Genomic DNA, 57,671 nt, shown 5'->3' with positions numbered 1-57,671 from the left:
GATCACCGCGTTTGACCTGCGCACCGGAATGAATATTTCAAAAGATAAAGTGGTGGCACAGATTCAGGGGATGGACCCCGTCTGGATCAGCGCTGCCGTTCCTGAGTCCATCGCCTATCTCCTGAAAGACACGTCGCAGTTTGCGATTTCAGTTCCGGCTTATCCGGAGACATCGTTCCCGGTTGAAAAATGGAACCTTCTGCCCAGCGTGGACCCGACCACCCGAACGCTGCAGGTGCGCCTGCAGGTTTCGAATAAGGATGAACGTCTTAAACCAGGGATGAACGCCTATCTCAAACTGAATACCCAAAGCCAGGACATGCTGCTGATCCCGTCTCAGGCCGTTATCGATACCGGTAAGGAACAGCGCGTGATTACCGTCGATGCGGAAGGGCGTTTTGTGCCAAAACCGATCCACGTGCTGCACGAATCTCAGCAACAGTCCGGGATCGGTTCTGGCCTGAATGAAGGGGAGTCGGTGGTGGTCAGCGGTCTGTTCCTGATTGACTCCGAGGCCAATATTACCGGTGCGCTGGAGCGCATGCGGCATCCTGAAAAACCTGACGACGCGCACTCTGGCCACTAAGGAGACGACGATGATTGAATGGATTATCCGGCGTTCGGTCGCCAACCGTTTTCTGGTGATGATGGGGGCGCTGTTTCTCAGCGTCTGGGGAACCTGGACCATCATCAATACGCCGGTCGATGCCTTGCCCGATCTGTCTGATGTTCAGGTCATTATTAAAACCAGCTATCCCGGTCAGGCTCCGCAGATTGTTGAAAACCAGGTGACGTATCCGCTCACCACCACCATGCTGTCGGTGCCGGGCGCAAAGACCGTGCGCGGGTTTTCCCAGTTTGGTGATTCCTACGTGTATGTCATTTTTGAAGATGGGACAGATCTCTACTGGGCCAGGTCACGCGTGCTGGAGTATCTGAATCAGGTGCAGGGTAAACTGCCCGCCGGGGTGAGCGCTGAAATCGGGCCTGATGCCACGGGCGTGGGCTGGATATTTGAGTATGCGCTGGTCGATCGCAGCGGAAAATACGATCTCGCGGAACTGCGATCTCTTCAGGACTGGTTCCTCAAGTTTGAACTGAAAACCATTCCGAACGTGGCCGAGGTGGCGTCGGTCGGCGGCGTGGTGAAGCAGTATCAGATTCAGGTCGATCCGTTAAAACTGGCCCAGTACGGCGTAAGCCTGCCTGAGGTTAAGCAGGCCCTTGAATCGTCCAACCAGGAAGCGGGAGGCTCATCCATTGAAATCGCGGAAGCGGAATATATGGTTCGCGCCAGCGGTTATCTCCAGGCCCTTGATGATTTCAATAACATCGTCCTGAAAACCGGGGAAAACGGGGTACCTGTTTATCTGCGTGATGTCGCTCGCGTGCAGACGGGGCCGGAAATGCGGCGCGGCATTGCCGAACTCAACGGTCAGGGGGAAGTCGCCGGGGGCGTTGTGATCCTGCGTTCGGGCAAAAATGCGCGTGAGGTTATCACTGCGGTGAAAGATAAGCTGGAGACGCTGAAGGCCAGCCTGCCGGAAGGCGTCGAGATTGTGACCACCTACGATCGCAGCCAGCTGATCGATCGGGCAATCGACAACCTGAGTTCCAAGCTGCTTGAAGAATTTATCGTGGTGGCTATTGTCTGCGCCCTTTTCCTCTGGCACCTCCGCTCTGCGCTGGTGGCCATCATTTCTCTGCCGCTCGGCCTGTGCATTGCCTTTATCGTCATGCACTTCCAGGGGCTGAATGCCAATATTATGTCGCTGGGTGGGATCGCCATCGCCGTCGGCGCAATGGTGGATGCCGCCATTGTGATGATTGAAAATGCGCATAAACGGCTCGAGGAGTGGGATCATCAGCATCCCGGAGAGCAGATTGACAACGCCACCCGCTGGAAGGTGATCACCAACGCCTCCATGGAGGTGGGACCCGCGCTGTTTATCAGCCTGCTGATCATCACCTTATCGTTCATTCCTATATTCACCCTTGAAGGACAGGAAGGGCGGTTGTTTGGCCCGCTGGCCTTTACCAAAACGTACTCCATGGCAGGTGCAGCCGCGCTGGCCATTATTGTTATTCCTATTCTGATGGGGTACTGGATCCGCGGGAAAATCCCTCCGGAAACCCGTAATCCCCTCAACCGACTGCTGATCAAAGCCTATCACCCGTTACTGCTCAGGGTGCTCCACTGGCCTAAAACAACCCTGCTGGTTGCGGCGGTATCCATTTTCACAGTTATCTGGCCTTTGAGTCAGGTGGGCGGCGAGTTTCTGCCGAAGATCAATGAAGGCGATCTGCTGTATATGCCGTCGACCTTGCCAGGTGTCTCTCCGGCAGAAGCGGCGGCGCTGTTACAGACCACGGACAAGTTAATCAAAACCGTCCCGGAAGTGGCTTCCGTGTTTGGTAAGACGGGTAAGGCTGAAACCGCAACGGATTCCGCGCCGCTTGAAATGGTTGAAACGACCATTCAGCTCAAGCCGGAAGACCAGTGGCGGCCAGGCATGACGATTGACAAGATTATCGATGAACTTGACCAGACGGTACGTTTGCCGGGGCTTGCCAATCTCTGGGTACCGCCCATCCGTAACCGCATCGATATGCTCTCAACCGGGATCAAAAGTCCGATAGGGATTAAGGTCTCCGGTACCGTTTTGTCGGATATCGACGCAACGGCGCAGAGCATTGAGGCGGTAGCCAAAACCGTGCCGGGCGTGGTCTCAGCCCTGGCTGAACGTCTTGAAGGGGGACGCTACATTGATGTGGATATTAACCGTGAAAAAGCCTCCCGCTACGGCATGACGGTGGGCGATGTGCAACTCTTTGTCTCTTCCGCCATCGGCGGCGCGACGGTAGGGGAAACGGTTGAGGGCGTGGCCCGGTATCCGATCAATATTCGTTATCCGCAGGATTACCGGAACAGCCCGCAGGCGTTAAAGGAGATGCCGATCCTCACGCCGATGAAGCAGCAAATCACCCTTGGCGATGTGGCAGAGATTAAGGTCGTTTCCGGTCCAACCATGTTGAAAACGGAAAATGCCCGTCCCGCCAGCTGGATTTACATTGATGCGCGGAGCAGGGATATGGTGTCGGTGGTAAACGACATTAAGACAGCCATCAGCCAGAAGGTAAAACTGAGGCCGGGAACCAGTGTGTCATTTTCAGGACAGTTTGAATTACTCGAGCATGCCAATAAAAAACTGAAGCTGATGGTACCGATGACGGTGATGATCATTTTCGTTCTGTTATATCTGGCCTTCCGTCGCGTGGACGAAGCCTTGCTGATTCTGATGAGCCTGCCGTTCGCACTGGTTGGAGGAATATGGTTCCTGTACTGGCAGGGCTTCCATATGTCTGTCGCAACCGGAACCGGGTTTATCGCGCTGGCTGGCGTCGCGGCTGAGTTTGGCGTGGTCATGCTGATGTATTTGCGTCATGCCATTGAAGCGCACCCGGAGCTGTCCCGTCGCGAAACGTTCACTGCGGAGGCGCTTGATGAGGCGCTTTATCATGGCGCGGTGCTGCGTGTTCGCCCTAAGGCCATGACCGTAGCCGTGATCATTGCGGGTCTGCTGCCGATTCTCTGGGGAACCGGTGCGGGCTCTGAAGTGATGAGCCGGATCGCGGCGCCCATGATCGGCGGAATGATTACGGCACCGCTGTTATCCCTGTTTATTATTCCTGCCGCGTACAAGCTAATCTGGCTGCGCAGGCATAAAACGGCGACAGCATTTCGTGAAGATGACAGGGGGCACAACACCTGATAAATTAGCTATTCAATAACCTATTCATAAAGCGATTCACACTCATGACAGACCGCTCTGAAACGATACGACAGCTGCTGAGGCAAGGCCCTACGTCAGTAAGACAACTTACTGAAATTATGGGCATTAGTCAGCCAACCGTCTCGCGGGCGATGAAAGCGCTTGGTGATGAGGTTGTTCGAATTGGCACCGGTCCATCTATTCACTATGTGCTGCGTGATCCGTTTCGGGGGTTCAGTTCGGCCCCCATTTACCGCATAACAGAAGAGGGGCAGGTCAAACCGCTGGGCAGACTCATTCCGGTTTACCCGGACGGGTTTGTGATGGAGCAAGCGGACAACGTATGCCTTCATAGCGACGGCCTTCCCTGGTGGTTATTTGACATGCGGCCTCAGGGTTATCTCGGTCGCGCCTATGCGTCCCGGTTTTCATCCGAGCTTGGCCTGCCGGCAAATCCCGAAAACTGGGCTGACGCAGATGTGATCAGGGCCTTGCTGGCTCATGGGCACGATGCGGTGGGGAACGTATTAATCGGTGAACAGGCGAGGAACCATTTTGTGGAGATGCCGCTGCCTGTTGCGGTGGATCGGGCTACGGCTTACCCGTCTTTGGCTCTTGCCGTGAGTTCCGGAGAGGTACCGGGTTCGTCCGCTGGAGGTGAGCAACCCAAATTTTGTACCTATACCGAACGCGGTCACGTCATTGTGAAATTTACGGCTGCAGACGATAACCCCATCAGCGAACGCTGGCGAGATTTGCTCCTGACTGAACATTTTGCATTGAGCGTGCTCGGGGTAGAAACCGAGGTGTTTGATTTCGCAGGGCAGCGCTTCCTTGAGATCCCTCGTTTCGATCGCATTGGCCAACTGGGCCGCAAAGGTCTTTTTTCTTTGCGGGCCCTGGAGGCGGAATTTGTAGGCCGGGCGAGAGAGGCCTGGCCCGTTCTGGTTAATGAGCTGGTAAAGCAGGGGTGTGTGCACCCTGACGCAGCGACCGGCGCGGCACGACTATGGGCGTTTGGGATGCTGATCGGCAATACCGACATGCATCACGGTAATCTGTCGTTCATCAGCGCTCACGGCCGTCCGTATCATCTTGCACCCGCCTACGACATTCTGCCCATGGGGTTTGCGCCTAAGTCAGGTGGCGAAATCGTGAATACACTTCGTCCGGCAACGCTACTCGATGCGATCGACGGGGATGCCTGGCGTGAAGCGCTGGAGTTGGCGGAGCGATTTTTTGCTTTAGCCCGCGATTGCGACCGTTTCTCTGCCAGCTTTGCACCTTGTTTTACGGCGTTACGCGCACATCTTGACGAGGCGAGGGCAAGGATATCGCGTCTGGGATAATGAGCATAAATCCCGCCAGGATATGGCGGGTTTTTTAGGGGTAATGGTTAGCGAGGCGTGTGAACTTCACGAGTCTGGATGATTAGCTTGCGCCAGGCTCGATTATGCAGAGTGAATAACAGCATTTTATAAAAAGACGTAGAAAGAATGCAGCTTCCGCTAAGGAGTAACATGACGACACTCACCAGCGCCGCAATGAGACTCACGCCTGGAAGCGGTGTATCGCTTAATGCGGCCAGCAAATAGACTGTCGTTAATACCAGGCTTATAATCGCAAGTGTGAGATGTAAACGTACGGCGCGCATGCTGCCTTTACCAATCATGAACATCGTTAAGCCGTTGATTCCAGCGACGAGCAGGGCGACCAGCACAACCCACACGAATACGCGTTCAGCTGGCTGGTTAAGTGCGGCGATTACACCATACCCCAACCACAGCTGTGGAATTGCGAAACTGACAATCACTCCCAGGGTGCTGACCGCAGCCGGAATGCCCATAGTATGTAACCCAACTGGCTTCTCAATCTGATCGGCAAGCTGCGTCTTTATCTGTTGCAGTTCTACCGGGCTGGCTTTGCTGATACTGGCAGCCACCTCGTTACAGTGTTGCAGGCGACGGGATAAGACTTTAAACATTTAAATACTCGGCGTTTAGTTAGGTGAAAATGACTGCAACAGACCGACCACATAGCGTCCGGATTGGACGGTATTCTGAGGATTGCGGATAGTCCCTGTGAGTGAACTCCCCACAAACGCCGACGCGTTGTTGACAGCACTAATCTTAGTTCATAAGAAACGCACGTCATATCTCATTGCTTTAGTGAGTATTTTTAATGTAAATCTTACCTCAATTCAAGAACACTTAATGAACTACTTAGTATTGGCAACGGAGCATGGTGCCAGACATCTCATCAACGAAATATCTATTTCACCGTGGGAGTCAGGCCAGTGCAAAATTGACTAAAGCCTACCGGCAGACTTTCTCAACGCAGTAATATCCCGCTTAGGTGATTCCCCGAACATCCGGGTATATTCTCGACTGAAATGGGATAAGCTTTCGTAACCGACCGCATAGGCCGCAGTAGTGACATCATAATGTTCATTCAGCATCAGTCGCCTGGCTTCATTGAGGCGCAGCCATTTCTGATACCGTAGCGGGCTCATTCCCGAAAGTTGCCTGAAGTGTTGGTGGAAAGAGGGCGTGCTCATTTGCACCCGACTCGCCAGCTCTTCTACGCGTAATGGTGATGCAATATTGGTCTTTAACCAGTCGATAGCTTTACCGATACGGTAGCCATGGCCGTCTACTGCTGCAATCTGTCTGAGATGATCGGACTGATCGCTCATCAAAAGCCGGTAATGTATCTCTCTTTGAATCAGCGGCCCGAGAACAGGAATGGCTTCAGGCTCGTCAAGCAAAGAAAGCAGACGGCAGAAGGGCTCCAGCAAAGCATCAGTCATGGTACTAATCCCGACCCCCGTTCCCGCATCTCTTTTTTTAACCGGCGGCAGGCTTCCCTGTGCAATTAATTCCATCAGCACGCGCTGGTCAAGTTTATAGGCGACGCCGACACAGGGACGGGATGTCGAAGCCTGTAATACTTCCGAACTGGCTGGCAGGTCAAGAGAGGTGATCAGGAATTTTTCCGCATTATATTCATAGGGTTCGCCACCAACCCACATGATCTTAGCGCCATCGGCCACCAGAACGATACTGGGAGGGACCAGGCAGCTTACCGGAGGAGCGGGTTCGTTACGCCGGAATAATTCCAAACCTTCTACGGCTGTAGGGAAATCACCGGTACCGGGCGTGCGCTGAGCAATATCCTGGGAAAGCTTACCGAGTCGTTTCGCAACCAACTTGTCTGAAATCATTCTGTTTTGCCTCAAATTTTACGACGTAATCAACTTAGCAGTTATGAAAATTGAAATATACGCTTTGGCATCAGGTTTAGAGGATCGGGCAAATAATGCAGAGTATTTCAATAACACCTTTCGTTAAAGATACCCAAAATAACAACCCTGAATTCACTGAATGAAAGGTTTTAATAGCATGACGACAAAATCTTCAACGCGATTCTTAAATAGCGCACTTCTTGCCGGAGCGATGGCTCTGATTTTAACAGAAGCTGCGGTCGCCCAGCCTGCACCAGGCACCGCAGATTCTTCAGTCCGTCTGGTTCAGACGTGGGATAAAACTTTCCCAAGGAGCGAAAAAGTGGATCATCAAAAAGTTACTTTTAAAAACCGTTACGGCATTACGCTTGCCGCTGATGTGTATCTTCCTAAAGATCGCGGGAACAAGAAGCTTGCTGCGCTTGTGATTTCCGGGCCATTTGGCGCGGTAAAAGAGCAGGCCTCAGGTCTCTATGCTCAGACCTTAGCAGAGCGCGGATTCGTGACGCTGGCATTTGATCCGTCTTATACCGGTGAAAGCAGTGGTGAACCCCGCAATATCGCGTCACCTGATATCAATACCGAAGACTTTATGGCAGCAGTCGATTTTATTGGACTGCAACCCTATGTGGATCGTGAACGTATCGGTGTCATCGGTATCTGCGGCATGGGAGGTATTGCCCTGAACGCTGTTGCCGTCGATAAACGCGTAAAAGCGGTCGTTGCCAGCACCATGTATGATATGAGCCGCGTGATGTCAAAAGGCTACAATGACAGCGTAACACCGGAGCAACGCGAGCAGGCGCTGGAGAAGATGAGCCTCCAGCGCTGGGAAGATGCAGCAAACGGCAAACCTGCGTACCAGCCAGCCTATAATAAACTGAAGGGTGGGGAAGCGCAGTTCCTCGTGGACTATGCTGACTACTATATGACGAAGCGCGGCTATCATCCACGAGCCGTCAACTCAGGAAACTCATGGTCCGTGACAACGCCGATGTCTTTCATGAATTTCCCGCTGATGACTTACATTAAGGAAATTTCTCCGCGTCCAATCCTGTTTGTTCATGGCGAAAAAGCGCATTCGCTTTACTTCTCCAAAACGGCTTATGAAGCGGCAAATCAGCCCAAAGAGCTTCTGATTGTTAAAGATGCCACGCACGTTGATTTATATGATCGTATGGATAAAATCCCGTTCGATAACATGACGGCATTCTTCAACAAATATCTCAATAAACGATAACTCCATCAGTTGACAGGTGCAGTGGCCAAATGGCCATTGCACTGAGGTGTCAGGGAAGGTAACGGTGAAGGGGTTTGATTGGGCTGTGGTTCTGGTGTCCACATTCAATTTAACTTATGTTGTAAGGGAATTTAGTTCATAAACCAAAGTTTAACTATCCACATGATTTCAATGTATATTCACAATATATAGTTGAGTCTACCTCCAGATAACTTCATGAACTAGTAGGAAATGGGCGTCTAATGTGCATTTCTCGGCAACTTACTTAGTTACAGCATTTCCCAAATTAATCGTATAACCCGGCAAATCAAGATTTAGGTTGTATCTGATTGTCTTCTTGAATAATTTATGAATCTTAGTAACATTTAGATACACCAAAACCTAATCAGAACAGCTCTCTGAGGGCGGTAGCATTGTCAGGGTTGATTGGATTTGCATGAGGCCTTTGTCCCTGACCCGATATCCTGATCCATTCAGAAAAAGAATTCCGACATACGAGACAATCTCTTTTGTCATGCGGGGTTGCATTGACCAGCCGATAACTTTTCGGGAGAACAGGTCAACCGCCACGGCCAGATACAGCCAGCCTTCGTGGGTTCGGATGTAGGTTATGTCCGTCACACTTACCGCTTAATGAATTTGATAAAGTGCAATAAAATTCAAGCTATTGATTTTAAGAACAACACGAACGTTTCAGTTTAGTGGTTGCTGCGCGCTGCAGATCCAGCCACCTACATCAACTTTAGGAAGGTAATAAGTATGGGTAAGGCTATCGATATCTTGCTTTACGTGGCTCTAAGCGAGGAGTTTGATGTCGTTATAGATATGCTAGGATCAGATTTTAAATCACAAGAGCAGGTAGGTGTTGCACTGACAGGTTTCTTCGGCAATATCGACTCGCCTGTTCTTAACAGAAGCTTCGAAGTTGCTGTGTTCCCGGCAGGAAAAATGGGCAATACCCGATCCGCTAGTCTTACTTCAGCACTTATCGAGAAGCTGAATCCTGCCAACATCGTGGTGCTAGGCATAGCAGGATCACTGGTAAACGACATGGAACCTGGCGATGTATTTATACCGGACACTGTGAATGAGTACATGGCAAATTCAGCGACCCATGGGGAAGGTAAAAACTGGAGTTTTACTACCTCAGGTAACCAATTTCAAAGCTCCTTGAGACTACTCAATAGGTTTCAATTTTTCGCACACACCAGTGGCGACTATTACAAACGTTGGCAGCAAGACACTCAGTTTGCCAAGGCTGAACTCATTTCAGAAGAGGTACAGCTTGCCCTTGCTAGCAATGAACTGATCCTACGAGGTAGCTGTAAGCTCTTTGCCGGTGATGACCGTAAGTTGGCCAGCGGCCCAGCAGTAGGTAAAGGCAAGGGTTTTGTGGATTGGATCATCCGTGAACATGATCGTAAGGTTGCGGCCCTCGAAATGGAGTCGGCAGGTGTATACGATGCCGCGACTGTTCGCACTCCGGCTCCACGAACCGTGGCCATCCGCGGCATTTCTGACTACGCGGACGCTCGAAAAGAAAAAATTGAAGACACAGCTAAAGGTAAGTTTCGAAATTTGTCTGCTAGAAACGCTGTTTCGTTTTTTATTCACACTGTCCAAGCTGGGATGTTCGGAGCTGAGGAAGAATTGGCGCAGGTCGCATTATCGCCATCGTCACATGTGCAGCTTGATTCTCGGGTGAAATCTGTATTCGTTATAGGTGGTCACACCGGTGAGACCGCAGATGTTGATGCTGAACTCCCACGTTTGAACAAGGCGTCGTTGACCCTTGGGCATGTTCTCGCGAAAGCGGGAGCACAGCTACTTATATGCAGCCCATTTACTGATTCGGTCGACTACTACGCAGCAATGGGCTATGCGGACTCTAAGTGTGGTGGATTAATCCAGTTCCATAGTCCCACTCATCCAACAGTTGAGGAAAAGCGATGCCTTCTACGCAAAACGCTTGGACGACCTGGCCTCGTAATCCAGGATTGGAACTACCCTGGTCCAGAGGGCAATGAGGAAGATGCATGGTTCCAGTCCTGGTTTTTGGCCCAGATTCAGGCGCTGGAGAAAGCTGATGTGGTTGTTGCTCTGGGAGGGAAGGTTTCGCAAACGGCTAGTACACTTTTGCATCTTGCTGAGGCTAGGGGCCTTCCGATCATTCCGTTTGCATTCCTCGGTGGAGTGGCGAAGCGCTCATACGAGCGCCGAGATTGGTCGAGACTTAATCCAGGTTTTGACCCAAGCGTTTTGTGCGACGTCGATGGTGTTGAACATACGATTGAGATAGCTAATCGACTCATGTTAGATCGAATGCAGCCGAGCCGTCTCTTAGAGAGACCGAAAATGGTTTTTGTTAGTTTTGCTCATCAGGACGCCGAAATGGCGAATGCACTACGGGCCGTGCTAGTAAAAGAGGGTATTGAGGTCCTAGTTGGTGACGATGAGATCAGGTCAGATCAGATGATCACAGCAACCATTGAGCAAGCGGTTCTTCGCAGCGATGTTTGTGCAGTTCTTTGGAGCCGTCAGTATGCCCAGAGCCCATGGTGTTATGACGAAATGAGTCTGGCAATAAATCAGCAGGAATATGGCAAGATTAAGGTATGGCTTTTCAATCTAGATGACTCTCCGATTGTCCCAGCTCAGGCGCGCAAGCTGCCCACTATCTCTGTTAGGAATGTTCAGGCAATGCACAATTGCGTGCATGAGCTTTTGGGCAAGTAGTAGTTTGCCCCTGTCGACCTGTCGCAATGAGGCTAAGCGTCCTGCGGCTGATAGGTTAGCCCGTGAGTTTCAAGGTGATGAGATGATGGAACAGTATTTCGTCAAATATGGATTACAATCAATTGTTAACGAAGCATTGTAGCAGACAAGTCGCTGAATGCTGCGCTAGATTTTTGGAGTTAATTTGAGCAAAGTAATTTTAAGTTTTCCATATTCTGGAGCGATTCAGGAATTTTTCGCTAAAGAATTAGCGGGGGATTCGTTTGGTCAAAACCATGGCTATTACAAAACTTTATGGGGCAATAACAGCGAGGAGATATCTAGGTTATCTTTAACATTATTTACTTTGTATGATGAGATCATTTTTTCTCCTGTCGACAATCCATTACCAGATTCTAACAGTTTTTGGTTAGACGAAGAATATTATCATCCTGATTTTGGATTAAGAATGCCTTCTAGGCCTTCCTCCATTGGAATAGACTATATAGAACATCAGAGCTATATTGATTGGGTACTGACAGATCCAGTTATTGCCAGAGTCCTAACAAATATTCCTAAGCATGCTAAGAAACAAATATTATTCCAAGTGGTTTGTGATGTTGAACTTTCACTTAGGTATGGAGCGGAGGTTATTTCATCAAATGGGCGAAGGTTGATTATGAAGAGACTTTGTGAAATTGATCCCCAATATCACAATGTGAGTAAAAACATCGTCAATTTCTCAGATCCAATAATGCATAGTGCTGAATTGATCGTTCCTGATTTTGAAATAAGCAGTATCGATTTATTGCACCATATTAAGCAAGATAAAGACACCAGAAAATATGGTGCTAAAGTTACCTCTATTCTAAAGGCCAATGCGAGTCAATCAAAAAGCTACTTTTATGAATTAGCTTTGGATAGCAACCTTAAAAACTCTAGGCATCAAACTGTTAATAGGTTTTCCACCCTTGCTGGGAAAGTATGTTCAGTTCTTGGGTTTACTCCGATAGTTGGTCCAATGTTCAGCGCAGTTGCTCTTGGTTTAGGTGAATCAGAAAGATTAACAAATCTATCAAATAGTAGTTGGATTGAGTTTAAACCTCATCTATCCGTTTTGAAAACACGGTTTGAGATTGAGAATGAATTGAAGCAACATATTAACAATAAAAATTTATCGAGTGCATAAATGCGCCGCTGTTTCATCGTGTTATGAAAACTAAGACCGGACAATTTTGGTTAGTAAACTAAGGCGGGTAGACATCCCCGCCTGATAAATTCCAACGAGGACTATTCGTAATTTAGCTCACCGAGTAATCCAATCATCAGATCTCCGTCCAAAACTTCAAAGGGAAGCTCAACATACTCAGTCTTATGCCTCGGAAGTGCATTGCCGTCATTCGGTGCGTTCTTTGTGTAGCCTCTAACATGCTCACCACTTTCTTTCGTATAAGGTAGAACGACAATGCGGCCGTGGTTTTTGGAGATGATTGTCCCCTCTTTCCAGAGAGTATTGCCGCTTGAGGTGATTTCGCTGTCATTCACCGCTTTAACGCTCCACCCAATTTGATCTTTATCTTCGAACCAGAAAACAAAATTCCCGGAGACGAGTACCTTTTGGCCGTTACAAAGAGCTTCATCCAGCATTCGTTTCACGCTGGCATGTTGTAGCAATTTATTTGCTTGAGGAAGCAGCATTGAGCGAATAGTTGCTTTCGTTTTACCCCAATGGGCAGCTCCTGATAAACCAAAACCTCGGGCGATACGTTCCTTATAACCGATTTTTGCTTCTCTTGCTCCGGCATTCGACCATTCCCAAGTATTAGGTCCTGTAAGTTGAAGATATACGCGGAAGGTCGATAGAGTAACAAAATGCAGATATGGCATAGTGCTTAGCGCCTCAAAAAGAGACTGGCGTATATTCTCATTGACAGGCTTGATAATTAGCTTATCAGATGACAACCGTGGGTCTTTTGTGTGCCTTTTCATGGCAACACTCAGCATCAATTCTTCTTCATCCATCAATCGTTTCTTAGCTGTGAGTGCCTTGTCCACTTTTAAATGTAGAGACTCTTTCTCTTCCGGTGAGAGTGGTAGATCATCAATGTTAAAATCCACACCGTTGTTCAGTTCTATCGCTCTTTCTTTAGCAAGTACGTAACTATGATAGTCGTCACCATATGCGCGGTATTCTGTCCCTCTATCGACAAAGTGTCTGTACCAAGCGAGAGTTCCGTCTGTGCGAAGCTTTAGGCAATAAACCGACCATTCATTTCTTTCGTATTTGGGTTGCGGCCAGAAAGCCAGCTCTGGAAGACCATATCCGGGGAGTTTACTCAATCGCATAGTGATAATACCCATGAGGATAAAAAGCTGATTTTAGCATGGTTGACTTTGGTAGATCTTCACTCCGCGATAGCAAGGGGGTATACCGTTGGCAGGCAGCTCCTTTCTGCTTTAGCCTCTTTTCTGGTCTACGCGGTGGGTAATGAGCCTTAGAATTGATAAGCATCAATGAGTAGAGTTTCTTATCACCGAGTTGCGGACCTTGCTGTTGCTATGGAGAAATGTTGCCGTATTTTATGTCACAGGACAGCTATCTCTTTGTTTACAATGCGTAGTAGAAGCTGACAAGCCACAGAAGCATGTAGGATGGCCTCTTTTGGCACGCTTTAGCTTACTATTGAACTTCACTATTGAGCCCGTCTGTGCTTCAAACAAATGATGATATTAAAAAATCTATGTTTAATAGTAACATAGATAGCAATTAGTCCGATTCATCCGTTACTGACCAGAATAAATGGCCTGACTTTCTAAGCAAATTTAAACTGAAATCTAAGGGGAACTTCGTTGGAAGTAGAAATGTGGGATGGTGGCTTACAAGAGCAGGAAGTGTTGGCTATCGAGAAAATAAAGGCTGCTTTCTCAGCCAACGTATCTAAGCCTGACAAGCCTGTCCGTGGCGGTTCAATTGGCGAGCAGCTACAAAGCTATGGTTTTACCGGAAATGGAATGTTCCCCTGGAAAGGTTATGCAGGTTTTCGATTTGTTGAGGCCAAAAAAGAGGGTGAATTCGATTTAGTTATTGTCACACACTGCAACGTGATCATTGTTGAACTGAAAGATTGGAACCATCAGCCTGTAACCGCGCGCGGAGATACTTGGTATAAGGGTGACAAGAACATGGGGCGCTCGCCCGTAAGCGTGACCCGTGGCAAAAAATTCATGCTAGACAACAAACTCAAGCGTCTGGCAAACCGTTTTACGAACAAAGGCTATACCCCGATTGTTCATTTCTTTGTTGTGATGACCGGCAATGCGGACTTCAGCGCGCTGCCGGAGGAACAACTTCACCATACGATCTCGTTAAAAGATTTTCTGAAATTTGCCGATCGCAGGACATTCAATAACTACTTCAAACCGCACCGAGGTTCCGAAGTTCTTAACAAGGATTTTCCTCTTTTTGATAATCTATTCCTAGGGCCTCAGACGGCGCCAAAAGCCCTGAGAGTTAATGGCTACGAGGCTAAGGATATGATTTTCGAACACCCTAAAAAGGTGTATCGCGAATATTTGGCAAAATCTGAGATATCAGCGAACAGCGAAGCGCTACTCAGAGTGTGGAATTTTAAGAATATCGCGGGAACGAAAGCGAATACCCCGGAAGGACGAGCTCAGATCGTTTCACGTGAGCGCGAAGTGTTACAGCACATCAATCACCAGAACCGTGACCTTTATAACCACTGTCTCAGGTCTCTGACGAGTTTCCAGAAAGACGAGGTCACGGCCGAGTACAGTGAAGTCTATGAACTTCCGCCGGGCCATGTCCGGTTTAATGAGTTTATCGGAAAATATGGTAAGGCCTTTTCTGATATGGATCGCTTGAACGTGGTGAAACTGCTCATTGCGAAGTTTAGTGATCTCCATGAGATGAAAATTGCGCACAGGGATATAGCCGATCACAGCCTGTGGATTTCACCTTCAAAAGAAGTTGCCCTTTCGAACTTTATTTCGGCTTACTACCGACCAGCCGGAACGGTAGGCGATTACCGTAAGCTTTTATCCGTAGGTGCAGTCGGGGTAAAAGACATGCTTGATGAGGGCGAGCTTACGCCTTTTCAGCAGGATGTTCATGCCCTGGGCCTTGTGGCCTGGCATTTATTAAACGGTACGCGCATGTCGCCAAAGAGTTTGGAGAAAGTACAGGACAGTATGCTAAACAGCCAGCACTGGTATTCATATGTATTACTGGATGCCGTTGCTGCAAAATTTACTTCCGCGACAGAATTTTTTGATGCCCTGAAACAAGCCGAACCTGCTGGCAAGGCTATCCCAACATTTGATGATACTGAGCTTGATTCTTACCGGCATGCTATCAATCACTCTCGTCAGTACCGGGAAGACGGTGACTTTCTGGTCGAAACATCTGACAAGGAAGTCTATATCTCGGGTGGAAGGCTCGTGAAGGCCTGGCTGAACGTGGGGGGGCAGGGAGACGATCCGTCAATTAACTTCCAGGTTCTGAAGTTTTTAAAGCAGGTTGAGCAGCTTTCTTTAGTTAAACCAACGTATCTTCCTGAAATTCGTGAATTCGGTATCGCATCAAAATCATCAAGTCTCTATATGCTCACGGATCAGGTACATGGAGATACCTGGGATAAAATGCTGGTCCCCGATGATGAAAAAATCGATCTTATTGGTAAGTTCGTCGCCGCCGTTGAGCACTTACACGGTCTGGGTGTTTCTCACGGGGACATCCATCCTGGCAATGTGATGCTTGGGACACAGAGTCGTTCGCTTTTCCTCATCGATATCCCCGATTTTTCACCATCCGGTGACGAACCTAAAAACCACAGCTACAGCCCTGAATACATCGATAATTGTACTTCCTTTGAACGCGACAATTATGCAGTGATGAAAATGTCCTGCGAGTTGTTAGGTTTGTCATGGGGGCAGGAATCAGACATTCATCAGACTATTGCGAATGCCATCCGAGCTGAGTTGGAAGACTTGGTTTTTGGGTTTAAGGATTTAGGGCGATTTAAAAAAGCGATAAACAGTAATGACCTGGCGTCAGAACAAGCCCTGATAGAGATAACAGCAGGAAATGCCGATGAAATCATCTCTGTCCTGCCAGATAACGGGCATCTGTATGTCAAAGTTGAACCAAATCCTAAAGCCCCAGCTGAAGTAAAAGTAACTTTCAGCGGGATAGGTGGCGGTTTCACTGCAGTGTTCCACAAAGAGCAGAAAACGCTGATTCATGGCTTCAGGCCATGGGTTCGCGCCACAATTCGTAAGCAAGATATTGATGAAAGCCAGTTCGAAATTGGTACTGGCATCAGGATTATTCCCGGCAGTCCGCAGGATATGTCGGCCTTGACAGCATTGCTTAATGAAGAAGAATCTTTTGCGCGGGCAATCGAGTTGATTGCCGCACCTGAAGACGTTCAGGAACAGGACCCGCTTACGCTTCAGCTAAAAGATGCCTTTGCAAGACTTGATAAGCAGGCGCTTGAACCGGCTTTAAAAGAAGTGCTGGAAATTCCTACGGTGAAGCTGTGGCGCGCCATTCTGGATACTGAAACAGAATCCTATCCAAACATTGAAGTCAGCGGAGAGGTGGTCCCGGTTGCAGATGCTCCCGGAGAGCTTCTTCTCCCTTACTCTACAGACGTTGATCCACTTGGCTCTTTCAGAAGTAGTGATGAAGTCGAAGCCTTACAGGTCGATCAGGAAGGTGTTGAGCGATTTATAGGTGAGGTGTCACTTAAGAAGTCAGAGCTCAAAGAGATCCGTCTGGTCAAAGTGCGTTCGGCAGCCTACAGGCTGAAGGATTCTGATATTGTCTTCTTCCGTACAAAGCAGGATCGGGCGTCTTATCAGAAACGTAAACGCGCACTGGAACGTCTCCTAGATCGAGAAAGTGTGCTGCCTGACTTAATTGATCTGTTCGACCCATCCTGCAAGCAGGTGGCTCAAAATTATGGTATCACTCTCAGCGATACCGATTTTGCCAGATACGACCGTGAAGATCAGCACGGGAATAAGATCAGTCTGAATGAGCAGCAAAGAAAGGCGTTTAACAAACTGGTCAATAATGGCCCTCTATCCCTGCTTCAGGGGCCACCGGGGACCGGTAAAACCGAGTTCATCGCGGCCTTTGTCCACTACCTGATCGAGAAACAGAATACCAAACGCATTTTACTGGTCAGCCAGTCACACGAGGCTGTGAATACAGCGGCCGAGCGTATCAGAAAGCACTGTTCCCGGCTTGGTACAGAGCTGGATGTTGTCAGGTTCAGCAACCGGGAAGGGGCTGTTTCCCCTGGCCTGAAAGATGTGTACTCAAATGCAATCACAACTGAGAAGCGCGAACTGTTCAATGCTGAAATTAAGTACCGTGTTGAAGCGTTGAGTGAAGCCATTGGTCTGGAGCCGGGATTTATTTCGGGTGTAGTACTTGCTGAGCTCAGGTTGTTCAGACAAATCGATCACCTTGAGAAATTGCTCTATCAGGTTAATGATTTGACGGATTCAAAAGAGATCGGTGAACTGAAAGATATTGCAGTCGAACTCGATTTTTCCATCCGGTCCAGACTGAGTCAGGAATATGGGATTAACCTAGATAAAGGCGCGAAGGTTTCTGCAGCAAAAGACATTCTGATTTCCAAGCTGTGTACAGAGTATGGTGTCAGACCTGATGAGGCAAGACGAGTAAAGGCATTAGCTAAAATCTCACGTGATATGCAGGATGCTATGTCGGGAGAGCGAGTGAACCTAGACGAGTTTTATTCGCGCTCCAGGCAGTTAGTGGCTGGTACATGCGTTGGTATTGGACAGGGGCACATTGGCATTCAGGAGAATATCTACGACTGGGTGATCATTGATGAGGCGGCGCGCTCGATTGCAAGCGAACTGGCTATTGCTATGCAGTCGGCCCGACGTGTCCTGTTGGTGGGTGACCACCTGCAGCTTCCCCCATTGTACTCAGATGCCCACAAGGCGGCATTAGCGAGGAAGCTGGGTATCAATAACTCCCGCACTGAAATTGACGAGGTATTACGAAGTGACTTTGCTCGTGCCTTCAACTCTGCTTATGGTGCGCAAGCGAGTGCAGCTCTGCTGACCCAGTATCGTATGGCTCCACCGATTGGTGATCTCGTATCGAAGACGTTCTATGACAGGAAGCTTCTGAATGGAGAACGGGCAATTCCGGATGTCTATCGGCAAGCTCCAGAAGCGTTATGTAGCGTCGTAACCTGGCTTGATACTGCTAATCTGGGCCACAGGGCACATCATCTTGAAGATCGCGGAACAAGCATTTACAACCGATGTGAAGCTGACGAGGTTATTTCTGTTCTTAAACAAGTGTCAGAGAATGAAGAATTTGTCGCTCAGCTTTCAAAGCTCGTTAACAAAGATGAAGCCGCTATTGGCGTGATATGTATGTATGCCGAACAAAAGCGGCTGCTCCGTCAGAAATTCAATCAGGAAATCTGGAGCGAGGGATTTAAGGGCATTGTTAAAATTGACACTGTTGACAGTTATCAGGGCAAGGAAAACCGGATCATCATCCTGTCACTGACGCGTTCGGATAAGCAGCATAGTCCAGGTTTTTTACGCGCTCCAAACCGTATAAATGTTGCGATGTCACGCGCAATGGATCGCCTGTTGATTGTGGGTAATGCCGATATCTGGAAGGGAAACAATAAAGAACTGCCATTAGGCTCCGTTGTAAGTTATATGGCTGAACGAGGTCAGGAAGCTGGATACAGGTTCCTCTCCGCTCAGCAGGGAGGCAAAAAGAAATGATATCTGATAACAAAGTAACCTATCACGAGGTTGACTTCCTGCTGCCCGCACAGAGGTTTAACATTCAGTTTTCCTATGTTTCCCAGAAGGGGCTGCCATTCATCCGGGAGTTTGTGCTGAGACTTGTTCATGTAGCCTCGATGAGCAAAGCTCAAATAGCAACCTATTTCGGCCTGACCCACCGTGAGACAGAGGAGGCGATTTCCGATCTTGTGCAGCGTGGTGAATTGACGCTCTCCTCAGATGGTAGAATGGCCTTAACAGACAAATCAAATGGCTATTTTTCAGAGGTTGGCGAGATACCGCACCTTTCAACTATCCAGGACAGTGGCGGCACCTTATCCTTTGATTTAGCCACATTTAGTTGCTTCAGCAACCAGACTTTCCAGGATCACTGGAGGGGAGGGTTAACATTAAAGGTTGATGACAGCAACATTTCTCAAAGTGAGAAACTGGTTGAGAAGCACTTTCAGTACCAGTTTAATCAAATCCTGGATAAAGGTTATCTGTCTCACCTACAAGTTCAGGGCGGAAAAGAACAACCTTCTATCTATACCGTTAATTCTGTTAATAAGCTGCGGCAAATACCGCTCCGTTTAACAACGGAATTTAAAATGGATAACGATGGTAAAGCTGTCGAGCGTGAAGACTATGAACAGTTAAACAGTTCGGAATGTGTTCATGAGTTAATGGCTGTTGAGATAGCTAGGTTATCACGGCATAACAATACCATGAGTATTTTTAAGGCCATGGTATCCATTAACGATGATCTTACGCTTAAGCTGTTTGATTCTAAAACGAATCAGCTTAATCCATTATTTATCAAGGATATGCAGGCACTGGAAGAATACTCAGACTCAGGCAGGACGACTTTTTTAGGTCCGGTTTATTCTAAAGACAACTGGGAAACGCTGCAGAAAGCTCTGGCACCGGTGCTCAATCAGCGTATCAGAGACAAAACCGATTATGGCGGTAGCCCGTTCGTTTGGTTAGCTCCATCAGATCCCTACTGGTCAAAGAGCGCCCGATTTATCTCAAGCCTGAGCGATTTTCTTAACAGGTCGGCTACGAAGGATAAGCGGCTGTATAAACCGGTGCTATACGTACCCGTCCAAGATGCAACTGATGCCCGGGTTGCAAGGCAGTGGAAGCATGAACTTGGGCAATTCCACGCGTGCGCTAAAGGGCTAGTTGAAGGACTGTTAGATGGTAATGTTGAGATTCTTCATCTTGAGGATGAGTTATGTGCCGTTATCTATCATATTTCTCAACCAGAAACGCTGCCTGTGACTATGCCATTGGGCTTCATTACAACGAACAAAGATGCAGTTAAGATTATTGGTGCGCTGATTACTGAATATGTCAAAAGCACCTCTGGTTTTGATAAGCCTCATGACTGTGGCGCGATTTCAGCAATGGTTTAGAAATTGTTGCAGACTGATTAAAAAGGGCAATTAATTGCCCTTTTGTTGGTAAGCGTGAAGCCACTATCGCCTGTGAATCTGGTCCCGGTATCCATAGGTCATAGTTCCGTCTAAACCAAATGGAACTCTATTCCTGTAAAACTTAGTCATCGTCACCCTGGCTCTTAAATCAGCGCTCACACAGCAGGTGGCTGTATAAGCATAAATTCTGGACACAAAAATCATGTTTATGGGGTGAAGGCCGGTGTGTAAGGTTCAATTCAGTAGCCGTTCTGAACACCTGTCGCAAGATTTACCTCAACCGCCAAAGCGGATTGCGTGGCTGATGAACGAAAAGCAAGATGGTCTATAAGATACACTAATGGATATAACAGCGGCTGGCGCGTGTGAGTATCCATCAGTGCCCACAAACGCTGCCGTTGGTTGAGATTGAGTTGTGTGAGTGTGAACACGCGGCACTTATCCTCATAAACAGTATGTGTATGAACAAAGTAACCAGCAAACATAACGTCCTGCAAGAAGAAGATGGAGGGACAGGTAAGTGTATGATTGATCGTGGTCTGCGGGTGGTTATGAACTAAATGGACGACGGACTAAATTTAACATAATATACATTATGCGCACTGATATGAATTATGGCAAAATCCAGCATCGTATGGTCATCCTTGTGCTCGTCAACGAACGCGTCCAACCCCGCATTATCCAGCACCCAAACCGCCATAATCACGCTCCGCTTCTATACTCCATATTTCACTGATGTCTGATGGAGGCTCAAATGTTTGACCATGTTAAATTCGGCGTAAGCGATTATGAAAAAAGTAAGACCTTCTTCCTCGAAGCCCTGCGGCCGCTTGGCGTAAACATTGTCGATGAAGGCACACCAGACTACGGCGTCGAAATGAGTTCCGGCGACGTTTCACTTTGCCTGTATCAGACACATGATAAGCCAGCACCATTGCATATCGCCTTTGTAGCCACAACGCGCCAGCAAGTTGATGACTTCTACAATGCCGCATTACGCACTGGTGCGCAGGATAACGGCGCGCCGGGTTTACGATCCTACGGCAGAAATTATTATGCAGCGTTTGTCATTGCGCCCGATGGTCATAACATCGAGGCGGTTTGTCATGCCCCTGAAAGCGACTTGCCGGACTGACATTGCCGTTACTTCTGTGAAGTGCATACATGATTTCACTTGATCTTGCATGATAATGCCTGTTATTTTTTAAAGACATTGCTAAACAGGCAATTTCCGCGCAATAACATGCATCATCATTCACAGAGGTAGATATGACTCAACAGTTGATTTTAATCGCCGGTCCCTATCGCAGCGGTACGGAGGGTATTCAGGAACGTATCGACGCCAATCTGGCGAGATTAGAACACGCAGCGCTTGCGGTGTACGAACGTGGGCACATCCCGGTCATTGGAGAATGGCTCGCCCTGCCGCTGGCTAAGGCCGCTGGGTCAACCTCATTGCATGATGAAATCAGTGAAGCGATGCTGTATCCCGTTGCCCATCGCCTCATTGGTAAATGCGACGCGATTTATCGCATCGAAGGTGCATCAAAAGGCGCAGATATGGATATTGAGGTCGCGCGCAAGCGTGGTCTTCAGGTCTACACCAGCTTAGAGAGCATTCCTCAAGCCTGACCGAATACCCATCAGCGCTCGTAGCTATCATTTATGTCCTGCGTGAGTCCGTTCGCGGTGACCAGGACATTATTGAAACGCAATCCCTCAACACCCGATATTTTCCCAAACTCGGTGGCATCGACGGAAATATTGTCCAGCGTTAACCCACAGACAGGACGGTCCGGATAGCCTTCGATAAAAAACGCACGTGAGAATAAGTTGCTGCCTGAACGGCGCGCGGTGATATTGCTAAGCGTCAGGTGGCTCACTTCAGTCAGACCCGCCTCTCCTTCTACCCCGTCAGCCAGTTTGCGCCAGTGCTCCGGCTTATCCTTCAGGTTGCCACTATCTCCGTAGCTGTACTGCGGGAACCAGTTCAGTTGGATAAGAACGGGGAAACGCACATCATCGAGCTGCAAATTCCGCACCGTGATGTGGCGGATAAACCCGCCGCGATTGCGGGCTGACTTGATGCGAAACCCAACGCCCGTGCCGTTAAAACGGTTGTTTTCGATCAGTACGTGCTCGATCCCACCGGAGGTTTCACTGCCCAGGGTGATGCCAGATCCCTTGTTCAACACGCATTCCCGAATAACAATGTCCCTGGCCGTACGGGCTTTTTGCGCGGCTTCGCGCCCGCGGCCCGCCTTAATGCAGATATTGTCGTCATTGCAGGAAACCGTACAGCGCTCAATCCGAACCTGTTCGCAGGAATCAATGTCGATTCCATCGGTGCTTGGCCCCGCTGAATTAATGATACTGACGTTATCGACTACCACATCGCGGGAATAACAAAGGTGCACATTCCAGAAACCGGACTCGCAGCTGGTGAAATCTGTGAGCAGGATATTCTTGCTTTCATACACCAGAATATTGCGTGGCCGCTGGCAATCATAGTCCACCACCCAGCGTAAACCGTTGGCGCTGTAGTCTCCAACCATGCCGCCGCGTTCATCATCACCCCAGAATCGCTGCCACCAGATCCGCCCCTGACCGTCGAGGGTGCCCGTTCCGGTGAGGCTTACGTTCTGCGCATTAATCACGTTGATCATGCCTGCTGGCCACCGCATATCAATGCCGGCAACCCGAGTGTCGATCACGGGGTAATCTTCCAGGTGCTGGCTGCCTAAAAGCACCGCACCCTGCGCCAGATGCAGCGTGATATCGCTTTTAAGAAAAATGGCGCCGGTAAGATAACGGCCTGCGGGGATCACCACGCTGTCGCCAGGCTGCGCTTTCGCAATAGCCTGCTGGATAGCCGCAGTTGAAATACGTTCAGCACTGGGATCTGCCCCGAACGTTAAAACTGAAATATCTGTCATGGAAGTCCTTATACTGTTGAAAATCAGCAGTATAAGAACTCGCGTAATCAATAACCTTTACCGCAAGGACAGCATGACCAAAAAGCTGGCAGAAAACCGGTTATTCCTGTGTCCGATCGGAGGTTTTAACGATCGTCACGCCCTTCTCTGTTATCGCCTTTATCCAGGCCTTGTCCGTGTCATCTTCCACAACCATCGTATTCGCCAGCGATACATCGCCAATCGCAAATGACGAGGCGGTATTAATCTTTTCAGGAGAAGCCAGCACAATGGTCTCCGCGGCTCTGCCGGAAAATGCACGTTTGATGCTCGCTTCCTCGAAATCGCCCGTCGTCAGCCCTGCCTCAGGGTGAATGCCCGTTACCCCCATAAAGAACAGATCCGCATGTATGTTCCCAATGCCTTCGATAGCTGCCGCACCCACGGTGACAATCGAGTGCTTGTACAGACGTCCGCCGATCAGGATAACGTCAATCAAAGGGTGCTCGACCAGACCCAGCGCAATACTCGGGCTATGCGTGACGACGGTAATCTGCAGGTCTGGGGGCAAAAACGTGATTAACTCAGCGGTGGTCGTGCCGCCGTCGATAATCACCACTTGTCCTGACGAAATGAGCTGAGCGCCTTTACGGGCAACGTTTTTCTTGGCATCCATCTTCACGGTTTTACGCTCGGCAAAGGGGACCACCGCTGAAGATGACGGCAGCGCCCCGCCGTGTACGCGCTGCAAACGCCCTTCTGCCGCCAGCTCGCGGAGATCGCGCCGGATGGTGTCTTCAGATACTGAAAAATGGATACTGAGCGCCGTCGACTGTACCTGACCTTCCGCTTCGAGTTTTTCCAGAATCAATTTTTTTCGCTGACTGGTGAGCATCGGATTTTCCTGATGTTGCATGTTTTATCTTGAGGGTGCACGATAGTGCTGTTTATATTCTTAACTCTACGTAAGGAGAGCCGAACGTGCAAACAGAACGCGCAGATATCCGCATTATCGAGAGCGAAACTCTTTCCGATAACTGGTACATCCTGAAAAAATATACCTTTGATAAACGCCACCGCAACGGAGAATGGCAGCGCCAAAGCCGCGAAGTGTACGATCGGGGCAACGGAGCCACCATACTCCTCTACAATCGCGACAAAAAAACGATCATCCTCACTCGCCAGTTCCGCTTTCCGGTGTTTATTAACGGCCATGAAGGCGATCTGATAGAAGCCGCCGCCGGGCTGCTCGACAATATGGATCCTGAAAGCCGCATTAAAGCGGAAGCCGAAGAAGAGACCGGGTTTACGGTGTCGCATGTAGAGAAAATTTTCGAAGCCTATATGAGCCCCGGCTCGGTAACGGAAAAACTCTATTTCTACCTGGCGGAATACCACCCTCGGGATCAAACCGGTAAAGGTGGCGGGATCAGGTCAGAGGGGGAAGATATCGACGTGCTTGAAGTGACGCTGGACGAGGCGCTCCGCGGCATTGAGACCGGCCAAATTGTAGACGGCAAAACCATCATGCTGATTTACCACGTCGCCCTGAAAGGGATCTTATAAACATCGCATTGTCAAATACCTGCCGCTGCGCGGGTATTTGTCTGTGCTATTCTTCCCCTAATCCCCTGAAATGGAGCTGCAAAAATGGCCGACTGGAATCCTTCTCTTTACCTGCAATACGGCGCGGAACGCACACGCCCTGCCGCCGAGCTTCTGGCGCGCGTGCCGTTGGATGGGGTGTCCACAATCGTTGATTTGGGGTGTGGTCCGGGCAACAGTACCGCATTGCTGAAGCAGCGCTGGCCATCGGCACACATAACGGGGGTGGATAACTCTCCCGCCATGCTGGAGGAAGCGCGCAGCGCGCTGCCTGACTGCCATTTCGTGGAAGCGGATATCCGCCAGTACACACCACACCAGCCGCTCGATGTGATATACGCCAACGCCTCTTTGCAGTGGATCCCGGACCACTACGATCTGCTGCCGCACCTGGTTTCGCTGCTGCGCCTGAACGGCGTGCTGGCGATTCAAATGCCCGACAACTGGCTTGAACCTACGCATGTTTCAATGCGCGAAGTGGCTTACGAACAAGGGTATCCCGACCGTGGCCGCGAGCCGCTACCGGGCGTGCATGCCTACTATGATATTTTGACGGAGGCCGGGTGCGAGGTGGATATCTGGCGGACCACCTATTTCCACAAGATGAGCTCCCACCAAGCCATTATCGACTGGGTCAGCGCCACGGGATTGCGTCCGTGGCTGCAGGATCTCAATGAAAGCGAGCGAAAAGCCTACCTGAAACGCTATCAGGAACTGCTGGAAGAGCAGTATCCGCTCCAGGAGAATGGGCAGATACTGCTGGCGTTTCCACGGCTTTTCATCGTCGCTCAGCGTCAGCCTTGAGGTGGCATTCAGGAGCGGGCTTCTTTCAGAAGCTGTTGAATGACCTGCTCCTGTTTGTCGTAGTTACCCTCGCCGAATGAGGTATAGCGTAGCTGTCCTTTGGCATCAAAGAAGTAATGCGCGGGCCAGTACTGGTTTCCAAATCTGTTCCAGATTTGATAGTGATTATCCGCCACCACCCGGTACGGAAGCTGCCATTTATTGACCGCATTTTTTACGGACGAAAGCGTTTTTTCCCATGGATATTCTGGCGTGTGCACGCCAATCACCACCAGTCCCTGAGACTGGTACCTGTTGGCCCAGTCCCGGACGTGGGGAAGCGTATGCTGGCAGTTAATGCAGTCCCAGGTCCAGAAATCGATCAGAACCACCTTCCCTCGCAGTGACTCAGACGTGACAGGGTCACCATTTAGCCATCCCGTGCCGCCGCTTAATGACGGTAATTCACTGCTCGGCGCGGTTTCCACCACGGGCTGCAATTTCACGGTTGAGGTCGAGGGTTTTGCCAGGTTTAACAGTACGTTTTCGAGCCGATCGGCGATGCCGTTTGCCCCTTTTAAGGCCGACGTCATCCCCGTGACGTTAAATGCCACCGCGGCCAACATCACTGCACCTGCCGCCTGACGCAGTCGTTCCATTAGCGCCGATTTCGCCCTTAACGGCTGAATCAACTTACGGCCTCCGGCAACAAGCAACCCCAGCATCAGCGCGCATCCGCTTCCGTAGGCGATGAGCAGCGTGCCGGTGGTAAGGGGCGAGTGACCCGCGATATTGATGCTGAAGATCGCGCCAAGAATGGGGCCCGCACAGGGAGACCAGAGCAGGCCAACCGCGAGCCCGGCCAGAAATGCGGCAGACATCCCGCGCGTTTGTCCGCTTCGGGTATTCAGCGCATTTCCGACGTGGACCGCGGGTGTGGCAATACGCTGAGCAATCTGCGGAAAAATCAGTGCAAGGGCTGCGGTGGCCAAAATAATGAGTGCGATCCAGCGTCCTACCAGGGTGGCTTGCACGATCCACTCGCTGGCAGCCGTGACCGCCAGGGCCACCAGGGTGAACATCACAACCATGCCCGCGAGAAGCGCCGCGATGTGCCGCCGCTGCCCCTGAAAGCCAGCAAACAGCAGTGGAATAACGGGGAGCGTACAGGGACTCAGCAGGCTAATCATCCCGCCTAAAAAAGCGATAATCAGAAACATAACGACCTCACATAACAGATTGGCTGCGTAGCTGCAGTGAGGTTATTTCAACGTACTGATGTGTTCAGATGATGTGCAAATCTGCGCGATTTGTCTGCCACCGTATCCGTACGGAAAGTAGATACAAAGCCGTACAATCATCGCCGCGGCAGCGTGACGGACACCTCCAGCCCCCCTTCGGTGCGATTGGCCAGGTGAAGTTTTCCGTCCAGCTGCGCGGTGAGCTGCGCCGCGATGGCAAGGCCAAGCCCGGTTCCTCCCGTATCGCGGTTACGGGACGTTTCAATACGATAAAAAGGCTGTAATACCGCATCAAGTTCGGCATCAGGAATTCCCGGCCCGCCGTCTTTGATATGGATAACAACCTGTTCTGCCTGAGGCTCAATTTCAATCTCGGCGTAATCACCGAATTTAAGCGCATTGTCCAACAAATTGGTCATTACCCGCCGCAGCGCCTGGGGGCGAGTGACGATGGGCAGCCTTTCGTCGCTTGCCTGAAACTGCACGTTCTTACCGACATCCTGATAATCACTGGCAAGGGTGTTTATCCAGGCGTTTAACTCCATCTTCACCGTGGCTTCTTCAAGAATTTCTGATGACCGGGCATAGGCAATACCCTCCCGAACCAAACGCGACATGTTGTCGAGGTCGTTAAGCAGCTTGTCACGCAGTTCAGGTTGTTCGGCCATTTCAACGCGCAGCTTCATACGGGTTATCGGGGTCTGCAAATCGTGTGAAATGGACGCCAGGATCTGCCCGCGCTCGCGGAGGTAAGCCTGAATGCGGGACTGCATGGCGTTAAAGGCATGAGCGGCGCGCTGCACCTCGATCGGCCCCTGCTCGGACATGGCGGCATGTGATGACGGGTCAAGGGAGTCGACCGCGCGAGTAAACTGCGAGAATGGCCGCACCACCTGACGCACGGCAACCCACGAACAGGTGGCCAAAAGCATCAGTTGTAAGATCAGCACCACGGGTAGCCAGCTGGCGACCGGCGGCATGCGGGGGATGAGATCAATCGTAAGCGGCGCACCATCGCTTAAGGTGATATGCGCCTGAATGTGCGACACCGGCCCGGCAACGGCCGTAAAATAAAGGGGGTAGTCTGCAGAAAGCGTCTCTTTGAGGGTGCGCACAGCATCTTGCGACCGCTTGTCCTGCGGGGCCGCACCCGGTTCGCCCGGCCCAAGAATATAGCGGTAATTTCCCCGGTCAAGCCGCGCCAGCCAGGCAGGACGTTCATTCGCCGGAAGACGGTCAAGAATGGCGACACTGGTAGCAACATCATATTCCAGGTTACCCAACATCACCGTGCGGGCGCTGCGCATGCGCTCCACCATAACCAGCGTCAGGCTGAGCGCATTAGCCAGTAGCAGCCCAACCAGCACAATAATCAGCAGCCGGGTCAGCAGCGAGCGCGGCCAGAGAGTCATTCGTTAACCTCTTTAATGGTCACTGGCATGGTGAAAACGTAGCCTTCACTACGAACGGTTTTAATGTAGGCCGGCGTTCGCGCATCTTCATTCAGACGCTGGCGGACGCGGCTCACCAACAGATCGATCGAACGTTCAAACAGTTCGGCATCTCGCCCCTGCGTCAGGTTCAGCAGCTGGTCGCGCGTCAAAACGCGTTGGGGATGGTCAAGGAAAACGCGCAGCAGGCGATATTCCGCACCGCTAAGTGCCACGATCGTGCCTTCCGGGTCGATAAGATGACGAGCAATGGTGTCGAGCTGCCAGTCGCCAAACTCAACCAACCGCCCTGCTTCGGTGACCTGCATATTGGGCGGCATCGTGCGAAAACGACGCATAATGGCTTTGATGCGTGCCAGAAGCTCGCGGGCAACAAAGGGTTTAACCACGTAATCGTCGGCGCCCATTTCCAGCCCCAGGATCCGGTCCGTCTCCTCGTTGCGGGCCGTCAGCATCAGTATCGGCAAATCTTTATGCTTGCTGCTGCGCAGCTGTCGACACAGCGTCAGACCGTCTTCGCCCGGCATCATCACATCCAGCACAACCAGGTCGACGTGCTGTTTATTAAGCGCCGCATGCATCTCTTTACCGTTCGCCGCGCCGGAGGCGTGATAGCCGGATTTAATGAGATAAGCGACAATTAGTTCACGAATATCCCTGTCGTCATCGACGACAAGGATATGATCAATATGCTCCACCGCAAGCTCCAGAATGAAGGGTAACGGATTGAAAATAGCACATTTTAAAGCGCGTCAGCGTCGACGACCGCTTTAACGAAATCCTGCGGATCTTCCTGGGGAGGATTGTGCCCGACAGTGGCACCAAAGGTTCGGTGCTCATATTTTCCGGTAAATTTGCTGGCATAGGCCGCGGGTGCAGGATGCGGCGCGCCGTTATTACCGCCCTCAATGGTGATCGTAGGCACGGTGATGTTCGGCAGCGTTGCCAGCTTCTGCTCGTAGCGGTCGTATTTATGCTCCCCTTTCTCCAGGCCTAAACGCCAGCGGTAATTGCTGAGCGTTACGGCAACGTGGTCTGGGTTATCAAGCGATTTGGCGCTGGCGTTAAAGGTGGCCTCGCTAAATTTCCAGTCCGGCGAAGCCTGGGTCCAGATCAGACGCGCGAAATCATGGGTATTTTTTGCATAGCCTTCCGCGCCGCGTTCGGTTGCGAAGTAGAACTGATACCACCACTGAACCTCAGCTTTCGGCGGCAAGGGCTGTTTGCCTAAGGCCTGGCTACCGATCAGATAACCGCTCACCGAGACCAGCGATTTAACGCGCTCTGGCCATAAAGCGGCGACGATATCCGCCGTGCGGGCCCCCCAGTCGTAACCCGCGAAAACGGCCTGCTTAATGTTCAGCGCGTCCATCAAGTTAACAACGTCTTTCGCCATTGCGGAAGGCTGACCGTTACGCGGTGTTTTATCCGAGATAAACCGCGTGGTACCGTATCCGCGCAGTGAAGGGACGATAACGCGATAGCCTTTTGCCGCGAGTGCGGGCGCCACTTCCGCATAGCTATGAATATCGTAGGGCCAGCCGTGTAACAAAATCACCGGCTGGCCGGTTTTCGGTCCGATGTCGACATAGCCGACGTTGAGATCGCCTGCGTTAATCTGCTGGGGGTGATCAAATGCCGAGGCGAAGTCGTTGCCCGTGGCTTCTGCCTGGCAGGACATGACGGTGCCAAGAGAAACGGTCAATGCAAGAGTCGAGTAAGCGAGTTTGCTAAACATGTTGATATCTCCGGTTGTGTACATTTCACGGGGATATAACAACATGTCACTGTATAGCGGATATGTGCGAAAGCGGGTTTATTGCAAGCCTGTGTATGTATCCGGGACGCTGATACAGTGTGATACAAACACAGGCGATATGACGTTAAAGGGTTATGCGGTATCGGACGTAATCGTCAGCCTCACCATATTGATCATAGAGTTTACGCGCCGGGTTGCTCTCCCGGGTGACCCAATACAGTTTTGACCACCCTTCGCGCTGGCCTTCCGCAATCAAAGCATCTATCAGCGCCTTTCCTGCTCCCGCCCCGCGCTCTGCAGCATTCACAAACAGATCTTCCAGGTAGCAGATGGGGGCTGTCGACCAGGTGCCTTCATGCAGAATACACATCGCGAAACCGATAACCTGTTCATCCTTCTCTACGACCCGGCAAAATAGGGGTGAGTTATCTGAGAGCGCCCTTTCCCACGTCGATGCGGTAACAGACTCATCGAGGTAGCAATCATAAAAATGGGTATAGCCATCCCACAGCGGTCGCCACTGGGAATAGTCATCTGCGCGCAACGATCTTACCGTGACAGCCATGAGTTCCTCACATTACAACGTGATTGCCATTTCAAAACAGCGTAAATCAGCACCCGCCATACGCGAGTGATGATGCTTTTCGCCCAGCGTGACAAAACCGAGCTTATGATAAAACGACCGGGCGTTTGGCGTGGAATCGAGCAGCAAACGCGTAATTCCACGGCTGCGGGCTTCGTTGATCAGTGCCTCGACGATCCGTGTCGCCATTCCTTTACTGGATGCTGAAGGTAAGGTGAATATCGCCTCCAGGCTATGCGTATCAAGATCGAGATAACCCGTCGCCGCGATGTCGCCCTTTTCATCCTCCACCACATAAAAGGGGTAATCTATGACCATTTTTCGATAGTGTTCGGGCATAAGGTCGGGCGTCCAGCGCGCAATCACATCCGCGTCGTAACTGGTTTTACAGCCGTGACGAATCGCCTGATTGCGAATATCCCAGAGTATTTCGGCTTCCTGCGGTTTAGCTTTTCGTAACGTCATACCTCCCCTTAACGGCTTTTTAACCGGATTTCACGTGCCAGTCTGGCAAGACGCTGAGTGCGACAATAGAGGGTAAACAGCACAAAACCTCTGCTATTCATCACCACCCGGCAAAGTAACAGGGTGAAGCATGCGATGACAATTGGCCAAAGGCTTCCGCCATGAGAAAACAGGAGATGTAGCGCCTGAACGAGGGTCATGACCAGTAGAATGATGAACAATGCCATAACGCCCAGCAAACCTGACGTCACGCCTCGGGCAAGAAGCACGCTACTAACAATGAGCGTGACAAGGATTATCAATGACGGTACGAAAAAACTCAGTGCATGATGTAAAGGCGACAACCCCTGCAACGTGTGGAGAAAAGGCAGAAGATTTAACGCAAATGCCACTAAAAACAGAGGTAACAGCGCCGCTATCGGGTAAGGATTTTGACGCGGAAGCTCGTCGAGAGGACGAGAAAAATACTGTTCCAGGTCGGGAGTGGAATGATTCAAAAGACGGGTATCATGACGAGCAATAGCCACCTCAATCTCTTTGCCATGCTGCAGGAGATCCTGGACTACACGTCCGGTTAAAAAACTCAGAAATCTCATCAGAATACCGCCAGCGAACTGCACAACTCATTAGAATGTGATAGTGATGAAAATACCAGAACGCAAACAAAAGCATAACGCTTAAATATGGAGATCCGCGAATGACGATACCGACGCTTACGACAGAACGCCTGCTGCTGAAACCACTGGTTGCTGAAGATGCCGTCCAGATTCAACAGCTGTACCCGCGCTGGGAAATCGTACGCTATATGGTTTCGTCGGTGCCCTGGCCCTACCCGGAAAACGGTGCAGAAAGCTATGTCAATAACGTGGCGCTGCCGGATATGGAAAAAGGGATTGCCTGGTTCTGGAGTATCCGGCGTCGTGAAGCGCCAGATCGGCTCATGGGGATTATCTGCCTCTACGACGTCGAGGATAACAACCGCGGGTTCTGGCTGGCGCCGGAGTTTCAGGGGAAAGGGTTTATGCGCGAGGCCAGCATTGCCGCGACGGATTATTGGTTTAACACGCTCAACAAACCCGTTTTACGTGCCCCGAAGGCTGCCGCCAATAGCCGCTCCCGACGTATTTCAGACAGCAGCGGCATGCGGTTAATCAGAACGGAAAAGAAAGCCTACGTCAGCGGAATGCTGGATTCCGAGCTGTGGGAGATCACCCGTGACGAGTGGAATGCCCGTCAGGTCAGCTGATAGTATTTATCCGGGAACAACCTTTCCGGAATGTTCTCTTCATCGTTCATCTGCAGCAGATCGCGTTCCATCATGTTGCAGATGGCGTCCAGCGGCAGATCGTTATCTTCGGTGCCAAACGGATCTTCGAGCTCTTCCGCCAGCGTATCCAGCGAGATAAAGGTATAGGAAATCAACGCGGAGACGAACGGCGTCATGTAGTGCAGATCCACAACCAGGGCAAACGGCAGCATGATGCAGAACAAATACACCGTGCGATGCAAAATCAGGGTGTACGCAAACGGTACAGGTGTTGTCGCTATGCGCTCGCAGCCTGACAGGACAATCGACATATCGTTCAGACGGTTATTCAGACTGTGGAACAGGATATCTGACAACTGCCCGTTACGCCGCCGTAAGGCAAGCCACTCCCCCATAATCAGTAAAATGCGGTTCGCCGGTGAGTTGGCGTCCATCACTTTACGTAAATCTTCTGCCGCCAGATAAGGTGAAAGCTGTTCCGCGTTTGTTTCCCGACGCAGCGTCATGCGTAAACAGTTGGCAAAGGCAATTTGAAGGCGCACAAACTCACCCAGATGTTTATCGTCGGGTAAGGTGTTTTTTACCTCGCGAAACAGCGAGCGTGCCGCTATCATCAGTTGCCCCCAGAGCTGGCGAGCCTCAACGTAGCGCGAATAGCAGGCGTTGTTTCTGAAACCGAGAAAGATAGCGATCGCCACGCCAAGAATGCTAAAGGGTGCGACGGTAAATTTGATGCCAAGCGAGGTATACCACGGCAGCATCAGGATGACGGCGATGGAAAGCAGGAAGTTGAGCAGCAAGCGGGTGTAGATTTTCGGCAGGACCGAACCGTGCCAGACAAATATCAGTTGTAGCCAGTGCTGTTTAGGACGAACAATCATAGTCAGTGTCAGAAAGGAAAAGAGCGCGGCTATTAAACGTGATCGCTCTCACGGTTGCAAGCATGTTAATAGAACATTGCATTTTCTCAACTGGCAAGCGTAAACCGCACGGAGTTGAAGTGATTTAAAAAAACAGAGCAAATAGTATGTTGTAACTAAATTGGATCGTAAAAATACCCGACCGAAGCCGGGTAACCGCGTTAGCAAAGTGGTTTTACCGCTTCACGCATCCCCTGATGCAGGATGGTTTCAAGGTCTAACGTAACCTGTTCTACCAATCCGTTCACCTGCGTCAAATCCTGCTCCCAGTGATTACTTTCACTTAGCACCGCTTCCACCAGTGAATGGGTATCGATCTGCTTATCGTGGTGCTGTGCCCAAAGTTGCTGATAGCGGGTCAACCAGTGCGCATCATCCTGTACCGGATAGCGTTCGCCATGACGTTCACCCCGGTAAAACGCAATCAACGCGGCCAGCGCAAACGTCAGACGCGCGGGTAATTGACCCGTCGCCAGCTGCCCCGCCAGCAGCTGCGGCAGGATACGCGTGCGGTATTTGGTCATCCCGTTCAGGGCAATCGACAGCAGCTGGTGCTTGATGTACGGGTTACGGAAACGGCCCGTCACCGCGCTGGCGAACGATTCCAGCTCTTCGCGCGGCAAATCCAGCACCGGAATAATTTCCTCGTAAATCGCTTTTTCGACGAACGCACAAATCTCTGCATCGTTCATCGCTTCACCTACCGTATCCAGGCCAGCCTGGAAGGCCACCGGTACCAGCGCGGTGTGCGCCCCGTTCAGGATAGCCACTTTGCGCTCTTTGTACGGCTTAATGTCATCAACGACGAGCACGTTCAGCGGGAATTTATCCAGACGCAGCTCGGCAGCAAGTAATTTTGGTCCCTGGATCACGAACAGATAGAAATGTTCAGCGGTATCGATAAACCCATCGTGATAGCCAAGCTGAGCTTCCAGCTCCGCCGCTTCGTCACGCGGATACCCGGTGACGATACGGTCAACCAGCGTAGAGCAGAAGCTATTGGCGTCATTTAGCCACTGAATAAACGCCTGCGGCAACGCCCACTCCTGCGCATAACGCAGCACCAGTTCGCGAAGTGCCTCACCGTTGTAGTCGATAAGCTCGCACGGAATGATAATCCAGCCTTTGTCCGCTGCGCCGTTAAAGTGGCTATAGCGCTCAAACAGCAGCCTCGTCAGTTTCGCCGGATAGCTTACCGCCGGTGCATCGTCGAATTTGTCAGCGGCGTGATAGCTGATACCGGCTTCCGTGGTGTTCGAGAAGACAAAACGCATTTCGGGGTTGTGGGCCAGCTTCAAAAACTCATCATAGTGATCGTAGACGCTGATTTCACGGTTAACGGAGCGGATAAGACGCGCATCGCTTACCGCCTCGCCCTTCTCATTCAGGCCCCGAATGATGGTGGTGTACAAACCATCCTGGGTACTGAGCGACGGCGGGAAATCGCTCTGGATCGGGCGAACAATCACCACACCGGCGTTAAGATCGGTATGCTCGTTTAACAGGTCGATTTGCCAGTCAACGAACGCACGCAAGAAGTTACCTTCGCCAAACTGAATAATACGTTCAGGGTAGAGAGCGCCGGGGAAATCACGTCGGTTGAGTGTGTTCACATTGGGGTCCTTTTCGATTAGTCATACAACCTGATAAGATTGGTGTAATAACTTATCAAAGCTTTCAGACCAGAACCCCTGTCTGGATCAACACATCTGGCAATTGTGAAAAATAATCATAAGAATTTATAAAAGACGGATGTGGCCGTCATTGCACCGTCTGGCATCAGGGCGTAGCGCGGGATCTCCCCCACTTTTTGCCAGCCCGCCCGCTGGTAGAAGCTCTCTGCCCCGCTGCCGGTGGAGGTATCCAGCACCAGAACCGATACCCCTTTTTCGCGCGCAATCACTTCGAGGGTCTCCATCAGCGCCATTGCCGCACCTTTACGGCGGGCCTTTTCGTGAACCAGCAGTTTTGCGACATCCGCGCGGTGCGGCTGATTTTCCGGCTGATCGGTAATGAGCTGTACCGTTCCAATAATGCCATCCTGCTCGTCAACGCACGCCAGTACGGTACGCTCATGGCGGCCAACGCTTTCAGCAATCCCGCGCCAGAACGTGCGCGCTTTGTCGTGACTAAAAGGCAGCATAAAGCTGACGGATGCGCCGCCGTTCACACAGTTTTCGAGGATTTCGGCCAGCGCATCGATGTGGGACAGAATGTCGTCCCGGGAGAGGGTTTTAATATGCAGTGGAGAGTTCATGTTTATTCCTTTTAATGAATCTCTCCAGATTGCTATTAACATTTCCGTAACGCAATAACGTGGTGCATAGGATTTTGTTATGGCTCAGTGTGCCTCTGCTGTTTCATGGCATACATTTTCCGATCGGCATTTTTCAACCACTGCTGAATATCGTTGCTGTTATGGTCGAACTCACTCAAGCCCCAGGAGAAATGCAGCGACCAGGGGTGCAGTTGACGCGCGTTATAGCTCTCTACCTGTTCGATCAAATACTGCATCGCTATCCAGGCGCCCTGCTCATCCGTATCGGCAAACAGCACCGCGAACTCGTCGCCACCAAAGCGCACCAGCAGGTCAGCCTCGCGGAAAGAGGCCTGCATGAGGGAAGCCATCGCTTTCAATGCCTTGTCGCCCTCCTCGTGGCCATAACGATCGTTGATCTCTTTAAAACGATCGAGATCCAGCCATCCCAGGGTTAACGGCTCCGCCCGACGTCTGGCAACAGAAAGGGTGAAGCGAACAAACTGGTTGAACCCGCGGCGATTGTATAAACCGGTGAGTTCGTCGGTGGTTGCCGCGCTGACTGCGGCAAATTCATCTTCCGCCAGCGCGCCCAGGTCCCCTAATACGGCGAGATCCGCCGCGGAAAACTCACGTGGCGCGAAATCGATAAGGCACAGAGACCCAACGCTCGCCCCGTCACGTAAGCGCAGCGGAAAACCCGCGTAGAAGCGAACCCTTGGGTCGCCTGCCACCAGCGGGTTATCGGCAAAACGGTCGTCCTGAAGCATATCACTCACCACCAGCGGCGCTTCGCTGAGGATCGTGTGACCACAAAAAGAGATATTGCGCGGAACGGTGTCAGGCGCCTGACCATCGGCGGATTTCACAATAAGTGAATGTTCATCAATGAGATTGACCATCGCCAGCGGCACCTGGAAAAAACGTTTAGCCAGACGCGTCAGTCGGTCAAATGCCACGGAATTGTCGATCTCAAGAAGGCCGGACTCGCGCAGCGAGTTCAGGCGTTCTGTTTCATTAGCGGGGGTTACAGGTGCTTTCATAACGTCTCCTGACGCTTTGCGTTATTAAAAGCGTAGCTTAAACAGAGACATTGTCAGTGTGCGAATATTCTGTTCTTGCCTTCACGCTTGGCATGGTAAAGGGCACTATCGGCGGCCTGCAGCCAGTCGGCCACGCTGCTTGTGTCTCGCGTTGCGCAGGCGATACCGATACTGAGGGTGCAATGCACGGCCTCTTGTGCCACATCCTTCATTACTGCCGCCGCGTCCATAATGCGGGTAGCCACAATCTGGGCCTCATCCACGCTGGTATCCGGGAGCAAAATGACAAATTCGTCGCCCCCCAGACGCGCTGGGGTATCCGTAGGGCGTGTGGCCAGATGCAGGATGTTCGATACCGTCGCCAGCATCGCGTCGCCCACCTTATGGCCAAAGCGGTCATTTACATCTTTAAAGTTGTCGATATCAATAAACATCAAAGCAGATTCACGGCACGTCTGACGAAGTTTATTCAGTTCATGATCGATACGTGTTTCCAGCAGACGACGGTTGGCGATATCCAGCAGCGGATCCATCATGGCGATCCGCTCCAGCTCGCGGCTTTTTATCCGCAAACGCCGCGCAATACTGTCGGTCAGCATGCTCATGGCCAGCAGATAAATAGCGATCAGCGGTAAGGTTGCAAACATTGTTCGCTGGGAAACGTACCCGTCTACCGGCATCCCCTGCGTCAGCCAGGTCACCAGGAATACGCCCAGCATCAGGGCGGCGGCCTTTTTCAGCAGTGTAAAACCGCCTGCAGAAAGCCTGTCAGAAAGCAAAATGGTCGCAATCACAACCGACGTTAGCGGGTTAACCGCCATCATCGCGATCCAAAAGCCCCCCGCGCCTGCATCCAGCACCAGGTGCTGGTGCTCGGTCGTCAGGGGCGTCGGTGAACGACGTGCCCGCAGCCAGGCCACCGTTGGCCAAATAAAGGCATTCGCTCCTAGCAGGATCATCAGCCAGACCGAGCGATGGTGTTCAATCAATACGGACAGGACAGGAAAAAAACAGAGAAATGTGCCGAGTAAACGCATCAGATACATACGTTTGACAAACCGACGACCGGGAAAGCCAGGCTTGGGACTGAGTTTGTCTGTGGCATTCATACTAAGATTTTTCCGATATGTTTCTTGCGGTATCTTATTGAGCTTAAAAATACCTAGCAAGCAATTTATCTTTTAATCATATATATCAAGGCCGCATTCTCCCTGTATGGGTATGAACAACTGGAAAATTCCACGCCCGCGTCATGCATTCATTTGTATGACCAGCCAGTGATGGATCACGGTGACGATATAGTGCTGCTGCTGCCCAGTAAGCTCGACATCCTGCGGGATGTTGTGCCATTTTGCCAGGCAGCCACGACAGCACGTGGCGGTGGCGTGCTGAGCAATAAACACAGGATGCCCGCGCATCGGCGTTTGCTTGCCGTCATTCGCGGGATGGGCCGGGGCAAGGCGCTGAGCAACAAAATCCGCCGCATGGCGATCGATGGTCTCAGCCCCTTTTTCCCAACAGTATTGCCGCTCTTTCGGTCCCAGTCGAAAGCGCGACCGAAACGTTGAACGCGACAGGCGGGCAAATAACGGATCCAGGTTCGACATCAGTAAACCGAGCGCCCCAACCGTTGGGTCAGTCTCTCCAGTGCCGCCACGCCTGCCAGTGAATTTCCCGTTTCATCGAGTTCCGGGCTCCAGACGGCAATTGCCATCTCGTGGGGAACGATGGCCACGACTCCGCCGCCCACGCCGGATTTCGCCGGTAAACCGACACGCCAGGCGAATTCACCGGCATTCTGATACATCCCGCTGGTTGCCATCAGGGCGTTCACCTGACGGGCCTGCATCGGCGACACCACCTCCTGATCGAGATGCGGTGCATGCCCCTGATGCGCGAGGAACAGAAACGTTTGCGCCAGTTCAATACAGTTCATTTCAAGCGCACAGTAATGGAAGTAGTTTTGCAGAACCGTCGCCACATCGTTGTGGAAATTGCCAAAGGATTTCATCAGCCAGGCTATCGCCGCATTGCGCGCCGAGTGTTCAAACTCAGAGCGCGCGACCACCGGATTGTAGGCAATGCTCTGCACGCCAGAAAGCTGGCGCACGATTTCGAGCATCCGCTGGCGAGGCGCGCTGAGACGGCTTTGCAGCATATCGCACACCACCAGCGCTCCGGCATTGATAAAAGGATTACGCGGTTTACCCTGCTCCATTTCAAGCTGCAGCAGCGAGTTAAACGGCTGGCCAGAGGGATCTTTACCCACGCGCTGCCAGATCTCGTCTTCTTCATACTGACGCATTGCCGCCACCAGGCTCAGCACTTTTGAGATGGACTGAATCGAGAATCGCTCGGTGGCGTCACCGGCCTGGAAACGCTGTCCGTCTACCGTGCATATAGCGATGCCCAGCTTAGTACCGCTGACAGAGGCCAGCGCCGGAATATAGTCGGCAACCTTCCCCTTTCCGATTAACGGACGGACCTGCGCCAGAATATCGTCCAGCATCTCATTATGGATAACCGCAGCCACACTTTGCTCCTTGCCCTCAGGCTAAAACGGGCTGCGAGTATAACAGAGGCTTATATATTGCGTCAGGCAGGAAGACGAAAACGCGAGACGGCTTCCAGCAAATTATCGGACTCCTGATGCAAACGCGCAGAGGCATCCGACGCGTCAGACACCAGCGCATCCGTCTGACGCGACACCTGATTCAGGGCGTGAAGCTGGCGAGTCATCTGATGAATACTCTCCCCCTGGCTCAGCGTGGCGGCGGAGATGTCATTTAGTAGGCTGCTTAAATTCGCCACCAGTCCGGTAACCTGCTGCAGGTTATCTTCCAGCCGGTTAACCGCTTTTGAGCCATCATGAATACCCTGCAAAGAGTGATTGATCAGTTCCTGAATGGTCTGCGTAGAATGACTGCTTTTGCGCGCCAGCAGCCCCACCTCACGGGCGACCACGGCAAAGCCGCGCCCCTGATTGCCCGCGTGTGCCGCTTCAATGGCCGCGTTCAGGGCGAGAATATTGGTCTGGAACGCCACGCTGTCGATCATGGCGACGATCCCGCGCATCTCTGAGGATCGGTCAACGATCGCCTGCATGGAGGCATTCACCGTCGACATCATCTGGTCGCCGCCTGCCGCAGCATGACGCGCCTCATCCGCGCGGGCGCTGGCGAGTTTCGCATAGCCGGTGTTGCCTTCAACATGCATTTCCAGCGCGGCGATATTCGCCGTGACATCCTCAAGCTCTTTCGCCTGACGTACCGACTGCTGAAACAGCTTCTGATTCCCCTGCGCCAGGGAGCCAATGTTCTCGACCATTGAAGTCGTGGCGTGGCTGACCTGCGATACCAGCTTCTGTAGCCCATGCTGCAGGGTATTTACACTGCCGCTGAGCTGGTCAATCTCCCGGTTGAAGCAGGCAATATCTGGCGGTGTACCGGACAGATCGCCCGCTGCAAGCTGGTTGATATGTGCAATCAACCGACGCAGCGGCGTAATGACCCACCTCGCCATCCCGAACCAGACCAGAATGGCAATCGCCAGCAGGACAACGGGCGCAAACAGGAATAGCCTTTGCAGATCCGAAAGCTGCGCCACCAGCGTCTGCCGCCCCTGTATGGCCTGTTTCTCGCTCAGCTGCTGGTAACGCGCATAGTTATCGTTGAAGTCAGTCTGAAAAGCCTGAGCGGGAACAGCAAAAAAAGCATCAATGGAATTCGTTTTAATCAACCCTTCCGCCTGCTCTTTAATGGCACCGTAGAAAAGCTGATAGCTGTTCACCAGCGCCTCGTCTTTCGCCGGATGGAGTGCCAGCCACGCCGTCCATGCCTGATGAGAGTCGTCAAGCGCCTTTTGCGCCTCGTCCATCAGACTGTGCCAGCTCCCTTCCGAGCCGGTCTCTTTATCCTGCATAAACCAGACGCCGGAGCGATTAAGCAGATCGCTTGCGGCCAGCAGGGAAACGCGCGCCTGATCCAGTTTGCCCTGCTGCTGATACGCCAGCTGGTTATGCTGTTCGTTGCGCTGGGCATCTTTCAGAGAGGCGGTGAGCAGAAGCGTGCAGGAGAGTTGCAGTGCGGAGAAAAGCCCAATAATACAAAAAATGCCGGCCAGCAGACCAAATTGACGGGGGATGAGGCGCTGCGCAATACGGCGAAAAATTTGCGTTAGGTTCATAATTTTCTTCTGTAACAATACGTTAGACGCGAGCGAGTCTACGAAACGAAAATGACAGAACCATTGCAGAATAATGACAACGGCCCTCGTAATGAGGGCCGAAATAACAGGCGGGCGATAAATTACACGCGATCCTTCCAGACCGTCTGCACGTTGCAGAACTCGTGCAAGCCGAAATGTGAAAGCTCGCGACCGAAGCCGCTCTTCTTCACGCCGCCAAAGGCCACCCGGGCATCGCTGGCGCTGTAGCCATTGATAAACACCCCGCCGCACTCCAGCTCGCGGGAGAATTTTTCCGCCAGCGCGTCGTTCGCGGTAAAGACCGTGGCAGACAGACCAAAATCACTGTCGTTAGCCAGCGCTAAGGCATGGTCCGCATCCCTGGCAATCGTGATTGCCGCCACCGGGCCAAACAGCTCCTGGCGGAACGCGGTCATGTTCGGGGTGACGTTGCCGAGCACGGTTGGCGCGTAGTAGTTGCCCTCCCCAGCCAGTTTTTCTCCGCCCAACAGCAGGGTCGCCCCTTCTGCCAGCGTCGCCTGCACCTGCTGATCCAGTTCATCACGCAGATCGAAGCGCGCCATCGGGCCAAGATAGTTCTCTTCCGTCTCCGGCGAACCCATCTTCAGGGCCGCGACCGCATCGACAAAGCGTTGGGTAAAGGCATCAACCACGCCCGCTTCAACGATAAAACGCTTCGCCGCCGCGCAAACCTGCCCGGTATTTTGATAACGTCCCGCCACTGCGGCTTTCACCGCCAGATCCAGATCGGCATCGTCCAGGACGATGAAGGGATCGGAACCGCCCAGCTCCAGCACGCATTTTTTAAGCGCCGCGCCCGCCTGAGCGCCAATTGCCGCCCCGGCACGTACGCTGCCGGTGACGGTAATTGCAGCGATGCGGTGGTCGTTAATGGCCTGGCTGACGCCGTCGTTGGTGGCGTTTACCCAGCCAAACACGCCCTGAGGAAAACCGGCATCAGCAAAAATCTGCGCAATCAGATCTGCGGAGCCGAGCACGTTCGGGGCGTGCTTCAGCAGATAGCTGTTCCCCGCCAGCAGAATGGGGACCGCGCCTCGCAGCACCTGCCAGAGCGGGAAGTTCCACGGCATTACCGCCAGAATCGGCCCCAGCGGGCGGTACTCGATGACCGCGTTGTGATTCTCGACCTGCGTAGGTTCAGCATTCAGCATTGCCGGTCCATGTTCGGCATACCAGTCGCACAGACTGGCGGATTTAGCCACCTCCGCGCGCGCCTGCAGAATGGGTTTGCCCATTTCGCGGGACATCATCCGCGCCATCTCTTCACTGCGTTTACGCAAAGCGGCGCCCAGATCGCGCAGCTTCTGTGCGCGATGGGAAACGCTTTCGCGACGCCACTGGCGAAAGCCCGCATCGGCCTGGGCAATGGCGCGTTCGACATCGTCGGCTGTCGCCCAGGGATACGTGCCCAGGGTTTCGCCCGTCGCCGGGTTTACAGAGCGTGCATGAGTAGCAGATGAAAGGGTCATGATGTTCTCCTCGCAATAACAGTTGATTCATTGTGGCCCACTCTGCTATTTCTTAAAAATGAATAATAATGACCACCTTATTCACGAATCGAGAACGCTATGGACTTAACTCAGCTTGAAATGTTTAACGCCGTCGCGCTAACCGGCAGCATCACTCAGGCGGCGCAGAAGGTGCATCGTGTGCCGTCGAACCTGACCACCCGCATCCGCCAGCTTGAAGCGGATCTCGGTGTCGAGCTGTTTATCCGAGAGAACCAGCGCTTGCGCTTATCGCCAGCCGGGCATAATTTTCTGCGCTACAGCAGGCAGATCCTGGCGCTGGTAGACGAGGCGCGGATGGTTGTCGCCGGGGACGAACCGCAGGGGCTGTTTGCCCTCGGCGCGCTGGAGAGCACAGCCGCCGTGCGCATCCCGGAGAGTCTGGCACAGTTTAACCAGCGCTATCCGCGCATTCAGTTTGCGCTGTCCACCGGGCCATCCGGGACGATGATTGATGGGGTACTGGAAGGCACCTTGAGCGCCGCATTTGTTGACGGGCCGCTATCCCATCCGGAGCTGGAAGGGATGCCGGTTTATCGGGAAGAGATGATGCTGGTGACGCCCGCCGGGCACGTTGAAGTCTCAAAAGCCACCCAGGTCAGCGGCAGCGATGTTTACGCTTTTCGCGCGAACTGCTCCTATCGCCGACATCTTGAAAGCTGGTTTCATGCCGACAGAGCCACGCCGGGGCGTATTCATGAGATGGAGTCGTATCACGGCATGCTCGCCTGCGTGATTGCCGGGGCGGGCATCGCATTAATGCCCCGATCGATGCTGGAGAGCATGCCGGGGCACCATCAGGTTGAAGCGTGGCCGCTGGCGGAAAACTGGCGCTGGCTCACCACCTGGCTGGTGTGGCGGCGCGGGGCGATGACTCGCCAGCTTGAAGCCTTTATAGAGCTGCTAAACGAACGTCAACCACCAGCGCCTTCTCCATAAACAGGCTTAGCGGATCTTCAACGTACGGGGCAAACGCCGGCCGCAGTTCGTATCCGCACTGCTGATACAGACGGATAGCGGCATGCTGTTTGATCCCCGTTTCCAGCCGGAGGGTATGGCAATCCCGGCTCAGGGCCTCATCCTCAAGGGCGGCCAGCAGCTTTTCCCCAAGATGCTGCCCACGGTGGGTCGGGTCGATATACACCCGCTTCATCTCTCCCGTGCCGTCACCGTTCAGCACCACGGCACCACACCCGACGGCGTTGAGCTGTTGGTCGCGAATAATCATCAAAATCAGCGACGCGTCCGGCAGATCGGCCAAATCGAGCAGGTGGTTGCTTTCTGCGGGGTAAAGTTCGCTCTGATAGCGGTCAAGGGCAGCAATCAGAGTGAGGATGTCCGGATGACGGGCAGATTCAGAGGTGATGGAATACATGGCAGGCTCCTTGCTATTTTTCTTTTAACATAGCGCAGCCCTGCCATTGTGTTTCATAGCGTTAACTTATATCGCTATCAGCTAGCGCAAAAAGATCCGCCCTTTCAAATACAGCGTCGCCTGTCCGCCAATCAGCACGCGATCACCCTTCAATTCGCAGCGCAGATCCCCGCCGCGGGCTGACACCTGACGGGCATTCATGGAGGTTTTACCCAGCTTTTCGCTCCAGTACGGAATCAGCATGCTGTGCGCCGATCCCGTCACCGGATCTTCCGGCACGCCTTCACCCGGACAGAAGAAGCGGCTGACAAAGTCATACGAGTCCCCCGGCGCCGTGACGCAGACCATTTTATCCAGCGGGATCATTGCCGCGATATCCGGCGTTAAGGCTTCCACCTGCTGCTGGCTTTCCAGCACCACCATGTAATCGCGCCCAGCGCGGACCTCTTTCGCGCCGCTAATGCCCAGCGCGCTGAAGAGTAACGCGGGCGGATTGTCGACAACCTCCGTCGACCATGCCGGGAAATTGAGCGTCAGCCAGTCCCCGTTGCGTTTCACCGTCAGGTCGCCAACAAAACGCGTTGAGAAGGTGATTTCGGTATGCGGGTAGTCGAGATATTCAAAAATGACGTGGGACGCCGCCAGCGTGGCATGTCCGCAGAGGTTAATTTCATCAAGCGTGGTAAACCAGCGCAACTCAAAGCCGCTATCCGTACGCACGAAGAAGGCCGTTTCCGACTGGTTATGCTGCTTCGCCATGTTGAGCAGCGTCTCGTCCGGGAGCCACTCTTCCAGCGGGCAAACCGCCGCCGCATTGCCACCGAACGCCCTGTCGCTGAAGGCATCTACCAGATAAAAATCTATTTCCTGCATGGTCTCTTCCTCTTTTTTCTAGCGCAGAAATACTGTGCCTTTCAGATAAAGTGATGCCTGGCCGCTCATCATCACCCGCGAACCTTTCAGTTCACAGCGCACATCGCCGCCGCGGGCCGACACCTGACGCGCAAACAGCGTCGTTTTCCCCAGCGTTTCACTCCAGTAAGGAATGAGCATCGTATGCGCAGAGCCGGTGACAGGATCTTCAGGTACGGCAACGCCCGGTGAGAAGAAACGGCTGACGAAGTCGTACTCACCCTCTCCTCCACGCGCGGTGACGGCAACTTTATGTTCACCTGGCGTCATGGCGGAATAATTCGGCGTCACGGCTTCAACCTGCTCGCGATTTTCCAGTACCACCACCCAGGCGCGCCCCTTTCGGGCCTCAACGTAGTGGTTGATCCCCAATGCCGCGAGCATCTCTGGCGGCGGCGTCGATTCCTGCGTCGGACAGGCCGGGAAATCGAGTGTAATCCAGTCACCTTCCCGGCTGACCGTCAGGCGGCCCGAGGCGGTCTCAAAGTGAATGCGCGAGTCCGGGTAGTCCAGCTCGTTAAACAGCACATACGCAGCGGCAAGCGTCGCGTGTCCACAGAGATTGACCTCGGTTAAGGTGGTAAACCAGCGCAGCTCAATCCCACCTTTACCGCACACGAAGAATGCGGTTTCGGACTGGTTATGCTGCTGCGCCATGTTGAGTAGCGTCTCATCCGGTAGCCATGCGTTAAGCGGACAAACCGCCGCCGGATTGCCACCAAATGAGGTATCACTGAACGCATCTACCAGATAAAAATCAATCTCCTGCATCGACTTACCGCCTGTTATCGTTATGTTGTTCTTTATCTTCACGGAAAACCTCGCCCGCCGCTACCGCTGTGACACGGTAAATTTTGTGATTAAGGTCACATTATGGTTGAGTTTTCGCCGTTTAACGCTTTAAGATCGTCTCCTCATCGTTAATCAATCCCAGACATCGCTATGACAACAAACACGGTTTCCCGCAGGGTCGCGTGGCTACGTGTGGTCACGCTCGCCATCGCTGCGTTTATTTTTAATACCACTGAATTTGTGCCGGTTGGGCTGCTGTCTGACATAGCCGACAGCTTCCAGATAGAGACGGCGCAGGTGGGCATTATGTTGACCATCTACGCCTGGGTGGTCGCGCTAATGTCGCTGCCGTTTATGCTGCTGACCAGCCAGATGGAGCGGCGAAAGCTGCTGATTGGCCTGTTCGTGGTCTTTATCGCCAGCCATGTGCTGTCGTTTATGGCGTGGAATTTTACGGTGCTGGTCATTAGCCGCATCGGTATTGCCTTTGCCCATGCGGTGTTCTGGTCGATCACCGCGTCGCTCGCTATTCGCCTGGCTCCGGCGGGGAAACGCGCGCAGGCGCTGAGCCTGATTGCCACCGGTACCGCGCTGGCGATGGTGCTCGGCCTGCCGATTGGCCGCATCGTTGGGCAATACTTCGGCTGGCGCACCACCTTCTTTGCCATCGGCATGGGGGCGCTGATCACGCTGGTCTGCCTCATCAAGCTGCTGCCAAAACTGCCGAGCGAACATTCCGGCTCGCTGAAAAGCCTGCCGCTGTTGATGCGACGCCCTGCGCTGCTGAGCATTTATTTGCTTACGGTGATTGTGGTGACAGCCCACTACACGGCCTACAGCTACATTGAGCCGTTTGTGCAGGTTGTTGCGGGCTTTAGCGCCAACTTCGCCACGGTTCTGCTGCTGATTCTGGGCGGCGCGGGCATTGTCGGCAGTATTCTGTTTGGTAAGCTCGGCAACCAGCACGCGTCAACGCTGGTGAGCAGCGCCATTGGCCTGCTGCTGGCCTGCCTGCTGTTGCTGATGCCTGCCGCGGGTAGCGAAAGCCATCTGGCGATCCTCAGCCTGTTCTGGGGTGTAGCAATCATGATTATCGGTCTGGGCATGCAGGTGAAAGTGCTGGCGCTGGCACCGGATGCTACGGACGTCGCGATGTCGCTCTTCTCAGGGATTTTCAATCTGGGGATTGGGGCGGGCGCGCTGCTGGGAAATCAGATTAGCCTGCACGTGTCGATGTCGGCAATTGGCTATCTGGGGGCAATCCCTGCACTTGTGGCGCTTATCTGGTCGCTACTTATCTTCCGTAAATGGCCGGTAGCGCTCGAGGAACAGGGTCAACACGGGTGAGGTTTGTTTGTGCCGGGGGGCGGCTTCGCCTTACCCGGCCTACAAAACCCGTAGGCCCGTGCAAGCGAAGCGCCGCCGGGCAAGACATCAATGATAGGTCTTAATAATTTCCAGCACGCCGTTAATAATAAACTGCACGCCCATGCACACCAGCAGGAAGCCCATCAGGCGTGAAATCGCTTCAATACCGCCCTTGCCCACCCAGCGCATAATCGCGCCTGAACTACGCAGGGACGCCCACACGATAATACCGATAAGCGCGAAAATCAGCGGCGGCGCAACCGTCAGCACCCAGTCCGGGAACGTTGAGCTGTCACGCACCGTTGAGGCGGAACTGATGATCATCGCAATTGTACCCGGCCCCGCCGTGCTCGGCATCGCTAACGGCACAAAGGCGATATTCGCGCTGGGCTCTGTTTCCAGCTCTTCGGATTTGCTGGCCGCTTCCGGTGATTCATGCGCTTTTTGCGCGGGGAACAGCATACGGAATCCGATAAAGGCCACAATCAGCCCCCCGGCGATACGCAGGCCGGGAATCGAGATCCCAAAGGTGTTCATCACCAGTTGTCCTGCATAGTAGGCCACCATCATGATGGCAAACACATAGACAGAGGCCATCATCGACTGATGATTGCGCTCTGCGCTGTTCATGTTCCCTGCCAGCCCCAGAAAAAGCGCCACCGTCGTTAACGGGTTCGCCAGCGGCAGCAACACCACCAGCCCGAGGCCAATTGCTTTAATCAAATCCAACATAATGCGTCGTTGTCCTTATCCATATTCATCACCGCAATTATAGGGTGAAAGTGTGACCTTCAGCCATTATCACAACGTAACCATTATTTTCTCACTGCAATGATAACCCTGCGTTATGTATATGATTTGAAAGCACTCAAAAAAAGTTCATGAAACGTTTTAGCAATTCGTGGCATCCGCCGATTCATTCAGTTGACTTATACTTGCCTGAGCAATAATATCTGCCGTGACTAAACTACTTGCCAGGGCAACCATTGTGAAAAGCACCAGCGATCTCTTTAACGACATCATTCCACTGGGCCGTCTTATTCACATGGTTAACCAAAAAAAAGATCGCCTGCTCAACGACTATCTGTCACCGCTGGATATCACCGCAACACAGTTCAAAGTGCTGTGTTCCATTCGCTGCGAAGTGTGTATCACGCCGGTTGAGCTGAAAAAGGTGCTCTCTGTCGATCTGGGTGCGTTAACCCGCATGCTGGATCGTCTCGTCTGCAAAGGATGGATAGAACGAAGCCCTAACCCGAATGACAAACGCGGCGTGCTGATCAAACTGACCAGCGACGGCGCGGCCATGTGTGAGCAATGTCATCAACTCGTAGGACAAACACTGCATCAGGAACTAACAAAAAACTTAACGGCAGATGAAGTGGCAACGCTTGAGCTTTTGCTTAAGAAAATACTGCCGTAAACAGAAAAAGAGGTATGACGATGTCCAGACGCAATACTGACGCTATCACCATTCATAGCATTTTGGACTGGATCGAGGACAACCTGGAATCGCCGCTCTCCCTTGAAAAAGTGTCAGAGCGTTCAGGTTACTCAAAATGGCACCTGCAACGGATGTTCAAAAAAGAGACCGGTCATTCATTAGGTCAATATATTCGCAGCCGCAAGCTGACGGAAATTGCCCAAAAACTGAAAGAAAGCAATGAGCCGATCCTTTATCTGGCGGAGCGTTACGGATTTGAATCGCAACAAACCCTGACGCGCACGTTTAAGAACTACTTTGATGTGCCGCCTCATAAGTATCGTATCACCAGCATGCCGGGTGAATCCCGATATCTCTATCCGTTAAAACACTGTAGTTAAACAACGCCTGTAAAGACGTACCGAGGAAATCATGAAAGTTACCGTCTCCGCCGCCCTCGCCTTGCTGGTGCTATTTTCCAGCCAGACCTTCGCGGAGCAAACGCCCAGTGCAACGCAGCAAAATAATCGTGACTCGATGATTTTGCCGTCAGCACATGACCAGTCACCTTTTGATTTCAATCATATGGGTGCCGGCAGCGACAAATCCGACGAATTAGGCGTGCCGTATTACAATCAGCACGGCTTCTGATTCGTTTTGCCCCGCAACCGCGGGGCTTTTTTGTGCCCTAATTCCTGACTCGCGTCGCCCGACGCACGCGCAAACCAAACACGTTAATGTAGAGTCCGCCCATGATCAGCACCGCGCCAAAGAGCTGCAGCGCGCTGAGTTTTTCATCAAGCAGCAACGCTGCGCTGGCCAGCCCCACCACGGGTACCAGCAGAGACAGCGGCGCCACCCGCCAGGTTTCATAGCGCCCCAGCAACGAACCCCAAATGCCATAGCCGATAATCGTGGCGACGAACGCCAGATAAATCAGCGACAGGATGGTTGTGAGATCGATCTCGACCAGGCTTTTCAGCATCAGGTCCGGGCCGTCCAGAATAAACGATGCCGCCAGAAACGGGATAACAGGGATAAGCGCACTCCATACCACCAGAGACATCACCGCCGGACGCGCTTCATGCTGCATAATCAGTTTGTTGAAGATGTTCCCGCAGGCCCAGCTCAGCCCCGCCGCCAGCGTGAGCATAAAGCCCAGCAGGGCCACATGCTGGCCGTTCAGGCTGGCTTCAATCAGCACCAGCACGCCAAACACCGCCAGCGTGATCCCCGCCAGCTGCTTACCCTGTAAACGTTCGCCAAATACAAACGCGCCGAGAATAATGGTAAAGAACGCCTGCGCCTGCAGAACCAGCGAGGCCAGACCGGCGGGCATGCCGAACTTAATGGCGCAGAAGAGAAACGCAAATTGACCAAAACTGATGGTCAGGCCGTAGCCCAACAGCAATTTCAACGGGATTTTTGGACGCGCCACGAAAAATAGCGCCGGGAAGGCCACCAGCATAAAACGTAATCCGGCCAGCATCAGCGGGGGCATATTATGTAACCCCAGCTTGATGACCACAAAATTCAGCCCCCACACTACGACCACCAACAACGCCAGTAGCCCGTCTTTACGCGTCATACCCTGCCCCTGAATTATTAATAATTTGTTAACACTTCAAGGTAACAGAAAAAATAGCGCCACGAGAAGATCATTAATTCTGGCAGTCAGGCGAAGCACTTAGGGATAAATTAGGCGCTATACAAGCCCCTTATGTCGTGATACTCCTTTTATAACACAACAAAAAAAGCATAAGCATTTGTCGGGCAGGAATATGAAACCATCTCTCAGGCGCTCTACCGCAGCGCTGCTGGCATCGTCATTGTTATTAACAATTGGTCGAGGGGCAACGCTGCCGTTTATGACCATTTATCTCACGCGCGCGTATAGCATGAGCGTCGAGAATATCGGTTATTCGCTGACCATTGCGCTGACCATTGGCGTCGTGTTCAGCTTAGGGTTTGGCATTCTGGCCGATAAGTTTGATAAAAAGCGCTATATGCTAATCGCCATTGTGGCGTTTATTGCGGGCTTTGTGGCCATTCCGCTGGTTAATAACGTCACGCTGGTGGTCCTGTTTTTTGCGCTGATCAACTGCGCCTACTCAGTTTTTTCAACGGTACTCAAAGCCTGGTTTGCCGATGTGCTGACCTCAAGCGAAAAAGCCCGCGTCTTCTCGCTGAACTACAGCTTCCTGAACATCGGCTGGACGATCGGCCCACCGCTTGGGACCCTGCTGGTGATGTACAGCCTGCAGCTCCCGTTCTGGCTGGCGGCCTTTTGCGCCGCACTGCCGCTCGGCTTTATCCATTTCTTTGTACAGAAAAGCGTGGCGTTAGATGCCGCTGAAGAAAAGGCGCCATGGCAGCCGTCGGTATTGCTGAAGGACCGCGCGCTGTTCTGGTACACGCTGTCCGGCCTGCTCGCGTCATACGTCGGCGGATCGTTTGCGACCTGCATTTCGCAATACGTTCTGGCCGCGCATGCAGACAGTGATTTCGCCGAAAAGGTGGTGGCCGTGGTGCTCCCCGTCAACGCCGCCGTGGTGGTGACGCTGCAATACGCCCTCGGGCGTAAAATTTCAGCCACCAACATTCGCCCGCTGATGACCGTGGCCACCCTGTTTTTCATCGTGGGTCTGGGCGGGTTTATGCTCTCCGGTGAAAACCTGGTTTACTGGGGCATCGCTGCCGCGATCTTTACCCTCGGGGAGATTATCTATGCGCCGGGCGAATATATGCTGATCGACAACATCGCCCCGCCGGGAATGAAGGCGAGCTATTTCTCCGCCCAGGCGCTGGGCTGGCTGGGCGCGGCGGCGAACCCGATGATTACCGGGCTCATCCTGACCCATCTGCCGCACTGGTCGTTGTTTGTGATTATGATGGCCGCCATCGTCATTGCGTGGCTGATGATTTTGCGCGGGATGAGCGTGAAAAATGAAGATACCGTGTCGGGTGGCGCTACGCTTACCCGACCTACAAAACCCTAATCGTAGGCCGGGTAAGGCGTAGCCGCCACCCGGCAGCAACAATAACAGCAAAAGCAACAGACTAGTGGTGCAACATCTCTTCCACCACCTGCTCTTTGTACATCTCGTTCGGGTAATACGTCGGCCAGTTATCCATCTCTTTCAGCAGCGCCTCGTGGGAGGTGTTGCCCATAAAGAGATGGAAGTGTGAAGAGGCTTTCGGCCCAATGATATGATCGCTGAACTGAACAAACTTCGGCGCCTTGCTGCTGGCATCCTTACACTCAAACAGATAGCGAACGCCTTTTTTCCCCGAGGAGTAGGTCAGGATTTTGTAGCCGCTGTAGTCATAGTGACAGCGGCTTACCGTTTCCCCTTTGTGAAATTCCATCACGTTATTTTCGATGCCGATAGATCCCACGTCCGTCGCGTAGCCCGTCCGGTAATAGGCTTTCACCGCCTCAACGGATTTGTGGTCCTTCTCGGCTTTCTTCTTAAACACCGGATCGAGTGAACCGTCCAACAGGAACGGATAGACGGATTGCCAGGTACCGTCCCAGTCAGACAGCGTTCTGTCCTTCACGTCTTTATCCTCAAACACGCCGTTCGCCGCCTTCTGTTCCGCCTCGGTCATCTGGTGACCGTGCGAATGGGCAAACAGCTGGCCGCTGACCAGCAGCGCCCCCAGAGTCATGGCAATCTTCCCAATATGTGTAGCCAAAACAAAACCCTCATTCCGTTTTATAAGAATGATGATGTTATATTATAACATTTCAGATCGCAACCAGACCTCTAACGCCCTCCTGCTCCATATTTTCGCCACGCCCTTGCTGAATAATGGTGCCGCGCGACATCAGCAGATAGCTGTCGGCCAGCTCGGCGGCAAAGTCGTAAAACTGTTCGACCAGCAGAATCGCCATATCGCCGCGATCTGCCAGCGAGCGGATCACCTGCCCAATCTCTTTGATGACCGATGGCTGGATGCCCTCCGTCGGCTCATCGAGGATCAGAAGCTGCGGACGGCTTGCCAGCGCGCGTCCAATCGCCAGCTGCTGCTGTTGCCCCCCGGAGAGATCGCCCCCGCGGCGGTGCTTCATCTCTTTTAACACCGGAAACAGCTGCCAGATCTCATCCGGCACCTGCTTCGCGTCGCGGGCGGAAAAGCGTGACAGCCCCAGCAGCAGATTCTCTTCGACGGTCAAGCGCGGGAAAATCTCGCGCCCCTGCGGAACATACGCCACGCCAGCGTGTACCCGCTGGTGTGGCTTGCTGTGGGTGATTTTTTTGCCCTGCCAGACGATTTCACCGCTTTTCGCCGGGATCAGCCCCATCAGGCACTTCAGCAGCGTGGTTTTACCGACGCCGTTGCGCCCTAAAAGACAGGTGACCTCGCCGCTGAGAGCCTGAAAGCTCACGCCGCGCAGAATATGGCTGCCGCCGTAGTATTGATTCAGTTCGTTAACCTGTAGCATCACGGCTCCTTAGCGTCCCAGATAGACTTCAATCACCTGCTCGTTGGCCTGTACCTCACGAAGTGAGCCTTCCGCCAGCACGCGCCCCTGATGCAGCACCGTCACCCTATCGGCGATGGTTTCCACAAACCCCATGTCATGTTCCACCACCATCAGAGAGTGTTTGCCCGCCAGCGTTCTGAACAGTTCTGCGGTGTATTCGGTTTCCGCGTCCGTCATTCCGGCGGCGGGCTCGTCCAGCAGCAGCAGGTGCGGATCCTGCACCAGCAGCATACCGATCTCCAGAAACTGTTTTTGCCCGTGAGAAAGCAGCCCGGCGCGGCGGTCGCGTTCGCTGCTGAGCCGCAGAAGCACCAGCATTTCATTAATGCGATCGACCTGTTCGCCGTTTAGCTTTGCCCGCAGGCTCGCCCAGACGGATTTGTCGGTTTTCATGGCGATTTCGAGGTTTTCCCACACCGTCAGCGCTTCAAAGACCGTGGGTTTCTGGAATTTACGCCCGATCCCCTGTCGGGCAATAGCGGCGGGATCGAGCAGGGTCAGATCGACAGACTGGTCATAGCGCGCTTTGCCGCTTTGAGGCCGCGTTTTGCCCGTGATGACGTCCATTAACGTCGTTTTGCCCGCGCCGTTAGGCCCAATCACGCAGCGCAGCTCACCCACGCCAATATTGAGCGAGAGATCCGTCAACGCCTGAAACCCGTCAAAATTGACGTTGATGGCCTCAAGCTGCAACACGGGATCGGTCTGTTCCCGGTAGCGGTCACCGGGCAGCTGTCGGGTGAATAATCCGTCAGATGGCTGCATTATTTCTCCCCCTTACGCAACAGGCCGTAGACGCCGCGCGGCAAGAACAGCGTGACGGCGATGAAAATCAGCCCCAGAAACAGCTGCCAGTATTCCGGCATCGCAACGGTGAAGAAGCTCTTGGCACCGTTCACCAGCGCCGCGCCAATCACCGGACCGACCAGCGTACCGCGCCCGCCCAGCGCCACCCAGATAGCAGCTTCAATCGAGTTGGTCGGCGACATTTCGCCGGGGTTGATAATGCCCACCTGCGGCACGTACAGCGCCCCCGCCAGACCGCACAGCACCGCGGAGAGCGTCCACACCAACAGCTTGAACCCGCGCGGATCGTAACCGCAGAACGTCAGGCGGTTTTCCGCGTCACGCACCGCCGTCAGGATGCGGCCAAACTTGCTTTTCGCCAGCGCAAATCCGGTGCCTAATGCCAGAATCAGCAGCAACACGGTCGCCAGAAACAGCGCGATACGCGTGGTCGTTTCCGTCACCGAAAACCCGAGCAGCGTGGTGAAGCCCGTAAAGCCGTTATTGCCGCCAAAACCGGTCTCGTTACGAAAGAACAGCAGCATGCCCGCGTAGGTCAGCGCCTGGGTCATGATGGAAAAATAGACCCCTTTGATTTTTGAGCGGAAGGCAAACCAGCCAAACACCAGCGCCAGTAATCCAGGCACCATCACAATCAGGACCAGCGCCCAGGCAAAGTGCTGGGTGCCCCACCAGAACCACGGCAGCTCGCTCCAGGAGAGAAAGGACATGAAGGAAGGCAGACCGTCACCCGCCGCCTGGCGCATCAGGTACATCCCCATCGCATAGCCGCCAAGGGCAAAGAAAATGCCGTGCCCCAGCGAGAGCATGCCCGCGTATCCCCACACCAGATCGAGCGCAACGGCCACGATGGCATAGCAGAGGATCTTGCCAACCAGCGTCAGCGTCCAGGTCGATAGCCCCAGGGGATGCGTGGCGGGCAGCAGCGCGAAGAACGGTAAGATCAGCAGACACGTCACGAGCAGGCTGCCCGCAATCTGAGTCGTGCGCGGCGCTTTACGCGCCATCGTTAAGGTAAGTGGCTGGCTCATCAGTCAGTAACCCTCCCTTTTAAGGCAAAGAGCCCCTGTGGGCGTTTCTGAATAAACAGAATGATCGCCACCAGAATCAGGATCTTGCCCAGTACCGCACCCATCTGCGGTTCGAGAATTTTGTTGAAAATCCCCAGGCCAAACGCCGCCGCCACGCTACCGGCCAGCTGGCCCACGCCGCCCAGCACCACCACCAGGAACGAGTCGATGATGTAGCCCTGGCCCAGCTCCGGCCCCACGTTCCCCAGTTGGGAAAGCGCCACGCCGCCCAGACCGGCAATGCCGGACCCGAGCCCAAACGCCAGCATGTCGATGCGCCCGGTAGGCACCCCGCAGCAGGCAGCCATGCTGCGGTTTTGCGTCACCGCGCGGACGTTCAGGCCAAGACGGGTTTTGTTCAGAATCAGCCAGGTGAAGAACAGCACCAGCAGCACAAAGCCCAGCACCACAATGCGGTTCCACGGCAGCGTCAGGTTGGCGAACACCTGCACGCCTCCGGAGAGCCAGGCCGGGTTTGCCACCTCCAGGTTTTGCGCCCCGAACGTCATGCGCACCAGCTGGATAAGCATCAGGCTGATCCCCCATGTCGCCAGCAGCGTTTCCAGTGGACGTCCATAAAGATGGCGGATCACCGTGCGCTCGAGAATCATCCCGATCCCCGCCGTCAGGCAAAACGCCACGGGCAGCGCGATAACCGGATAAAGCGCCAGCCACTGGGGAAGAAATTGCGCCATCACCTGCTGCACCATCCAGGTGGCATACGCCCCTAGCATCAGCATTTCACCGTGGGCCATGTTGATGACGCCAAGCAGGCCATAGGTGATCGCCAGCCCCAGCGCAGCCAGCAGCAGGACAGAGCCCAGCGAAAGCCCCATAAATGCCTGTCCGAGCAGATCGCCCCACATCAGACGGTGCTGAATGTGGCTCAGGCTCTCGGCGGCAGCCGCACGCACCTTCGCATCCGGCTCCGTCTGCGGTAGCGTAAACGGCGTGATTTTTGCCTGCACGTCCGGGTCGTCAGATTGACCCAGCAGTTCAACAGCCTGAAGACGGGTCTCTGCCTGAGGACTGTTCAGCTGGAGGTTCGCCAGCGCAAGCAGCAGCGACTGCCGCGTCACATCATCCGTTTCGAGACTGACCCGTTTTTGCAGAAATCCGAGCATATCTGGCTGGATATCCCGCTGGATCTGCCGGGCTGCGCCTCGCCTTTCGGTGACACTGTCACTTACAAGCTGATGCGTTGCCAGCGCGGTCGCGGCCAGCACGCGGAGCCGGTTGGTCAGGCGTACGGCTTTGGTTGGCCCTTCTGCCGCCATTGCCGTCCCGAGCGGCACCATTTCGCCGCCGTGTTTGGCAAAGGCATGCTTCTGGCCGTCGATAAACAGGCTTTCTGTTTGCAGCGCCTGGAGCAGCGGCATCCTTGCCGCATCCGGTGAAGCCGCCCACGCGGTCAGCATTGCTGCTTGCTGCGTGCGGTTAGCAGCAACGAAGTTATCGGCATCCGATGCCTGCGCCATCCCTGGCAGCAGTCCGGTAAGCCATACAAGAGCGATGAACATGCGCATGGCGTTCATGACGTTTCTCCCTGCGGTAATGGCTTAGTTGCTGGCGGTTTTCATCGGCTGGTCAGGCTTTTTGTCATTTCCGGCGATGAACGGGCTCCACGGCTGAGCGCGCACCGGTGCGTCGGTTTGCCACACCACGTTAAACTGGCCGTTACCTTCGATTTCCCCAATCATGACCGGCTTGTGCAGGTGGTGGTTGGTGGCATCCATGGTGAGCGTAAAACCAGACGGCGCTTTAAAGGACTGGCCCGCCATGGCGGCGCGCACTTTATCCACGTCGGTGGTGCCTGCCTTTTCGACAGCCTGCGCCCACATGTGAATGCCCACATAGGTCGCTTCCATCGGATCGTTGGTCACGACGGTATCGGCATTCGGCAGCTTGTGCGCTTTGGCGTAGGCTTTGTAGTCCGCCACGAAGGTCTGGTTAGTTGGGTTATCCACGGATTCGAAGTAGTTCCACGCCGCCAGGTTCCCCACCAGCGGTTTGGTGTCGATCCCACGCAGCTCTTCTTCGCCAACGGAGAACGCCACCACCGGCACGTCGGTGGCCTTCAGGCCCTGGTTAGCAAGCTCTTTGTAAAACGGCACGTTGGAATCGCCGTTGATGGTCGATACCACCGCCGTTTTGCCGCCTGCGGAGAATTTCTTAATGTTGGCTACGATGGTCTGGTAATCGCTGTGACCAAACGGGGTGTAAACCTCTTCAATGTCCTTATCCTCAATGCCTTTTGAGTGCAGGAAGGCACGCAGGATTTTGTTGGTCGTACGCGGATAGACATAGTCCGTGCCCAACAGGAAGAAGCGCTTAGCGCTGCCTCCGTCCTCGCTCATCAGGTACTCCACCGCCGGGATCGCCTGCTGGTTCGGCGCCGCGCCGGTATAGAATACGTTCGGCGACATCTCTTCGCCTTCGTACTGGACCGGGTAGAACAGCAGGCCGTTCAGCTCCTCAAACACCGGCAGCACGGATTTGCGCGACACCGACGTCCAGCAGCCGAACACCACCGCCACTTTATCCTGGCTGATGAGCTGACGGGCTTTCTCGGCAAACAGCGGCCAGTTTGACGCCGGGTCAACCACCACCGGCTCCAGTTTCTTGCCCAGCACGCCGCCTTTGGCGTTGATCTCATCAATCGTCATCAGGGCAACGTCTTTCAGGGGCGTCTCGGAGATCGCCATCGTGCCGGACAGCGAGTGCATAATCCCCACTTTGATGGTATCGGCAGCCTGCACGCCAAAACTCATTCCCATTGCGACCACGGAGGCCGACAGTGCAAAAGCTTTTAACAAGGTACGACGGTGCATATTTTCACTCCTGAAAAGAAAGCTGTGCGAAAGCGTCCGATACCGCAGGGACGCAGATAAACAAGGTGTCAGCTTCAGGAGAGCAAAAAGGATGCCAGAATGGAGAAAGCGGAATGACGGGAGATGGCGCGCGGGTTGTAAAGAGAACGACTCAGAATGAATCAGCGCTGCACTTTTATAATGCAGCGCTGGAGGAGGCTTACCAGACTTCGCTGGCGATCTGCGTCACCAGACGCACTTTGTCCCACTGCTGGGATTCGCTCAGGCTGTTGCCCTCTTCGGTGGAGGCAAAGCCGCACTGCGGGCTCAGGCAGATTTGCTCCTTCGCCACGTATTTCGCCGCTT

52 protein-coding genes and 2 pseudogenes (1 of these 54 running past the window's edge) are annotated in these 57,671 nt (G+C 52.9%); 19 read left to right on the top strand and 35 right to left on the bottom strand.

Going from position 1 to position 57,671, the window contains the following annotated elements:
• The 3 genes in view from K5E19_RS03895 to yjjJ are tightly spaced (at most 44 nt apart) and all read left to right on the top strand, a layout consistent with a single transcriptional unit that may run on beyond the window.
• Positions 1-586, top strand: the final stretch of a protein-coding gene (locus K5E19_RS03895; RefSeq protein ID WP_221550072.1) for an efflux RND transporter periplasmic adaptor subunit. 665 nt of this gene lie to the left of the window's left edge; only the last 586 of its 1,251 coding nucleotides appear in the window; its start codon lies off the left edge, out of view; its stop codon occupies positions 584-586.
• A 10-nt stretch (positions 587-596) separates the two neighbouring features.
• The gene (silA, locus tag K5E19_RS03890; RefSeq protein ID WP_221550071.1) at positions 597-3,773 is read left to right on the top strand and encodes a Cu(+)/Ag(+) efflux RND transporter permease subunit SilA; all 3,177 of its coding nucleotides are present in this window, start codon (positions 597-599) and stop codon (positions 3,771-3,773) included.
• A gap of 44 nt (positions 3,774-3,817) precedes the next feature.
• Positions 3,818-5,122, top strand: coding sequence for a type II toxin-antitoxin system HipA family toxin YjjJ (gene yjjJ / locus K5E19_RS03885; protein WP_221550070.1), 1,305 nt, complete (start codon positions 3,818-3,820; stop codon positions 5,120-5,122).
• A gap of 47 nt (positions 5,123-5,169) precedes the next feature.
• On the opposite strand, the gene K5E19_RS03880 is transcribed toward yjjJ, so the two are convergent.
• Together K5E19_RS03880 and K5E19_RS03875 are read right to left on the bottom strand one after the other, a co-directional pair.
• Complete coding sequence (locus tag K5E19_RS03880) at positions 5,170-5,757, bottom strand: hypothetical protein (protein ID WP_221550069.1); 588 nt, start codon at positions 5,755-5,757, stop codon at positions 5,170-5,172.
• A 324-nt stretch (positions 5,758-6,081) separates the two neighbouring features.
• Positions 6,082-6,996, bottom strand: a complete 915-nt coding sequence (locus K5E19_RS03875; RefSeq protein ID WP_221550068.1) for an AraC family transcriptional regulator — start codon at positions 6,994-6,996, stop codon at positions 6,082-6,084.
• 160 nt (positions 6,997-7,156) lie between these two features.
• Between K5E19_RS03875 and K5E19_RS03870 the strand changes: the two genes are divergently transcribed.
• A complete protein-coding gene (locus K5E19_RS03870) occupies positions 7,157-8,257 on the top strand; it encodes an alpha/beta hydrolase (protein ID WP_221550067.1) in 1,101 nt (366 codons plus the stop codon).
• 501 nt (positions 8,258-8,758) lie between these two features.
• Here the strand turns inward: K5E19_RS03870 and K5E19_RS03865 are convergent.
• Positions 8,759-8,878: pseudogene (locus K5E19_RS03865) on the bottom strand (DDE-type integrase/transposase/recombinase); the annotation flags it as partial.
• A 138-nt stretch (positions 8,879-9,016) separates the two neighbouring features.
• Here K5E19_RS03865 and K5E19_RS03860 point away from each other — a divergent pair.
• Both K5E19_RS03860 and K5E19_RS03855 read left to right on the top strand, forming a co-directional pair.
• Positions 9,017-10,993 (top strand): TIR domain-containing protein, encoded by a 1,977-nt coding sequence (locus K5E19_RS03860; protein WP_221550066.1) that lies wholly within the window; start codon positions 9,017-9,019, stop codon positions 10,991-10,993.
• Between the two features lie 184 nt (positions 10,994-11,177).
• The gene (locus K5E19_RS03855) at positions 11,178-12,161 is read left to right on the top strand and encodes a hypothetical protein (protein ID WP_221550065.1); all 984 of its coding nucleotides are present in this window, start codon (positions 11,178-11,180) and stop codon (positions 12,159-12,161) included.
• Between the two features lie 101 nt (positions 12,162-12,262).
• On the opposite strand, the gene K5E19_RS03850 is transcribed toward K5E19_RS03855, so the two are convergent.
• Positions 12,263-13,333, bottom strand: a complete 1,071-nt coding sequence (locus K5E19_RS03850; protein ID WP_260411615.1) for a hypothetical protein — start codon at positions 13,331-13,333, stop codon at positions 12,263-12,265.
• A 501-nt stretch (positions 13,334-13,834) separates the two neighbouring features.
• Between K5E19_RS03850 and K5E19_RS03845 the strand changes: the two genes are divergently transcribed.
• Positions 13,835-18,787 (top strand): AAA domain-containing protein, encoded by a 4,953-nt coding sequence (locus K5E19_RS03845; protein ID WP_221550493.1) that lies wholly within the window; start codon positions 13,835-13,837, stop codon positions 18,785-18,787.
• Entirely contained in the window at positions 18,784-20,211 is a 1,428-nt protein-coding gene (locus K5E19_RS03840; protein ID WP_221550064.1) for a hypothetical protein, read from the top strand. Before K5E19_RS03845 ends, K5E19_RS03840 begins: the two co-directional genes overlap by 4 nt.
• Before the next feature lie 260 nt (positions 20,212-20,471).
• On the opposite strand, the gene K5E19_RS03835 is transcribed toward K5E19_RS03840, so the two are convergent.
• Positions 20,472-20,717: a hypothetical protein gene (locus K5E19_RS03835; RefSeq protein WP_221550516.1), complete on the bottom strand. Its 246-nt coding sequence runs from the start codon at positions 20,715-20,717 to the stop codon at positions 20,472-20,474.
• 269 nt (positions 20,718-20,986) lie between these two features.
• On the opposite strand from K5E19_RS03835, the gene K5E19_RS03830 reads away from it, so the two are divergent.
• Together K5E19_RS03830 and K5E19_RS03825 are read left to right on the top strand one after the other, a co-directional pair.
• A complete protein-coding gene (locus K5E19_RS03830) occupies positions 20,987-21,367 on the top strand; it encodes a VOC family protein (protein WP_221550063.1) in 381 nt (126 codons plus the stop codon).
• Positions 21,368-21,501: 134 nt separating this feature from the next.
• Positions 21,502-21,864, top strand: coding sequence for a DUF4406 domain-containing protein (locus K5E19_RS03825; RefSeq protein WP_221550062.1), 363 nt, complete (start codon positions 21,502-21,504; stop codon positions 21,862-21,864).
• 11 nt (positions 21,865-21,875) lie between these two features.
• Here the strand turns inward: K5E19_RS03825 and K5E19_RS03820 are convergent, their stop codons facing one another.
• Complete coding sequence (locus tag K5E19_RS03820; protein WP_221550061.1) at positions 21,876-23,168, bottom strand: glycoside hydrolase family 28 protein; 1,293 nt, start codon at positions 23,166-23,168, stop codon at positions 21,876-21,878.
• A gap of 100 nt (positions 23,169-23,268) precedes the next feature.
• Complete coding sequence (locus K5E19_RS03815) at positions 23,269-24,042, bottom strand: DeoR/GlpR family DNA-binding transcription regulator (protein WP_221550060.1); 774 nt, start codon at positions 24,040-24,042, stop codon at positions 23,269-23,271.
• An 86-nt stretch (positions 24,043-24,128) separates the two neighbouring features.
• On the opposite strand from K5E19_RS03815, the gene K5E19_RS03810 reads away from it, so the two are divergent.
• Positions 24,129-24,713, top strand: coding sequence for an NUDIX domain-containing protein (locus K5E19_RS03810; protein WP_221550059.1), 585 nt, complete (start codon positions 24,129-24,131; stop codon positions 24,711-24,713).
• An 84-nt stretch (positions 24,714-24,797) separates the two neighbouring features.
• Positions 24,798-25,556 (top strand): trans-aconitate 2-methyltransferase, encoded by a 759-nt coding sequence (gene tam / locus K5E19_RS03805; protein WP_221550058.1) that lies wholly within the window; start codon positions 24,798-24,800, stop codon positions 25,554-25,556.
• Positions 25,557-25,564: 8 nt separating this feature from the next.
• Here tam and K5E19_RS03800 read toward each other — a convergent pair whose 3' ends face one another.
• The 7 genes from K5E19_RS03800 to K5E19_RS03770 form a co-directional block, all read right to left on the bottom strand.
• Complete coding sequence (locus K5E19_RS03800; protein WP_221550057.1) at positions 25,565-26,755, bottom strand: cytochrome c biogenesis protein/redoxin; 1,191 nt, start codon at positions 26,753-26,755, stop codon at positions 25,565-25,567.
• Between the two features lie 137 nt (positions 26,756-26,892).
• Positions 26,893-28,188: a HAMP domain-containing sensor histidine kinase gene (locus K5E19_RS03795; RefSeq protein ID WP_221550056.1), complete on the bottom strand. Its 1,296-nt coding sequence runs from the start codon at positions 28,186-28,188 to the stop codon at positions 26,893-26,895.
• The gene (locus K5E19_RS03790; protein WP_221550055.1) at positions 28,185-28,925 is read right to left on the bottom strand and encodes a response regulator; all 741 of its coding nucleotides are present in this window, start codon (positions 28,923-28,925) and stop codon (positions 28,185-28,187) included. The genes K5E19_RS03795 and K5E19_RS03790 overlap by 4 nt, the downstream gene beginning before the upstream one ends.
• Before the next feature lie 44 nt (positions 28,926-28,969).
• Positions 28,970-29,965, bottom strand: a complete 996-nt coding sequence (locus K5E19_RS03785) for an alpha/beta fold hydrolase (RefSeq protein WP_042718096.1) — start codon at positions 29,963-29,965, stop codon at positions 28,970-28,972.
• A gap of 145 nt (positions 29,966-30,110) precedes the next feature.
• Positions 30,111-30,551 (bottom strand): GNAT family N-acetyltransferase, encoded by a 441-nt coding sequence (locus K5E19_RS03780; protein WP_221550054.1) that lies wholly within the window; start codon positions 30,549-30,551, stop codon positions 30,111-30,113.
• Positions 30,552-30,563: 12 nt separating this feature from the next.
• A complete protein-coding gene (locus K5E19_RS03775; RefSeq protein ID WP_221550053.1) occupies positions 30,564-31,034 on the bottom strand; it encodes a GNAT family N-acetyltransferase in 471 nt (156 codons plus the stop codon).
• 8 nt (positions 31,035-31,042) lie between these two features.
• Positions 31,043-31,630, bottom strand: a complete 588-nt coding sequence (locus K5E19_RS03770; protein WP_221550052.1) for a hypothetical protein — start codon at positions 31,628-31,630, stop codon at positions 31,043-31,045.
• Between the two features lie 101 nt (positions 31,631-31,731).
• Between K5E19_RS03770 and K5E19_RS03765 the strand changes: the two genes are divergently transcribed.
• Positions 31,732-32,280, top strand: coding sequence for a GNAT family N-acetyltransferase (locus K5E19_RS03765; RefSeq protein WP_108417467.1), 549 nt, complete (start codon positions 31,732-31,734; stop codon positions 32,278-32,280).
• Here K5E19_RS03765 and K5E19_RS03760 read toward each other — a convergent pair.
• The 9 genes from K5E19_RS03760 to sad all read right to left on the bottom strand — a co-directional run bounded on the left by K5E19_RS03760 (position 32,268) and on the right by sad (position 42,217).
• Positions 32,268-33,182 (bottom strand): bestrophin family protein, encoded by a 915-nt coding sequence (locus tag K5E19_RS03760; RefSeq protein WP_182402167.1) that lies wholly within the window; start codon positions 33,180-33,182, stop codon positions 32,268-32,270. The genes K5E19_RS03765 and K5E19_RS03760 overlap by 13 nt on opposite strands.
• 200 nt (positions 33,183-33,382) lie before the next feature.
• On the bottom strand, positions 33,383-34,834 hold the full coding sequence (locus tag K5E19_RS03755; RefSeq protein WP_221550051.1) for a tagaturonate reductase: 1,452 nt from the start codon (positions 34,832-34,834) through the stop codon (positions 33,383-33,385).
• A gap of 116 nt (positions 34,835-34,950) precedes the next feature.
• Complete coding sequence (locus tag K5E19_RS03750) at positions 34,951-35,478, bottom strand: GNAT family N-acetyltransferase (protein WP_221550050.1); 528 nt, start codon at positions 35,476-35,478, stop codon at positions 34,951-34,953.
• Between the two features lie 77 nt (positions 35,479-35,555).
• Positions 35,556-36,521, bottom strand: coding sequence for a sensor domain-containing diguanylate cyclase (locus K5E19_RS03745; protein ID WP_221550049.1), 966 nt, complete (start codon positions 36,519-36,521; stop codon positions 35,556-35,558).
• 53 nt (positions 36,522-36,574) lie between these two features.
• Positions 36,575-37,567 carry a sensor domain-containing diguanylate cyclase gene (locus K5E19_RS03740; protein WP_221550492.1) on the bottom strand — a complete coding sequence of 331 codons (993 nt, stop codon included), beginning with the start codon at positions 37,565-37,567 and terminating at the stop codon, positions 36,575-36,577.
• A 204-nt stretch (positions 37,568-37,771) separates the two neighbouring features.
• Positions 37,772-38,128, bottom strand: a complete 357-nt coding sequence (locus K5E19_RS03735; protein WP_221550048.1) for a DUF4186 domain-containing protein — start codon at positions 38,126-38,128, stop codon at positions 37,772-37,774.
• Positions 38,128-39,054, bottom strand: coding sequence for a glutaminase B (glsB, locus tag K5E19_RS03730; protein ID WP_221550047.1), 927 nt, complete (start codon positions 39,052-39,054; stop codon positions 38,128-38,130). Before glsB ends, K5E19_RS03735 begins: the two co-directional genes overlap by 1 nt.
• 62 nt (positions 39,055-39,116) lie before the next feature.
• Positions 39,117-40,706: a methyl-accepting chemotaxis protein gene (locus K5E19_RS03725; RefSeq protein ID WP_221550046.1), complete on the bottom strand. Its 1,590-nt coding sequence runs from the start codon at positions 40,704-40,706 to the stop codon at positions 39,117-39,119.
• Positions 40,707-40,828: 122 nt separating this feature from the next.
• Positions 40,829-42,217 carry a succinate-semialdehyde dehydrogenase gene (gene sad / locus K5E19_RS03720; protein ID WP_221550045.1) on the bottom strand — a complete coding sequence of 463 codons (1,389 nt, stop codon included), beginning with the start codon at positions 42,215-42,217 and terminating at the stop codon, positions 40,829-40,831.
• Between the two features lie 99 nt (positions 42,218-42,316).
• Here sad and ptrR point away from each other — a divergent pair, with 99 nt between their 5' ends.
• Entirely contained in the window at positions 42,317-43,195 is an 879-nt protein-coding gene (ptrR, locus tag K5E19_RS03715) for a putrescine utilization regulator PtrR (protein ID WP_221550044.1), read from the top strand.
• Here ptrR and K5E19_RS03710 read toward each other — a convergent pair.
• The 3 genes from K5E19_RS03710 to K5E19_RS03700 all read right to left on the bottom strand — a co-directional run bounded on the left by K5E19_RS03710 (position 43,149) and on the right by K5E19_RS03700 (position 45,314).
• Positions 43,149-43,631, bottom strand: coding sequence for a GNAT family N-acetyltransferase (locus K5E19_RS03710; protein WP_221550043.1), 483 nt, complete (start codon positions 43,629-43,631; stop codon positions 43,149-43,151). The two genes, ptrR and K5E19_RS03710, sit on opposite strands and share 47 nt — an antisense overlap.
• 81 nt (positions 43,632-43,712) lie before the next feature.
• Positions 43,713-44,504 (bottom strand): PhzF family phenazine biosynthesis protein, encoded by a 792-nt coding sequence (locus K5E19_RS03705; RefSeq protein ID WP_221550042.1) that lies wholly within the window; start codon positions 44,502-44,504, stop codon positions 43,713-43,715.
• Positions 44,505-44,522: 18 nt separating this feature from the next.
• Positions 44,523-45,314: a PhzF family phenazine biosynthesis protein gene (locus tag K5E19_RS03700; protein ID WP_221550041.1), complete on the bottom strand. Its 792-nt coding sequence runs from the start codon at positions 45,312-45,314 to the stop codon at positions 44,523-44,525.
• Between the two features lie 171 nt (positions 45,315-45,485).
• Between K5E19_RS03700 and K5E19_RS03695 the strand changes: the two genes are divergently transcribed.
• Positions 45,486-46,682, top strand: coding sequence for a sugar transporter (locus K5E19_RS03695; RefSeq protein WP_221550040.1), 1,197 nt, complete (start codon positions 45,486-45,488; stop codon positions 46,680-46,682).
• 87 nt (positions 46,683-46,769) lie between these two features.
• Here K5E19_RS03695 and K5E19_RS03690 read toward each other — a convergent pair whose 3' ends face one another.
• Positions 46,770-47,435, bottom strand: a complete 666-nt coding sequence (locus K5E19_RS03690) for a MarC family NAAT transporter (RefSeq protein WP_010431105.1) — start codon at positions 47,433-47,435, stop codon at positions 46,770-46,772.
• 256 nt (positions 47,436-47,691) lie between these two features.
• Here K5E19_RS03690 and marR point away from each other — a divergent pair, with 256 nt between their 5' ends.
• The 3 genes from marR to marB are packed head-to-tail and all read left to right on the top strand — an operon-like array spanning position 47,692 to position 48,777.
• The gene (marR, locus tag K5E19_RS03685; protein ID WP_010431103.1) at positions 47,692-48,126 is read left to right on the top strand and encodes a multiple antibiotic resistance transcriptional regulator MarR; all 435 of its coding nucleotides are present in this window, start codon (positions 47,692-47,694) and stop codon (positions 48,124-48,126) included.
• Positions 48,127-48,146: 20 nt separating this feature from the next.
• Positions 48,147-48,527, top strand: coding sequence for an MDR efflux pump AcrAB transcriptional activator MarA (gene marA / locus K5E19_RS03680; RefSeq protein ID WP_001303241.1), 381 nt, complete (start codon positions 48,147-48,149; stop codon positions 48,525-48,527).
• Between the two features lie 31 nt (positions 48,528-48,558).
• On the top strand, positions 48,559-48,777 hold the full coding sequence (gene marB, locus K5E19_RS03675) for a multiple antibiotic resistance protein MarB (protein WP_221550039.1): 219 nt from the start codon (positions 48,559-48,561) through the stop codon (positions 48,775-48,777).
• Positions 48,778-48,814: 37 nt separating this feature from the next.
• Here marB and eamA read toward each other — a convergent pair whose 3' ends face one another.
• Positions 48,815-49,714, bottom strand: a complete 900-nt coding sequence (gene eamA, locus K5E19_RS03670; protein WP_010431090.1) for an O-acetylserine/cysteine exporter — start codon at positions 49,712-49,714, stop codon at positions 48,815-48,817.
• Between the two features lie 193 nt (positions 49,715-49,907).
• On the opposite strand from eamA, the gene ydeE reads away from it, so the two are divergent.
• Positions 49,908-51,125 carry an efflux MFS transporter YdeE gene (gene ydeE / locus K5E19_RS03665; RefSeq protein ID WP_221550038.1) on the top strand — a complete coding sequence of 406 codons (1,218 nt, stop codon included), beginning with the start codon at positions 49,908-49,910 and terminating at the stop codon, positions 51,123-51,125.
• A 61-nt stretch (positions 51,126-51,186) separates the two neighbouring features.
• On the opposite strand, the gene zinT is transcribed toward ydeE, so the two are convergent.
• From zinT to K5E19_RS03630, 7 genes and pseudogenes are all read right to left on the bottom strand, one after another.
• Positions 51,187-51,825 (bottom strand): metal-binding protein ZinT, encoded by a 639-nt coding sequence (gene zinT / locus K5E19_RS03660; protein WP_221550037.1) that lies wholly within the window; start codon positions 51,823-51,825, stop codon positions 51,187-51,189.
• Positions 51,826-51,877: 52 nt separating this feature from the next.
• The gene (gene urtE, locus K5E19_RS03655) at positions 51,878-52,576 is read right to left on the bottom strand and encodes an urea ABC transporter ATP-binding subunit UrtE (protein WP_221550036.1); all 699 of its coding nucleotides are present in this window, start codon (positions 52,574-52,576) and stop codon (positions 51,878-51,880) included.
• Positions 52,577-52,585: 9 nt separating this feature from the next.
• Complete coding sequence (gene urtD / locus K5E19_RS03650) at positions 52,586-53,383, bottom strand: urea ABC transporter ATP-binding protein UrtD (RefSeq protein WP_221550035.1); 798 nt, start codon at positions 53,381-53,383, stop codon at positions 52,586-52,588.
• Positions 53,383-54,456 (bottom strand): urea ABC transporter permease subunit UrtC, encoded by a 1,074-nt coding sequence (urtC, locus tag K5E19_RS03645; RefSeq protein WP_221550034.1) that lies wholly within the window; start codon positions 54,454-54,456, stop codon positions 53,383-53,385. The genes urtD and urtC overlap by 1 nt, the downstream gene beginning before the upstream one ends.
• Positions 54,456-56,030 (bottom strand): urea ABC transporter permease subunit UrtB, encoded by a 1,575-nt coding sequence (urtB, locus tag K5E19_RS03640; RefSeq protein WP_221550033.1) that lies wholly within the window; start codon positions 56,028-56,030, stop codon positions 54,456-54,458. Before urtB ends, urtC begins: the two co-directional genes overlap by 1 nt.
• 24 nt (positions 56,031-56,054) lie before the next feature.
• Positions 56,055-57,326: an urea ABC transporter substrate-binding protein gene (urtA, locus tag K5E19_RS03635; RefSeq protein WP_221550032.1), complete on the bottom strand. Its 1,272-nt coding sequence runs from the start codon at positions 57,324-57,326 to the stop codon at positions 56,055-56,057.
• Between the two features lie 199 nt (positions 57,327-57,525).
• Positions 57,526-57,671, bottom strand: a pseudogene (locus K5E19_RS03630) (5-methyltetrahydropteroyltriglutamate--homocysteine S-methyltransferase); the annotation flags it as partial.

The organism is Enterobacter sp. RIT637, from assembly GCF_019718755.1.
Lineage (GTDB): Bacteria > Pseudomonadota > Gammaproteobacteria > Enterobacterales > Enterobacteriaceae > Enterobacter.
The sequence above is the reverse complement of the archived record's forward strand: the minus strand, read 5'-3'. Positions and strand labels throughout refer to the sequence as shown.

Bases quoted from the DNA above. Each gene is read 5' to 3' on its own strand.
- silA (WP_221550071.1), top strand. From the start codon at position 597: ATGATTGAATGGATTATCCGGCGTTCGGTCGCCAACCGTTTTCTGGTG.
- yjjJ (WP_221550070.1), top strand. From the start codon at position 3,818: ATGACAGACCGCTCTGAAACGATACGACAGCTGCTGAGGCAAGGCCCT.
- K5E19_RS03880 (WP_221550069.1), bottom strand. From the start codon at position 5,757: ATGTTTAAAGTCTTATCCCGTCGCCTGCAACACTGTAACGAGGTGGCT.
- K5E19_RS03875 (WP_221550068.1), bottom strand. From the start codon at position 6,996: ATGATTTCAGACAAGTTGGTTGCGAAACGACTCGGTAAGCTTTCCCAG.
- K5E19_RS03870 (WP_221550067.1), top strand. From the start codon at position 7,157: ATGAAAGGTTTTAATAGCATGACGACAAAATCTTCAACGCGATTCTTA.
- K5E19_RS03860 (WP_221550066.1), top strand. From the start codon at position 9,017: ATGGGTAAGGCTATCGATATCTTGCTTTACGTGGCTCTAAGCGAGGAG.
- K5E19_RS03850 (WP_260411615.1), bottom strand. From the start codon at position 13,333: ATGGGTATTATCACTATGCGATTGAGTAAACTCCCCGGATATGGTCTT.
- K5E19_RS03845 (WP_221550493.1), top strand. From the start codon at position 13,835: ATGTGGGATGGTGGCTTACAAGAGCAGGAAGTGTTGGCTATCGAGAAA.
- K5E19_RS03840 (WP_221550064.1), top strand. From the start codon at position 18,784: ATGATATCTGATAACAAAGTAACCTATCACGAGGTTGACTTCCTGCTG.
- K5E19_RS03835 (WP_221550516.1), bottom strand. From the start codon at position 20,717: ATGTTTGCTGGTTACTTTGTTCATACACATACTGTTTATGAGGATAAG.
- K5E19_RS03830 (WP_221550063.1), top strand. From the start codon at position 20,987: ATGTTTGACCATGTTAAATTCGGCGTAAGCGATTATGAAAAAAGTAAG.
- K5E19_RS03825 (WP_221550062.1), top strand. From the start codon at position 21,502: ATGACTCAACAGTTGATTTTAATCGCCGGTCCCTATCGCAGCGGTACG.
- K5E19_RS03820 (WP_221550061.1), bottom strand. From the start codon at position 23,168: ATGACAGATATTTCAGTTTTAACGTTCGGGGCAGATCCCAGTGCTGAA.
- K5E19_RS03815 (WP_221550060.1), bottom strand. From the start codon at position 24,042: ATGCTCACCAGTCAGCGAAAAAAATTGATTCTGGAAAAACTCGAAGCG.
- tam (WP_221550058.1), top strand. From the start codon at position 24,798: ATGGCCGACTGGAATCCTTCTCTTTACCTGCAATACGGCGCGGAACGC.
- K5E19_RS03800 (WP_221550057.1), bottom strand. From the start codon at position 26,755: ATGTTTCTGATTATCGCTTTTTTAGGCGGGATGATTAGCCTGCTGAGT.
- K5E19_RS03795 (WP_221550056.1), bottom strand. From the start codon at position 28,188: ATGACTCTCTGGCCGCGCTCGCTGCTGACCCGGCTGCTGATTATTGTG.
- K5E19_RS03785 (WP_042718096.1), bottom strand. From the start codon at position 29,965: ATGTTTAGCAAACTCGCTTACTCGACTCTTGCATTGACCGTTTCTCTT.
- K5E19_RS03780 (WP_221550054.1), bottom strand. From the start codon at position 30,551: ATGGCTGTCACGGTAAGATCGTTGCGCGCAGATGACTATTCCCAGTGG.
- K5E19_RS03775 (WP_221550053.1), bottom strand. From the start codon at position 31,034: ATGACGTTACGAAAAGCTAAACCGCAGGAAGCCGAAATACTCTGGGAT.
- K5E19_RS03770 (WP_221550052.1), bottom strand. From the start codon at position 31,630: ATGAGATTTCTGAGTTTTTTAACCGGACGTGTAGTCCAGGATCTCCTG.
- K5E19_RS03765 (WP_108417467.1), top strand. From the start codon at position 31,732: ATGACGATACCGACGCTTACGACAGAACGCCTGCTGCTGAAACCACTG.
- K5E19_RS03760 (WP_182402167.1), bottom strand. From the start codon at position 33,182: ATGATTGTTCGTCCTAAACAGCACTGGCTACAACTGATATTTGTCTGG.
- K5E19_RS03750 (WP_221550050.1), bottom strand. From the start codon at position 35,478: ATGAACTCTCCACTGCATATTAAAACCCTCTCCCGGGACGACATTCTG.
- K5E19_RS03745 (WP_221550049.1), bottom strand. From the start codon at position 36,521: ATGAAAGCACCTGTAACCCCCGCTAATGAAACAGAACGCCTGAACTCG.
- K5E19_RS03740 (WP_221550492.1), bottom strand. From the start codon at position 37,567: ATGTATCTGATGCGTTTACTCGGCACATTTCTCTGTTTTTTTCCTGTC.
- K5E19_RS03735 (WP_221550048.1), bottom strand. From the start codon at position 38,128: ATGTCGAACCTGGATCCGTTATTTGCCCGCCTGTCGCGTTCAACGTTT.
- K5E19_RS03725 (WP_221550046.1), bottom strand. From the start codon at position 40,706: ATGAACCTAACGCAAATTTTTCGCCGTATTGCGCAGCGCCTCATCCCC.
- sad (WP_221550045.1), bottom strand. From the start codon at position 42,217: ATGACCCTTTCATCTGCTACTCATGCACGCTCTGTAAACCCGGCGACG.
- ptrR (WP_221550044.1), top strand. From the start codon at position 42,317: ATGGACTTAACTCAGCTTGAAATGTTTAACGCCGTCGCGCTAACCGGC.
- K5E19_RS03710 (WP_221550043.1), bottom strand. From the start codon at position 43,631: ATGTATTCCATCACCTCTGAATCTGCCCGTCATCCGGACATCCTCACT.
- K5E19_RS03705 (WP_221550042.1), bottom strand. From the start codon at position 44,504: ATGCAGGAAATAGATTTTTATCTGGTAGATGCCTTCAGCGACAGGGCG.
- K5E19_RS03700 (WP_221550041.1), bottom strand. From the start codon at position 45,314: ATGCAGGAGATTGATTTTTATCTGGTAGATGCGTTCAGTGATACCTCA.
- K5E19_RS03695 (WP_221550040.1), top strand. From the start codon at position 45,486: ATGACAACAAACACGGTTTCCCGCAGGGTCGCGTGGCTACGTGTGGTC.
- K5E19_RS03690 (WP_010431105.1), bottom strand. From the start codon at position 47,435: ATGTTGGATTTGATTAAAGCAATTGGCCTCGGGCTGGTGGTGTTGCTG.
- marA (WP_001303241.1), top strand. From the start codon at position 48,147: ATGTCCAGACGCAATACTGACGCTATCACCATTCATAGCATTTTGGAC.
- marB (WP_221550039.1), top strand. From the start codon at position 48,559: ATGAAAGTTACCGTCTCCGCCGCCCTCGCCTTGCTGGTGCTATTTTCC.
- eamA (WP_010431090.1), bottom strand. From the start codon at position 49,714: ATGACGCGTAAAGACGGGCTACTGGCGTTGTTGGTGGTCGTAGTGTGG.
- ydeE (WP_221550038.1), top strand. From the start codon at position 49,908: ATGAAACCATCTCTCAGGCGCTCTACCGCAGCGCTGCTGGCATCGTCA.
- urtE (WP_221550036.1), bottom strand. From the start codon at position 52,576: ATGCTACAGGTTAACGAACTGAATCAATACTACGGCGGCAGCCATATT.
- urtD (WP_221550035.1), bottom strand. From the start codon at position 53,383: ATGCAGCCATCTGACGGATTATTCACCCGACAGCTGCCCGGTGACCGC.
- urtC (WP_221550034.1), bottom strand. From the start codon at position 54,456: ATGAGCCAGCCACTTACCTTAACGATGGCGCGTAAAGCGCCGCGCACG.
- urtB (WP_221550033.1), bottom strand. From the start codon at position 56,030: ATGAACGCCATGCGCATGTTCATCGCTCTTGTATGGCTTACCGGACTG.
- urtA (WP_221550032.1), bottom strand. From the start codon at position 57,326: ATGCACCGTCGTACCTTGTTAAAAGCTTTTGCACTGTCGGCCTCCGTG.